This is a genomic window from Novosphingobium sp. (genome assembly GCF_024642085.1).
Classification (GTDB): Bacteria; Pseudomonadota; Alphaproteobacteria; order Sphingomonadales; family Sphingomonadaceae; genus Novosphingobium.
The window spans coordinates 2585-45022 of the sequence record NZ_JAHEBV010000019.1 but is presented as its reverse complement, the minus strand read 5'-3'; the positions used below and the strand labels follow the sequence as shown (position 1 = coordinate 45022).

37 protein-coding genes are annotated in these 42438 nt (G+C 62.6%); 20 read left to right on the top strand and 17 right to left on the bottom strand.

Translation table 11 applies throughout. The features are described 5' to 3' along the window. The 7 genes from Q0L62_RS09395 to Q0L62_RS09365 all read left to right on the top strand — a co-directional run. The coding region (locus Q0L62_RS09395; protein WP_296679176.1) for a PilZ domain-containing protein at positions 1-308 on the top strand (308 nt) is incomplete at its 5' end. Positions 309-609: 301 nt separating this feature from the next. Beyond that, entirely contained in the window at positions 610-1125 is a 516-nt protein-coding gene (gene rplJ, locus Q0L62_RS09390) for a 50S ribosomal protein L10 (protein WP_296679174.1), read from the top strand. Positions 1126-1196: 71 nt separating this feature from the next. Then, on the top strand, positions 1197-1574 hold the full coding sequence (rplL, locus tag Q0L62_RS09385; protein WP_296679172.1) for a 50S ribosomal protein L7/L12: 378 nt from the start codon (positions 1197-1199) through the stop codon (positions 1572-1574). A gap of 413 nt (positions 1575-1987) precedes the next feature. Further along, on the top strand, positions 1988-3379 hold the full coding sequence (locus Q0L62_RS09380; RefSeq protein ID WP_296679171.1) for an MATE family efflux transporter: 1392 nt from the start codon (positions 1988-1990) through the stop codon (positions 3377-3379). A 128-nt stretch (positions 3380-3507) separates the two neighbouring features. Continuing rightward, a complete protein-coding gene (gene groES, locus Q0L62_RS09375) occupies positions 3508-3795 on the top strand; it encodes a co-chaperone GroES (RefSeq protein ID WP_292997012.1) in 288 nt (95 codons plus the stop codon). A 44-nt stretch (positions 3796-3839) separates the two neighbouring features. Next, positions 3840-5486 (top strand): chaperonin GroEL, encoded by a 1647-nt coding sequence (groL, locus tag Q0L62_RS09370; RefSeq protein WP_296679168.1) that lies wholly within the window; start codon positions 3840-3842, stop codon positions 5484-5486. A gap of 193 nt (positions 5487-5679) precedes the next feature. Then, positions 5680-6744 (top strand): serine hydrolase, encoded by a 1065-nt coding sequence (locus tag Q0L62_RS09365; protein ID WP_296679166.1) that lies wholly within the window; start codon positions 5680-5682, stop codon positions 6742-6744. 44 nt (positions 6745-6788) lie between these two features. Here the strand turns inward: Q0L62_RS09365 and Q0L62_RS09360 are convergent, their stop codons facing one another. From Q0L62_RS09360 to Q0L62_RS09340, 5 genes are all read right to left on the bottom strand, one after another. Next, on the bottom strand, positions 6789-9053 hold the full coding sequence (locus tag Q0L62_RS09360; RefSeq protein ID WP_367183283.1) for a DUF305 domain-containing protein: 2265 nt from the start codon (positions 9051-9053) through the stop codon (positions 6789-6791). A gap of 69 nt (positions 9054-9122) precedes the next feature. Beyond that, positions 9123-10409: an acyl-CoA dehydrogenase family protein gene (locus tag Q0L62_RS09355; RefSeq protein ID WP_296679165.1), complete on the bottom strand. Its 1287-nt coding sequence runs from the start codon at positions 10407-10409 to the stop codon at positions 9123-9125. Positions 10410-10412: 3 nt separating this feature from the next. Further along, positions 10413-11771, bottom strand: coding sequence for a phosphotransferase family protein (locus Q0L62_RS09350; RefSeq protein WP_296679164.1), 1359 nt, complete (start codon positions 11769-11771; stop codon positions 10413-10415). A gap of 68 nt (positions 11772-11839) precedes the next feature. After that, the gene (locus tag Q0L62_RS09345) at positions 11840-12220 is read right to left on the bottom strand and encodes a DUF1232 domain-containing protein (RefSeq protein WP_296679162.1); all 381 of its coding nucleotides are present in this window, start codon (positions 12218-12220) and stop codon (positions 11840-11842) included. A gap of 86 nt (positions 12221-12306) precedes the next feature. Beyond that, the gene (locus Q0L62_RS09340) at positions 12307-12597 is read right to left on the bottom strand and encodes an entericidin EcnAB (RefSeq protein WP_296679160.1); all 291 of its coding nucleotides are present in this window, start codon (positions 12595-12597) and stop codon (positions 12307-12309) included. Positions 12598-12941: 344 nt separating this feature from the next. Between Q0L62_RS09340 and polA the strand changes: the two genes are divergently transcribed. Both polA and Q0L62_RS09330 read left to right on the top strand, forming a co-directional pair. After that, on the top strand, positions 12942-15782 hold the full coding sequence (gene polA, locus Q0L62_RS09335) for a DNA polymerase I (RefSeq protein ID WP_296679159.1): 2841 nt from the start codon (positions 12942-12944) through the stop codon (positions 15780-15782). Next, positions 15779-16846: a mechanosensitive ion channel domain-containing protein gene (locus tag Q0L62_RS09330; protein ID WP_296679158.1), complete on the top strand. Its 1068-nt coding sequence runs from the start codon at positions 15779-15781 to the stop codon at positions 16844-16846. The genes polA and Q0L62_RS09330 overlap by 4 nt, the downstream gene beginning before the upstream one ends. 21 nt (positions 16847-16867) lie before the next feature. On the opposite strand, the gene Q0L62_RS09325 is transcribed toward Q0L62_RS09330, so the two are convergent. From Q0L62_RS09325 to Q0L62_RS09315, 3 genes are all read right to left on the bottom strand, one after another. Further along, positions 16868-19183 (bottom strand): CDC48 family AAA ATPase, encoded by a 2316-nt coding sequence (locus Q0L62_RS09325; protein WP_296679157.1) that lies wholly within the window; start codon positions 19181-19183, stop codon positions 16868-16870. 309 nt (positions 19184-19492) lie between these two features. Further along, positions 19493-20245 carry a methyltransferase gene (locus Q0L62_RS09320; protein ID WP_296679155.1) on the bottom strand — a complete coding sequence of 251 codons (753 nt, stop codon included), beginning with the start codon at positions 20243-20245 and terminating at the stop codon, positions 19493-19495. Between the two features lie 87 nt (positions 20246-20332). Next, positions 20333-21118, bottom strand: coding sequence for a universal stress protein (locus tag Q0L62_RS09315; protein ID WP_296679153.1), 786 nt, complete (start codon positions 21116-21118; stop codon positions 20333-20335). Between the two features lie 141 nt (positions 21119-21259). Between Q0L62_RS09315 and Q0L62_RS09310 the strand changes: the two genes are divergently transcribed. The 6 genes from Q0L62_RS09310 (at position 21260) to Q0L62_RS09285 (ending at position 25970) form a co-directional block, all read left to right on the top strand. Further along, positions 21260-21916 (top strand): HAD-IA family hydrolase, encoded by a 657-nt coding sequence (locus tag Q0L62_RS09310; protein ID WP_296679152.1) that lies wholly within the window; start codon positions 21260-21262, stop codon positions 21914-21916. A gap of 95 nt (positions 21917-22011) precedes the next feature. Then, positions 22012-22719, top strand: a complete 708-nt coding sequence (locus Q0L62_RS09305) for a CoA transferase subunit A (RefSeq protein WP_296679178.1) — start codon at positions 22012-22014, stop codon at positions 22717-22719. After that, a complete protein-coding gene (locus tag Q0L62_RS09300; protein ID WP_296679150.1) occupies positions 22719-23378 on the top strand; it encodes a CoA transferase subunit B in 660 nt (219 codons plus the stop codon). The genes Q0L62_RS09305 and Q0L62_RS09300 overlap by 1 nt, the downstream gene beginning before the upstream one ends. Positions 23379-23449: 71 nt before the next feature. Continuing rightward, the gene (locus tag Q0L62_RS09295; protein WP_296679149.1) at positions 23450-24583 is read left to right on the top strand and encodes a nitronate monooxygenase; all 1134 of its coding nucleotides are present in this window, start codon (positions 23450-23452) and stop codon (positions 24581-24583) included. A gap of 9 nt (positions 24584-24592) precedes the next feature. Beyond that, positions 24593-25255, top strand: coding sequence for a ferritin-like domain-containing protein (locus Q0L62_RS09290; RefSeq protein WP_296679148.1), 663 nt, complete (start codon positions 24593-24595; stop codon positions 25253-25255). A gap of 31 nt (positions 25256-25286) precedes the next feature. Further along, positions 25287-25970 (top strand): glutathione S-transferase family protein, encoded by a 684-nt coding sequence (locus Q0L62_RS09285; RefSeq protein WP_296679146.1) that lies wholly within the window; start codon positions 25287-25289, stop codon positions 25968-25970. A 198-nt stretch (positions 25971-26168) separates the two neighbouring features. Here Q0L62_RS09285 and metK read toward each other — a convergent pair whose 3' ends face one another. The 6 genes from metK to hisS all read right to left on the bottom strand — a co-directional run bounded on the left by metK (position 26169) and on the right by hisS (position 33156). Continuing rightward, positions 26169-27374 (bottom strand): methionine adenosyltransferase, encoded by a 1206-nt coding sequence (gene metK / locus Q0L62_RS09280; RefSeq protein WP_296679145.1) that lies wholly within the window; start codon positions 27372-27374, stop codon positions 26169-26171. 44 nt (positions 27375-27418) lie between these two features. Then, entirely contained in the window at positions 27419-28996 is a 1578-nt protein-coding gene (lnt, locus tag Q0L62_RS09275) for an apolipoprotein N-acyltransferase (protein WP_296679143.1), read from the bottom strand. Positions 28997-29004: 8 nt separating this feature from the next. After that, the gene (locus Q0L62_RS09270) at positions 29005-29784 is read right to left on the bottom strand and encodes a DUF4167 domain-containing protein (RefSeq protein WP_296679141.1); all 780 of its coding nucleotides are present in this window, start codon (positions 29782-29784) and stop codon (positions 29005-29007) included. A 197-nt stretch (positions 29785-29981) separates the two neighbouring features. Continuing rightward, on the bottom strand, positions 29982-30851 hold the full coding sequence (prmC, locus tag Q0L62_RS09265) for a peptide chain release factor N(5)-glutamine methyltransferase (protein ID WP_296679140.1): 870 nt from the start codon (positions 30849-30851) through the stop codon (positions 29982-29984). After that, positions 30848-31912: a peptide chain release factor 1 gene (prfA, locus tag Q0L62_RS09260; RefSeq protein ID WP_296679138.1), complete on the bottom strand. Its 1065-nt coding sequence runs from the start codon at positions 31910-31912 to the stop codon at positions 30848-30850. The genes prmC and prfA overlap by 4 nt, the downstream gene beginning before the upstream one ends. After that, on the bottom strand, positions 31909-33156 hold the full coding sequence (gene hisS, locus Q0L62_RS09255) for a histidine--tRNA ligase (protein ID WP_296679137.1): 1248 nt from the start codon (positions 33154-33156) through the stop codon (positions 31909-31911). The genes prfA and hisS overlap by 4 nt, the downstream gene beginning before the upstream one ends. Between hisS and Q0L62_RS09250 the strand changes: the two genes are divergently transcribed. The 3 genes from Q0L62_RS09250 (at position 33155) to ppa (ending at position 36505) form a co-directional block, all read left to right on the top strand. Next, entirely contained in the window at positions 33155-35200 is a 2046-nt protein-coding gene (locus Q0L62_RS09250; protein ID WP_296679136.1) for a peptidase M61, read from the top strand. The genes hisS and Q0L62_RS09250 overlap by 2 nt on opposite strands. Continuing rightward, a complete protein-coding gene (locus Q0L62_RS09245; RefSeq protein WP_296679135.1) occupies positions 35197-35892 on the top strand; it encodes a DUF1345 domain-containing protein in 696 nt (231 codons plus the stop codon). The genes Q0L62_RS09250 and Q0L62_RS09245 overlap by 4 nt, the downstream gene beginning before the upstream one ends. A gap of 70 nt (positions 35893-35962) precedes the next feature. Further along, positions 35963-36505: an inorganic diphosphatase gene (ppa, locus tag Q0L62_RS09240; RefSeq protein ID WP_296679134.1), complete on the top strand. Its 543-nt coding sequence runs from the start codon at positions 35963-35965 to the stop codon at positions 36503-36505. Here the strand turns inward: ppa and Q0L62_RS09235 are convergent. Together Q0L62_RS09235 and Q0L62_RS09230 are read right to left on the bottom strand one after the other, a co-directional pair. Beyond that, complete coding sequence (locus Q0L62_RS09235) at positions 36502-37848, bottom strand: TldD/PmbA family protein (protein WP_296679132.1); 1347 nt, start codon at positions 37846-37848, stop codon at positions 36502-36504. The genes ppa and Q0L62_RS09235 overlap by 4 nt on opposite strands. Positions 37849-37941: 93 nt before the next feature. Continuing rightward, positions 37942-38328 carry a hypothetical protein gene (locus Q0L62_RS09230; protein WP_296679131.1) on the bottom strand — a complete coding sequence of 129 codons (387 nt, stop codon included), beginning with the start codon at positions 38326-38328 and terminating at the stop codon, positions 37942-37944. A 203-nt stretch (positions 38329-38531) separates the two neighbouring features. On the opposite strand from Q0L62_RS09230, the gene lptB reads away from it, so the two are divergent. Together lptB and rpoN are read left to right on the top strand one after the other, a co-directional pair. Then, positions 38532-39311 carry an LPS export ABC transporter ATP-binding protein gene (gene lptB / locus Q0L62_RS09225; RefSeq protein ID WP_296679129.1) on the top strand — a complete coding sequence of 260 codons (780 nt, stop codon included), beginning with the start codon at positions 38532-38534 and terminating at the stop codon, positions 39309-39311. Positions 39312-39337: 26 nt separating this feature from the next. Further along, complete coding sequence (rpoN, locus tag Q0L62_RS09220) at positions 39338-40825, top strand: RNA polymerase factor sigma-54 (RefSeq protein WP_296679128.1); 1488 nt, start codon at positions 39338-39340, stop codon at positions 40823-40825. Here rpoN and Q0L62_RS09215 read toward each other — a convergent pair. Beyond that, positions 40822-42438 (bottom strand): HWE histidine kinase domain-containing protein (locus tag Q0L62_RS09215; protein ID WP_296679126.1); only part of this gene is annotated, 1617 nt, incomplete at its 5' end. The two genes, rpoN and Q0L62_RS09215, sit on opposite strands and share 4 nt — an antisense overlap.

The following is a 42438-nucleotide window of genomic DNA, read 5'->3' as shown; positions in this document are numbered from 1 at the left end:
TGTCGATTGATAGTGCTAATGGTCTAGAGGCCAGATTGCTGCGCCGTGCGTTTGAAAGACGCGCAATAGGTGCAACGATCCCCTGCCGCCGCGGAACAATGAGGGAAGTTGTACGGCTGCGCGACTTGTCGCAGCACGGCGCACGCCTTTCCAGCGTCGCGCCGCTTCGACCGGGCGTGTCGATCTGGCTTCAGATCGGTAATTTGCGCCCGATTGAAGCGCTGATTGTATGGACCGCCGGACTTGAAGCGGGCTGTATCTTCACAGCACCGCTGCACGCTGCGGTGTTCGACATGCTGACGCTTTAAGCCTCGCCATTCTTGACTTGGGAACCGGCGGTGCTATTGGCCGCCGCGACCGTAACGGGATTCGTCCCCGACCGGTCAGCCGTCCGAGACAGCTGCTGGGGGCCCCCTCCTTAATCTGCAGCCTAGGCGGGGACAGAGATTTAAGCGGACCCCTTGCCTTGCCGGCAAGTGCCGCACCCGGCGTGTTTCACGTCCTCCTTCCCCTTCGAACGGTCTCGCCCGTGGTGCACCAGCGCCATGGACACACGTAGCCGGCCGCACGGGGTTTTCACCCCAGGCGGTCATTTTGAAGGAGTAAGGCATGGATCGTTCGCAAAAAGCCGATTCGGTCGCTTCGCTCAACGCAAGCTTTGCCGAGGCTGGTGTGGTGGTCGTCACCCGCAACCTCGGGCTGACGGTGGCCCAGTCCACCGTTCTGCGCGGCAAGGTGCGCGATGCGGGTGCGACTTACAAGGTTGCGAAGAATCGTCTTGCCAAGCTTGCCATCCAGGACACCGACTACGCCGGCATCGGCGAGTTCCTGACCGGCCCGACCGCTCTTGCCGTTTCGGCAGATCCGGTTGCCGCCGCAAAGGCGGTGGTTGATTTCGCCAAGACGAACGACAAGCTCGAAATCGTTGGCGGATCGATGGGTGCGCAGGTTCTGAACGCGGAAGGGATCAAGGCGCTCGCCTCGATGCCCTCGCTCGACGAACTGCGTGCCAAGGTCATCGGCCTGGTCCAGGCACCGGCCACCAAAGTCGCCCAGCTTGCTACCGCTCCGGCGGCCAAGCTGGCCCGCGTCTTCGGTGCCTATGCCGCCAAGGATGCTGCTTAAGACGTTTTCGTACGATTTACCGGAGTTATGGGCGCCGCCCTCTCCGGCTAACAACTTAGGAGTGAAATACCATGGCTGATATCGCCAAGCTCGTTGAAGAACTTTCGAAGCTGACCGTCCTGGAAGCTGCTGACCTTGCCAAGGCTCTTGAAGAAGCCTGGGGCGTGTCGGCTGCTGCCGCTGTTGCCGTTGCTGCCCCTGCCGGCGGCGGCGCTGCTGCCGAAGCTGCCGAGGAAAAGACCGAATTCGACGTTATCCTGACCGGCGACGGCGGCAACAAGATCGCCGTCATCAAGGAAGTCCGCGCCATCACCGCGCTGGGCCTGACCGAAGCCAAGGCGCTGGTGGAAGCCGCTCCGAAGGCGATCAAGGAAGGCACCAACAAGACCGACGCCGAAGAAATCAAGAAGAAGATCGAAGCCGCTGGCGGCACCGTCGAAATCAAGTAATTTCGAACGGCGATCCTTTTCGGATTACAAGAAAGGGCGGCCTTGCGGGGTCGCCCTTTTTCGTGATCGGTTTCAATCGAGTGGACAGGCCATCTGTCGCCGCACAGCAAGTCCAAGCTAGAAGGGAGCCGACACCTTGCGGTCCCGACTCCCTTCCGTGCGACCCGAAGGACCCGTGCTTGACGCAGCAGTATACCTCAGGGATTCCTTGTTCAGGACTCAACTAACAAATGCCGCAAGGCAGCGTTAGTTCCCAAAAGATCAGAAGCCAGATAAAGCATGGTGCGACCTGGCAGTCCACGCACTAGCACACACCTGCGATGACATAATCCACACATCCAAGCTGAAAAGCGCAAAAATCCCGACGTAACGCCTTCCGGTTGCGCCAAACTATCACTAACCGAACGGCCCTTATGGCTATTGCTGCAACTTCCGGCGCCTGGCGCAGCGAACTGCGGGCAATGCTTTGGCTTGCTGCGCCGCTCGCTGCTGCAAATCTCCTGCAGATGCTGGTTTACTCGATTGATGTAATCTTTGTGGCGCGGCTGGGCGAACAAGCGCTTTCGGCATCGTCTCTGGCAGTTTCGCTGTTCGGCATCATGATGTGGTGCTTTTCAGGCCTGACAAGTGCCTGCGCGCCGATCATCGCCGCTGAGCTTGGCCGCCGCCGTCACGCGGTGCGCGAAGTGCGGCGTTCGGTTCGCATGGCGCTGTGGCTGGCATTGGTGTGCTCTTTGCTGGGCATGGCAATTTGCTTATTCGGGGAAGGTTTCATGCTGCTGACCGGGCAGGAACCGGTCGTCTCGCGCCGGGCGGGCGCGTTCCTTGCAATTCTGCTGTGGGCGATGCCCGCAGCAATTATTGCAAATGTCCTGCGCACTTTTGTGGCTGCACTGGGCCGGCCGGTCTTCGCCACGCTGATCACCTTGCTGTCGATCGTGGTCAACTCTGTTGGCAACTATGCGTTCGTTTTCGGTCATTTCGGAGCCCCGCAAATGGGGCTAGATGGATCGGCGGTTTCCAGCGTGCTGACCAGCTGGATCGGGGTTGCCGCCTATGCCGCTGCAATCGCCACTGATCGCAGGCTGCGGCGCTATCGCATCTTCGGCAACTGGTGGCGGCCGGAATGGCAACGGCTGCGCGATCTGGTGCGGATTGGCGTGCCGATTGCCCTGATCATTCTTGCCGAAGGCGGGCTGTTCACCAGTGCTGCCTTCCTGATGGGCCTGATCGGCGAAGCGCAACTGGCCGCGCACACCATCGCGCTGCAACTGGGGGCGCTGGCGTTCCAGATTCCCTTCGGCATCGGCCAGGCAGCCACTATCCGGGTCGGATATCATTTCGGCGCGGGCAATCGGCACGGCATCGGCACGGCCGGGCAGGCCGCACTGCTTATTTCGATGGTCTACATGGCAATCCCGGCGCTGCTCATGCTGTTTGCGCCGTCTCTCTTGCTTAGTCTGTATATCGATCCCTATGCACCAGAGCGCGCCGTCCTGGTGGGATACGCAATTGTGTTTTTGCGCATCGCTGCGGCTTTTCAGTTGTTTGACGGCGCCCAAGCGGTACTGGCCGGCTTGCTTCGCGGATTGCAGGATACGCGGATCCCGATGATAATGGCGCTGACGGGATACTGGATCTTCGGTTTCGGGACTTCGGTTGCGCTTGGGTTTTTTACGCCCCTGGCTGGAGCAGGCGTGTGGGTGGGCTTGGCGACGGGCCTGGTAGTCGTATCGTTCCTGCTTGCCACACGCTGGCGGGGGCGGGGTCGTCTCGGCCTGGAAAGCGCGTCGTTCGCTGGCTGAACAATCTGCAATAATTCCTGCTTCACCGACTTGACGAGGAAGTTGCGCAGACCCATATGCGCCCCGCTGGCACTCTGCATTGAAGAGTGCCAACTGCATTCGTATCACTGGAAGAGAGGCATATTACCATGGCATTCCGTCCGTTGCACGATCGCGTGCTGGTTCGCCGCGTCGAAGCCGAGGAAAAAACCGCCGGCGGCATCATCATCCCCGACAGCGCCAAGGAAAAGCCGGCCGAGGGCGAAGTCGTCGCCGTGGGCGCCGGCTCGAAGGCCGAAGACGGCAAGGTCACACCGCTTGACGTCAAGGCTGGCGACAAGGTCTTGTTCGGCAAGTGGTCGGGCACCGAAGTCAAGCTCGACGGCGAAGACCTGCTGATCATGAAGGAAAGCGACATCCTCGGCATTATTGGCTGAGCAGCGCTTTCTCCCCACGCAATTCTATCTGAAGGAACAGCATCATGGCTGCCAAAGACGTAAAATTCAGCCGCGACGCGCGTGAGCGCATTCTGGCCGGTGTCGATATCCTCGCCAATGCCGTCAAGGTGACGCTGGGGCCCAAGGGCCGCAACGTTGTCATCGACAAGAGCTTCGGCGCGCCCCGCATCACCAAGGACGGCGTCACCGTCGCCAAGGAAATCGAACTGAAGGACAAGTTCGAAAACATGGGCGCGCAAATGCTGCGCGAAGTCGCCAGCAAGACTAACGACCTGGCCGGTGACGGCACTACCACCGCCACCGTCCTAGCCCAGGCAATTGTGCGTGAAGGCATGACCTCGGTCGCTGCCGGCATGAACCCGATGGACTTGAAGCGCGGCATCGATCTCGCGGTTACCAAGGTTATCGAAAACCTGGTCGCACGTTCAAAGCCCGTCGCGGGCTCGTCGGAAATCGCCCAGGTCGGCATCATTTCGGCCAATGGCGATATCGAAGTTGGCCAGAAGATCGCCGAAGCGATGGAAAAGGTCGGCAAGGAAGGCGTTATCACGGTTGAGGAAGCCAAAGGCCTCGAGTTTGAACTCGATGTTGTCGAAGGCATGCAGTTCGACCGCGGCTATCTCTCGCCCTACTTCATCACCAACCCCGACAAGATGACGGTTGAGCTGGAAAACCCCTACATCCTGATCCACGAGAAGAAGCTGTCGTCGCTCCAGGCAATGCTTCCGGTGCTTGAAGCGGTGGTGCAGTCGGGCCGTCCGTTGCTTATCATTGCCGAAGATATCGAAGGCGAAGCCCTGGCTACCCTGGTGGTCAACAAGCTGCGCGGCGGCCTGAAGGTTGCGGCAGTCAAGGCACCCGGCTTCGGCGATCGCCGCAAGGCCATGCTGCAGGACATCGCAATCCTGACGCAGGGTGAGATGATCAGCGAAGACCTGGGCATCAAGCTCGAATCAGTAACCCTGAACATGCTCGGCCAGGCCAAGCGCGTTTCGATCGACAAGGACAACACGACCATCGTCGATGGTGCCGGCGGTTCCGACGACATCAAGAGCCGGGTTGAACAGATCCGTGCCCAGATCGAAACCACCACCAGCGACTACGACAAGGAAAAGCTGCAGGAACGTCTGGCCAAGCTGGCCGGCGGTGTTGCCGTTATCAAGGTCGGCGGGGCTTCGGAAGTCGAAGTCAAGGAACGCAAGGACCGCGTCGACGATGCGCTCCACGCCACCCGCGCTGCGGTTGAAGAAGGCATCGTCCCCGGCGGCGGTACTGCCCTTCTTTATGCCACCAAGAGCCTGGACGGCATGAAGGGCGCCAACGATGACCAGACCAAGGGCATCGACATCGTGCGCAAGGCGATCACCACGCCGCTCAAGCAGATTGCCAGCAACGCGGGCCATGACGGTGCCGTTGTCGCGGGCAACCTGCTGCGCGAAAATGACGAAACCCAGGGCTTCAACGCTGCAACCGACGTATACGAAAACCTGGTTGCGGCCGGCGTGATCGATCCGACCAAGGTCGTGCGCACTGCCCTGCAGGACGCGGCCTCGGTTGCCGGTCTGCTGATCACCACCGAAGCGGCGATTAGCGAAAAGCCCGATGACAAGCCTGCCATGGGCATGCCCCCGGGCGGCGGCATGGGCGGTATGGGCGGTATGGACTTCTAAGTCCGACCGGACAAACGTCGCGATGAAACGGGCCGGGGACGCAAGTTCCCGGCCTTTTTCGTAAGTCCTGGTTCTGCTGCCAACATCGGGTTCCCACGGGTCCTCGCAATAAAAGTGCGTTTCGTCGCAGGTGTCTATCGGCTGCAGGTCACGTTAGCCAAACTGAAAGCATGTTTGGGCTATCGCTGATATCATGAAGAACCGTTTGATCTTACGCGCGTTTTCCGCGCTGGCCCTGATTGGGGCGGCTTCGCCCGTAATTGCCGGTCCATCCACAAACCTTGAATCGACATTCGATCAGACTTTCCGGACGGAAACCAAGGTTCAGCGGTCCGGGACAATCAGCGCGCCCGTTTCGATCCTGCCGGTGCAAACCTGGTCGCCGGCCGCCGCGCCTTCGACTTATACCTCAAGCCTTGAAGCGCAGGTCGCCTCGCTGGCCAATTCCGCACAGGGCCGGATCGGGGTTGCCGCAGTCGACCTTGATACCGGCCGAACCGTCAGCGTGTTGGGCAGCCAGCCGTTCCCGATGGCCAGCACCAGCAAGATTGCCATTGTCGCCGCCTTTCTTCAGGGAGTCGATCAAGGCCGCTATTCCCTGACGGACCGCTATCCGCTCATGCTGCCGGTACCTTCGGCTAAGTATTCCAGCACAATTGCACCGGTGCGTGCCGGGCCGACGCTTTCCGCGCTTGAACTGATCGACCGGACCATCATCCATAGCGACAACCGTGCCACCGACGCACTGCTCAAGGTTGTGGGCGGCCCATCGGCAGTCAATCAGTGGGTGCGCAACTCGGCGGGGCTGTCAGGCTTCCGCCTTGACCGTGATATCGCCACGCTCGTGCGCGATGATGGCCAGTATGATCCGGCCCGCGTGGTTGACCAGCGGGACAGTGCCACACCGCTGACGATGGTTCAGCTGCTGACAGGCATTCATCAGGGCCGCTGGCTAAGCGCGTCGAGCAACGCGGTGCTGCTTTCCGCCATGGAGCGCTGCGTCACCGGGCGCGGCCGGCTCAAGGCACTGCTGCCCGGCGATGCCCGCGTTCTGCATAAGACCGGTACGCTCAGCAACACGTCCAGCGACGTCGGGATCATCAACACCCCCGATGGCCGGACGTTCGCCGTGGCAGTCTATGTTACCGGGCAGGGCGGCAAGACCTACCGGGACGCGCGGATCGCGAGTATCGCACGCGCCATCTACGACGGCTATCAGGTCGAATCGCCCAGCTTCGGACGCTCTGCTTCGCGGTAAGGTGGACGGCGGTACCGCACTGCAGACCGCCGCCGCTCCCGTCCTTATTTCCGACTTGCCATTGCCGCGGCGGACAGTTTGGCAGGCCAGGTGACCTGCGTCTGGGTCTGCGGGTTGAACACTCCGCCCGGATATATCGCGCCTTCCGCTGCGGCGATTTCCGCCTTGGTCACAAAGGCGCTTGGTTCCAGCTTGAACACGTCAATTCCGCGGGTAATCTCGGTCGCGTATATCCTTCCCTTGTACCAATAAGCTGACCAGTAGCCGCCCAAAACCAACTGGTCCTTGTCGATCGGTCCGCGATCGAAATAGGCGATCTCCTTGGGATTTGCCGCATCGGTAAAGTCGATCACGCTGATTCCGCCCTGATACCAGGCCTGGACAAAGATATCGCGCCCCGGGACCGGGATGATCGAGCCATTGTGGGCGACGCAATTTTCCTTGTCGGTCTGCGGTGCCGGCAGTTTGTAATGGCCGCGATAGACCAGCTTGCCGTTGTCGATCCCATAGAAAGCATCGGCGCCCCAGGTCGTGGGATCGCCAGCCTGGCAGCGCGGCCGCATGCCTCCGCCCCATTCATCGGTGAACAGTACCTTGGTGCCGTCGTTGTTGAATGTGGCCGAATGCCAATAGGCGAAGGATTTGTCCGAAACGTCGTCGATCCGCCTTGGCTTCATCGGATCAGAGATGTCGAGCAGGATGCCGTTGCCCGAACAGGCTCCGGCGGCCAGCTTCTTGGCCGGAAACACGGTGATATCATGGCACTGGTCGGTTACTTCGGTGTCCTGGGTCCCATCGCCATGGTCCCCGCCGCGCCACAGCCCTGCTATCTTGCCATCGGCGGAGAACACCCGGGGGCGATCGACGATGCGCGCAGCGGCGGGATTGGCCACCGGCACTTCGATCACGTCGATGCTGAACAGCGCAGTTTCATCGCCGCCTTGGTCGATGCAGCCCGCCAGCTCGGCAGTTTCACGCACATACGACGTGCCCGAAGCGTAAAGGACGATGCGGTTGGTATCAGCATCGACCACGGAATGCGTGTGACTGCCCCGGCAGGTCTGGACCTGTCCAACCTGGCGCGGATTGGCCAGATCCGAGATATCAAAAATCCGCACCCCGCGAAAACGCTCTGTATTGACCTTGCCGGTCACGCCCTGCAGCCCGCAATCGGTCCGGCCGCGTGGCTCCTCGACGCTCATCACCAGCAGCTTGCCGACGACCGATATGTCGCCCTGTCCGCCCGGGCAGACGACCGAACTGATTAACGAGGGTACCCCATCCTTGCCCAGCCGGTAGGCGTTGAAGCCGTGAAAACTGCCGGCAATCATCACATCGCCGGCAAAGGCCATGTCGGAATTCATAAAGTCGAGCAGCGCCCAGCGATCGGCAAACTCGGGCTTGGGCGGCTCGGCCTCGGTCTTGACGGCATCGGGTTTCTTTGCAGCCTCGGCTTTCTTGGCGTCTTCAGCCTTCTTTGCCGCGTCTTCCTTTTTCGCCTCATCTTCCTTCTTGGCCTTTAGCGGCATCAGTCCGGCCGGATTTTTGGGGTCATAAAATCCGACCGGCTTGGTCAGGCTGGCAACCTTCTTCATATTGAGAATTGCTTCACCCGCGGTGCGGAATCCGGGGGTCAGCGTGGCGCGGGGATCTCCGGAAAGGCTGCCAAGCACCTTGTTCATCCGGTCAATTTCGGTCTTCTGATCATTGGTCACATCAGTGGTGAACTGGAACATCGCGGGATCATAAACGCTGCCCTGTGTGCGCAGCAGGTCGCGGACCATGTCCAGCGCGCCCCGATGGTGCGGGATCATGAGTTGCAGAAACATCCGGTCAAACGCTGTACCATTCGCTGCGCTCAGCGCCGCCATCTGTTCAGGTGTGGCCATGCCTTTCATCAGACCCGTTCCAGACATGGCATGATCGCCGTGCATGGCATGATCCATCGCCGGCATCGCCAGCGACTCGCCCCGATCGCCTAGCCACTTGCGCATGAATTTCATTTCGTCGGCCTGGCCGGCATCAATCCGTCCCGCGACAGCGATGATATCCGGGTTGTTGGTCCGCGTCTTCACCAGGCCGGCCATGTCGACAGCCTGCTGGTGGTGCACAATCATGTGCTGCATGAAAGCGACGTCAGCGGGCGAATAGCTTGCATTGGCCAGCTTCACCGCATCTGCCGCGCTGATCGCCCGGCTTGGCTGACCCGGTGCACCGGGCATAACGATCGGCGCGGTCTGGGCCAGTGCGCCGCCCGCCGTTGTCGCCAGAAGGCCTGCCACTGCAAGCCGCACCATGGTACGCATCATCTCTCTCCCTGTTAGCCGTTGGCAAGGGGGCTAACACGGGACAGGGGACAAAATGAAGCGCTATGTCATTCAGCCATAAAGCGCTTTGCGCGGTCCCAAATAGCCGAACAGATAGGCGCCTACCTTGCGCATCTGAATCTCTTCCGCGCCTTCGGTGATGCGGTAGCGGCGATGGTGACGGAAGATATGTTCAAACGGCTTGTGGCGTGAATAGCCGATCCCCCCGTGGACCTGCATGGCCCGGTCGGCGGCCTCGCAGACCAGCCGGTTGGCGTAGTAATTGCACATCGAAATCTTGTCGGACAGCGCGTGTTCAATCTCTTTGTGGGGCATCTGGTCCATGTCCCACGCCGTCTTGTAGATCAGCATCCGCAGCATTTCACACTGGGTCGCAAGTTCGACCAGCGGAAACTGGATGCCCTGGTTTTCGGCCAATGCCTTGCCAAACGGCTTGCGTTGCCGAGCATAGCGCACCGATTCCTCAACGCAAAAAGTTGCCGCGCCCAGCGAACTGGCCGCCTGGCGGATGCGGTTCTGGTGAACAAAGCTTTGCGCCAGGCTAAGCCCGCGGCCCTCCTCGCCCAGAATGGCAGAATGCGGCACCCACACATCGCTCAGCGTGAAGCGCGCATGATCGGTCGGCATATTGAAGGTCCACATGAATTCGTTGATCTGCAACCCCGGGGACGGCACCGGCGTAAGAAAGCAGGTGATCCCGCGTGCGTCGCCCGGGTTGCCGCCGGTCCGCGCAAACAGCGCGACATGGGTGACCGCATGCATCCCGGTGATCCACATCTTGGCGCCGTTGATCAGCCACCCGGCGACGCCATCGCGCTCGCAGGGCACCGCGTGGGTTTCCATCCAGGTAGCATCGCTGCCGTGGTCGGGCTCCGTCAGGCCGAAGGCGACGCGGCGCTCCCCGGAAAAGCCGCCAAGGATGAACTCGTCCTTCTGTGCTTCGGTGCCAAACTCGTCATACATGGCAACGAACGGAAAGTTGCCAACGATCGAGTGTTCATTCTGAAGATCGTTGTGGAGGCCAAGTCCCTTCTGCGCAAAGCGGTCACGGATAACGGCCATCCACAGGTTTGAGCCATCCTTCCCGCCATACTTCTTGGGTGCCGAAAAGCGCCAGTGTCCTGCTGCGTCCGCTTTGCGTTTGGCGGCAACCAGCAGTTGCTCCCATTCCGGGCGCGGCAACCCGCCATCGTCGAAATCGGTTCGGGCCCATTCACGGCGATGGTCGAAAAAGCGGATATTGTCGTCCTGCTGTTCCAGCGGCTTGATCTCGGCAGCGATGAACGCGTCCAGTTCGTCCAGATACGCGACAAGGTCTTGGGGCAGTGCAAAGTCCATGTCTCAGAGTCCTTCCCAGCGGATTCGCGCCAGTTCCAGCGCAGGATATTTCGGCATATCGGCAGCCAGCTTGTCCAGCGCCATGCGGCGCAGCCGGGCCAGCAAACGGGGGGTGGCCAGATCGGCTGTACCGGCCAGCAGATCAGCAGACAGGGCCGCGTCGGTCACGGCTGGACGCTGCGCAAGCTCGCGCGCGGCGATACCCAGCGCATTGCGTGCAACGGCCAGGTTGAACTTGTCACGTCCGCTGACAAGCGGCTTGATGTCGCTGGCCAGCCATTCCGACACCGCCTCTAGCACTTCGCTGCCATTGGGTTCGCCGGTGCCGGGTTGGATAACGTGTTGGCGGGGCGGCAGCGGACGGCTGCGTTCCGCCTCGGGGGCCAGATCTTCCAGCAGCAGCAGCAGATCCAGTTCCTGTTCGCTGGTCCGCCGCGCCACGACGACGCGTTCCACCGCACGGTCATGGCCGTCGCGCCAGTATCCGCCCATTTGCAGGCAGCCCAGCGCCCACCAGAACGTGCGATAGACAGTCCAGAAGCGGAACCGCTGCGGATTGATGGTAACGCCGCCCGCCGCTTCATAGGCTTCGAACAGCTGGTCAAGCGTGGTCAGCCCGTATCCTGGGCGATCAGGGCGCGAAAAGCGCCACACAGTCATGCAGCCAAAGGCCAGATCTTCATGCGGATCACCCAGATGCGCCAGTTCCCAATCGAGCACGCCCGACAGCCGGCCGCAGTTCGGCCCTTCCACTTCAACCAGCAGATTTCCCAGCCGGAAATCACCATGTACCAGCCGCGGCGTGACGGGGGGCGGCAGGTTATTTTCCAGCCAGCGCAGGGCCAGGGCCAGAATCGGCCGGTCGCCGCCATAGGTCAGAAACCGTGTCTTCAGATCGGACAAGGCGGCACACGTGTCCATCACCGGAGCGGGCAGTCCATCAACCGACAGGTTATGGACCGCAGCCAGTTCGCGGGCGATGTCGCCAATCAGCGGGGCCGGATCGGCAGCGGCGAGAATCGCGTGCGGATCCGGCGTTCCCGGCATTGCGCGCATGATGAAGCCGCTGCCGATCCGGTCTTCGGGATCAAGGTCAACCAGTACTTCAGGTGCCATGACCCCGCCGGCCCGTGCCGCCCGGATCAGGCTGGCTTCGGCAGCATGGTCCATCGGCCTACCGACCATAAGTTCGGCTGCTGCGGCGCGGCGCAGGATCAAGGTCTCGGCGCCAGCGGTGAAGCGCCAGCTTTCCATATTGGCGCCGCCGGACAGCCGTTCCAATCCTGCCGGCGCAGGCAGACCGGCGCGCGCCAATGCGCGGGTCAGTCCTTGCGCCAGCAGATCGGCCGGGGTGGGGGACATGCCGAAGCTCCTCTCGGCCCCCGTTCGGGGGCTATTCCGGCGCAGTGTTAATCGCGCGGTTAAACCAGTCAAGCGCCTTGGCGCACGTGCGGCAAGGCAAGTCTGGCCGCAAGCACGGCCAGGGCCAGCCACAGCCCAGCAATCAAAGCCGCAGCCAATCGGCTGACCGGTCGCTGGGCCAGTACGGCGGCCTTGCCGCGCAGATCTGCCAGTACGGCAGGCTCAATCATCCTTACCGCAAGCCATATCCCTGCCGGAACGATCAGCAGATCGTCCAGATAACCAAGCACCGGAATGAAATCGGGAATGAGGTCAACCGGGCTGAAGGCATAGGCCGCCACGGCGCCCGCCAGTGCCTTGGCGTACCATGCCACGCGGGGATCGCGCGCGGCCAGCCACAACGTCAGCGCATCACGCTTCAACGCCTTTGCCCAGGTGCGGATTGTCATGGCTAGGTATACCTTGATTGCGCCGGCAAAGAAAAAGGGCGCGAAGGTTGCCCTTCGCGCCCCAATTCTGTGCCTGCCGGCGAAGATTACATCTTCTTGGCGGCATCCGCAGCAGCTGCAGCAGCGTCAGCAGCAGCGCCCGAAGCGGCAGTAGCCGAATCAGCAGCAGCGTCAGCGGCGCCCGAAGCGGCAGCGGCGGTGTCGGCAGCAGCGGCCGAACCCATCGCGGCGGTGTCGGCAGCAGCGTCCGAAGCAGCGGCAGCGGCGTCGGTGGCAGCTTCCGAAGCGGCGACAGCGGCGTCTTCAGCCTTTTCGCCCGAGCAGGCCGAGAGAGCGAGAGCGGCGCCAGCGGCGGCAGCGATAACGATCTTGCGCATGAATTGGTATCCTTAGAACAGCGAGTGGACCACGCGCGGCCACCTTTTACCTGAGCCTGGGCAGATAGCCTGCACCGGGCGGCGGGTAAGCGCGACCGAACGGAAAGCCTACCTTATCAGTAGACTTCGCGCGGACAAATAATGCCCTTCGTGTGAGGATGCAAGCACAAGTCGCTGCGCCATCGCAATGATGCACAGTTTTTGGGTCTATCCCTTGGCTAACCGTCAATTGTGGCGCCGATATGACGCCATGCTGCGGCGATCCGATTTTTGTTCACCCAGCACGCCGCAAAAGTCAGCTCCGGCGGCTTACCCTGCGCGGTCCATCCTGCTAATCCGCTAGGATGGAGCCCAAGCAGCATCTCTATCTGGTCGATGGATCGGCCTACATCTTTCGCGCTTATCACCGCCTGCCGCCGCTGACCAACCCGCAAGGTACACCGGTTGGCGCGGTCTATGGCTATACGACCATGCTGTGGAAGCTGGCCGACGATCTCAACAAGGCGGACGGCCCCACACATCTGGCGGTGATTCTCGATGCATCGAGTATTTCGTTCCGCAACGAAATCTACGACCAGTACAAGGCGAATCGCCCCCCGCCGCCCGAGGATCTGGTTCCGCAATTCCCCCTGATCCGCGATGCCACCCGCGCCTTCAGCCTGCCCTGCATTGAAGAGCAGGGGCTGGAAGCGGACGATCTTATTGCATCCTATGCCCGCGCTGCGACCGAACGCGGCTGGGACGTGACGATTGTGTCATCGGACAAGGACCTGATGCAGCTGGTCGGCAAGTGCGGCAAGGGCGGCGGCTGTGTCGACATGCTTGACACCATGAAGAACCAGCGGATCGACGTGGCCGAGGTTGAGGAAAAGTTCGGGGTAAAGCCTGAACTGGTCGGCGATGTGCTGGCGCTGATGGGCGATTCTGTCGATAATGTACCCGGCATCCGCGGCATCGGCCCGAAGACGGCAACCAAGCTGATCCAGGAACACGGCGGCCTGGAAGCGGCCTTGGCCGCAGCCGGGGACATGAAACCGTCGAAACTGCGCGAAAGTCTGATTGAACAGGCCGATATGGCGCGGCTATCGCGCGTGCTGGTTCAGCTCAAGGAAGATTGTGCGCTGCCCTTGCCGATCGAGGACATGAAGCTGGATGCGATCCCCCCCGATCCGCTGATCCACTTTCTGACCGAACATGGCTTTACCAGTCTGCTGCGGCGTCTTGGCGAAGGACGCGGCAGCCCGGAACGCGCGACCCAGCTCAACCCGGCCAAAGCGGTAACGCCCGGCACCCAGGCGGCACTTTCGGGAAATCGCCAACCGCTCGCCGCCATGCCGGCGGTTGACCGCGCTGCCTATGCCTGCGTCCAGGATGAGGCCGCGCTGGTCCAGTGGATCGAACGCGCCTTTGCCGCGCGGGTGCTGGCAATCGACACAGAAACGTCGGCGCTCGACGCGATGCGTGCCGATCTGGCAGGGATCAGCCTGGCGCTGGGACCGAACGATGCCTGCTATATCCCTCTGGGCCACGGCGGCAGCGACATGTTTGCCGAGCGGCCTGCCCAGATTGGCACGACCCGCGCTATCGCCCTGCTGCAACCGCTGTTGGAAAGCGATGCGGTGCTCAAGATCGGGCAGAACATCAAGTATGATATCAACGTGCTTGCCCGCCACGGCATATCGGTTGCGCCAATCGACGATACCATGATCATCAGCTTCGATCTGGACGCCGGACGCAGCGAAGACGGGATCGGCGGCGGCCACGGCATGGATGAATTGTCCGTGCGCCACCTTGGCCATGCCACGCTGACCTTCAAGGATATCTGCGGCACCGGCAAGAAGGCAATTTCCTTTGGCGAGGTCCCGCTGGACCGTGCCACGCAATATGCCGCTGAGGATGCCGATGTCACCTGGCGGCTGCACCGCGTGCTCAAACCGCGCCTGTCAGACGAAGGCGCCACCCGAGTCTACGAACGGGTGGACCGCCCGCTGATCCCGGTGGTGGCGCAGATGGAACGTCATGGCATCAAGGTAGACCGTGAGCGGCTGGCCGGGCTTTCAGCAACTTTTGCCGAGCAGATGGCCGCACTGGAAACGGAAATCCACGGGCTTGCCGGTACGCCTTTTACCATAGGCAGTCCCAAGCAATTGGGCGAAGTGCTGTTCGACAAGCTGGGCTACAAAGGCGGCAAGAAGGGCAAGACAGGGCAGTATTCCACCGACCAGTCGGTGCTGGAAGGTCTGGCCGCGGAAGGCGCGCCGATTGCCAACAAGGTGCTGGAATACCGTCAGCTCTCCAAGCTGCGCTCCACCTATACAGAGGCGCTGCAGGCAGCGATCAACCCCGCTACCGGTAGGGTCCATACCAGCTACAGTCTGGTCGGGGCGCAGACCGGGCGCCTGTCATCGACCGATCCGAACCTGCAGAACATTCCGATCCGTACCGAAATCGGCCGGCAGATCCGCGATTGCTTCGTGGCGGAACCAGGCAACGTACTACTGGCTGCCGACTACAGCCAGATCGAGCTGCGCCTGGCCGCACACATGGCCGATGTACCTGCGCTCAAGGAAGCTTTCGCCAATGGCGAGGATATTCACGCCCGCACCGCGCAGGAAATGTTCGGAGAGGTCAACCGCGACACCCGCGGCCGGGCCAAGACGATCAATTTCGCGATCCTTTACGGCATCAGCCGTTGGGGATTGGGCGGGCGGCTGGGAGTGACGTCGGACGAAGCCCAGGCGATGATCGACCGCTATTTCGAACGTTTCCCTGGGATTCAGCGCTACATCCACGAAACGCTGGATGCAGTGCGCGAGCGCGGTTTTTCCGAAACGCTGTTTGGCCGAAAAACCTGGTTTCCGCGGATCAAGTCCAGCCAGCAGGCCGAACGCCAGGGTAGCGAGCGTGCGGCAATCAACGCGCCGATCCAGGGCACGGCGGCCGATATCATCAAGCGGGCCATGGCGCGGATGATGCCCGCGCTTGAAGCAGCCGGTCTGGGCCATGTCCGGATGTTGCTGCAAGTCCATGACGAACTGGTGTTTGAACTGCCCGAAGCGGACGTCGCCGCCGCGTCCGCAGTTATCCGTACAGTGATGGAAGGCGCCGCCGCTCCTGCGGTAGAGATGACCGTCGCGTTAGGCGTGGAGATCGGTTCAGGGGAAAGCTGGGGGGCAGCACATTGAGCGGTACGATTATGGCGAAAATGCCAGCCGGTTTGCCCTCTGCCGATGCCGTCTTTACCTGGTCGCAGCAATTGACCAAGGCGGCTATCTATGGCGGCATTGCGGTGGGCGTCGCGATGGCGCTGCACCTTATCGCCTTTTGGCTTTTGAGCCGCGCCGCACGGTTCTCCGCCACACAGGGCGACGATCTTTTCTTCGCCCGGATTCGGATGCCGATACTGTGGTTGATGATCGCCGTCAGCATTTCGGTGGCGGCTGAAAATAATGCGCTTATCGCCAGAGTTTGGGGTGAGATTGGCCGGTTTGTCGAGCCGGCGCTGTTCGGCTGGTTGTTTTTCGCCATGGTCAAGGCCTTTGCCGCAGCGATGGAGCAGCGCACCGAGGCTGACCCCGACGAACTGGCGGCGCGAAGCCGGCGAACCCGCATAGCCATATTTTCCCGCACTGCGGGCTTCATGATCGTGTTCGTGACCGTGGCGCTGGTGCTGTTCGGTATCCCGGCAGTCAGAAATATCGGAACGACCCTGCTGGCTTCGGCTGGTCTTGCCACCCTGGCCGTCGGCGCTGCTGCACAGCCAGCCTTGAAGTCGCTGATCGCCGGCATCCAGATCGCCCTGACCGAACCGATCCGCATTGGTGATTTTGTGGTGATCGATGGCGAAAACGGACGGGTTGAGGATATCCGCCTTAGCTACGTCGTCATCCGCACCGGCGATGAACGCCGGATCATTGTGCCCACGTCCAAGTTTCTTGACGGCAGCTTCCAGAACTGGACCCGCGCCGGGGGCGGGATCACCGGATCGGTGGTCCTGCCGATCAAGCCGGGCAACCCAATCGGCCCGATCCGCGAAGCCTACGAAGCACTGCTGACCGCCAACCCTGATTGGGACAAGCGCACTGGCGCCTTGCAGGTCAGCGAGGCGCAGGTCGGATCGATTGAACTCAAATTGGTGATGAGTGCTGCCGGACCGACCGCGCTTGGCCGTTTGCGCCCGGCCATGCGCGAGGCCATGCTTGAATGGCTGCGCGAAAACATGCCAGACGCGCTGTGCGACAGGGTCTGACCCCTCCCTTTCGGGAGGGAATCAGCTGTGTTTCCTGTCACGGGTCGATGCGACCATGCCTGGCGCCAAGAAGCCGATTTGCTGGGCGGTGACTTCGGCGGCACGCTTTTTGAGCTCGCCCTTCATCTTCATGTACTCGGCCTCCATTTCGGCAGAAACCGTCGCGCGCGAATCGGCCAAGGCTTCGCGGAAATCATTGGCGGTGACGGTTTTGGCATCACCGTCGCTGCGGCGGATGGCGTTCAGGCCGGCACGGCGAACAACGTCTTCCAGATCGGCGCCGGTAAAGCGATCAGCCTCCTTGGCGATGACGCCCAGGTTGACATCCTTGCCCAGCGGCATTTTCGCGGTGTGGATCTTGAGGATATGTTCGCGCCCCTTGGCATCCGGCGTGCCGACATAGATCAGCTCATCCAGCCGGCCGGGACGCAGCAGCGCCGGATCGACCAGGCCAGGGCGATTGGTTGCACCGATCAGCACCACACTGGACAGTTCTTCCATCCCGTCCATTTCGGCCAAAATGGTGTTGACAACGCGGGCCGTTACTTGCGGTTCGTTGCCGCTGGAGCCGCGAGCAGGAACAAGGCTGTCGATCTCGTCGATAAAGATCACGCAGGGGGCAACCTGGCGGGCGCGCTGGAACAGGCGGGCGATCTGCTGTTCACTTTCGCCGTACCATTTGCTCAGCAAGTCGGACGATTTGATCGCGATGAAGTTTGCCTCGCTTTCCTTGGCAACGGCCTTGGCCAACAGGGTCTTACCGGTCCCTGGCGGTCCATATAGCAGGAACCCCTTGGCCGGCCGGATGCCCAGCCGGCGGAACGCGTCAGGATTCTTCAGCGGCAGTTCTACCCCTTCCTTCAGCTTGTCCTGCGCTTCATCGGCACCGCCGATGTCGGACCAGCCCACGTTCGGCACCTGGACCATGACTTCGCGCATGGCGGACGGCTGGACACGCTTCAAGGCGTTGAGAAAGTCCTCGCGCGTGACGTTCAGCCTTTCCAGCACGTCGGCGGGGATGGTCTGCGCTTCCAGATCAAGTTCGGGCATGATGCGGCGCACTGCATCCATCGCCGCTTCGCGCGCCAGGGCTCCGATATCAGCGCCGACAAAGCCGTGGGTGGTGCGCGCCAGCTCCGTCAGGTCGACCCCTTCGGCCAGCGGCATGCCGCGGGTGTGGATGCCCAGGATTTCGCGGCGACCCTTTTCGTCGGGCACCCCGACCACGATTTCACGGTCGAAACGGCCAGGACGGCGCAGCGCCTCGTCGATTGCATCGGGGCGGTTGGTGGCGGCGATAACCACGATGTTGGTGCGGGCCTGCAGGCCATCCATCAGGGTCAGCAGTTGTGCAACCAGACGCTTTTCCGCCTCGCCCGGTGTGCCCGATCGTTTTGGCGCAATCGAGTCGATTTCGTCGATGAAAACGATCGAAGGGCTTGCCTTTTCGGCTTCTTCAAACACTTCGCGCAGACGCCGTTCGCTTTCGCCATAGGCGCTGCCCATGATTTCCGGGCCGTTGATGGTAAAGAAGCTGGCTTCGCTTTCGTTGGCCACAGCGCGGGCAAGGCGGGTCTTGCCGGTGCCTGGCGGGCCGTGGAGCAGCACGCCCTTGGGCGGATCGACCCCCAGCCGGGTGAACAGTTCGGGATAGCGCAGCGGCAATTCGACCATTTCGCGCAGTTGCTGGATCGTATCGCCCATGCCGCCCACGTCATCGTAATTGACATCGCCGCGGCTGCCGCGCGCTTCCTCAAACTCTTCGCGCAGTTCGACTTCGGTATTCTCGTCGATGTGGACGATGCCCTTGGGCACGGTAGAAACCACGGTCAGACGGATTTGCGTCAACGCAAAGGCGGGGGCGTTGAACATCCGCGCCACTTCGGGCGGCATGTCGCGTACCTGGGTCTGCCCGGTGGTGGCAACCAGATCGCCGGCCACCAGCGGACGCCCGAAAAAGTTGCGCTTTAACGCCTGGCCGGGCCCTTGCAGCCGCATTTCGCGCTGAGCAGGGGCAAAGATCACGCGTTGCGCGGCGCGCGATTCGGCCTTGCTGACGTGGACGTGATCGCCTGACCCGACTTCGGCGTTGGCACGCTGAAGGCCGTCGAGCCGGATTACATCAAGCCCTTCATCCTCGGCATAGGCCAGAACCACGCGGGCCGCAGTGTTCCGCTTGCCGACGATTTCGACCACGTCGCCTTCGGTCACGCCCAGCTGAGCGAGCGCCTTTTTCGGCATACGGGCAATACCCTGGCCGCTTTCTTCCTGGCGGGCAGCAGCAACCTGCAGCTTGACTGCCTTATCCATCACGGCGGTATTGTCGCCATCGGCCATGCGATCGTGTCCTGTTGTTTCGGAAACTCGGTTTCCCCCGGAAGGGCAAAGCTAGGAACTGCGGCGGACGAATGCAAACCGCAGCCATGCCGCACCTGTCGGGCTGGATAACGAGGCTTGGAAGAAGTCGTTGCCGGTGATGATGGCGAAAAGCCAAAAAAAAGACCCGGGCGTTGCGGCCCGGGTCATGAAAGTTTTTTGGGAGAGGATGCCTGAAAGGCAGGCTCTAAGTGGGTCAGAACCCAAAATTGTGCAAGTGCGAAATGATTATTTCTCGTTGCAAAGTTTGCAACTACCTGCGCAATTTCCTCAAGGGCGACGGAATTTCAGCATAAAACGGTCGGTCTTGCCCCTGACTGAAGGGTCGAACACGTTCGTTTCATGGTTGTCCGTTGTGCGGCGCAGCAAGTCTGATTCGCGGTCCAGCACGAAGCCGGCCGCAGCCATATCCGCCTTGACCTGCGCCGGATCGATCCGGTGAAGCTTTTCCACCAGCGCGCGCGTATCGCCGGCAGGACCGGCGTGATCGATGATCACAACCGACCCGCCGGGCTTAACGGCCGTAAACCAGTCGGCCAGCACGCCCGCCACTTCGACTCGCGGATATTTGTATTTCTCCGATTCCCAGTAAAGGTCGTGATAGTTGAGGTTGATGAACAACAGATCGGCGCTGCGCGGGGCGAATTTCATCTGCGCAATCGGAGCCAACAGCATGCGCACATTGGCGTGACTGGCCAGGATAGGTTCCCACGCCTTGGCATCGGCAAAGCTGGGCGGATCGGCGGCATAGACCACGCCCCTTGGCCCGACCGCGCGTGAGAACATTTCGGCCCAGTAGCCCGATCCGGTGAAGTAATCGACCACCGTCTGTCCCTTGGTCACTCCGGCAAAATCCAGCACTTCTGCCGGCATGCGGCTGACATCAAGCGCGCGGTTCTTTTCGCCGCGTGCCTTATCAGCCACCGCGGCGGCATAATCGGAAGGCTTGGCCAGCAGCGGCGGTGCGGACAGCAGGCTGGCACTGGCCAACACGATCAAGGCGGCAAGACGGACGGGTTTCATGGATTGGCTCCCCTTGGACTGGCGGCGAGTGTAAAGGCCTTTCCCACGAACCAAAGCGGCGTTCGATGAACGTCCGACGCGGCCCGGTCAGTGCGCAATCAGCAGCGGCAGCGCGCGGGCATCCTTCAAAAAATAGCGGGTCACGCCGCCAAACAGGAACTCACCCAAGCGGCTGCGGCCATAAGCGCCCATGACCAGCAGCTGCGCTCCCTTCGCGTGGACGGCGGCCGCAAGCGTTTCTTCGACGGAACTGCCCATGGCGATCTCCAGCAGTTCGGCCTCGATACCGTGCCGCGCAAGATAGCGCAGCGCTTCGGTTGGCGGGAAATCGTCGTCGTTGCCGCTGGTCACGGTTATCACGCTGACCGCCTCGCACCCCTGCAGCAAGGGGACCGCCCCGCGCAAGGCATTGGCAGCCTCGGTTGCGCCATTCCACGCGATTGCCGCTGAACGAAGCGGCAGATCGAGCCGCGCGCCTTCTGGCAAGATCAGCACCGGCACCTGCGTCGCAAGCGCCAGATCGCCGCAATACCCGCAGTCACGCGCCACCACGACCAGATCAGCCAGGCGCGCTGCATCGTTCAAGGCAGCAAGTGGCTCTGTTTCGTATTGCGCAACGTCAAACGGGACATCATCGTTTTGCAATCGCCCGGCAAAGGCCGCTGCCAGTTCGTCATCGGCAGCCAGGGCGGCATCAAGCGCTTCACGCGCCACGAAGGTGCCGCCATACGGATCGGCGGTTACGTAGCGGCTGACGGGGGTGTCGATCAGCAGGGTGACGTGGCCGCCGTGGGCCCGGGCGATGCCCATGGCGGTATCGAGACGCGATGACATTCCGGCATCGCGGCCGGTCTGGACGAGGATGGAACGCATGGCTTTTCTCCTTTGCAGACAGTTTGCGCCCGCTGTCCGGCACCGTCCATGATCTGGGTCAAACGCCGCGCCAACTTGCTCCGAATTGCGCTATCGTCCACGGTGTGAAGCGCAGTGCCGTAAACCAGGATGACAGCCGCCGTGACCGACCGCCTATTCGAAGCCGTGATTTTCGACTTTGGCGGGGTCATCACGGCATCGCCGTTCGAGGCGTTCAACCGGCTTGAGGCCGAACGCGGCCTGCCCCGCGACTTCGTCCGCACCGTGAATGCCGCCAATCCCGATCACAACGCCTGGGCCCTGTTTGAGCGGGCCGAGATCGACGCTGCGCGCTTTGACGCGCTGTTTGCAGCCGAAGCTGCGGCCCTTGGGCACGCTCTGGACGGGGCCTCGGTTCTGGCGGTGCTGTCGGGCTCGATCCGTCCGGCAATGGTCACCGCGCTCGACCAGCTGAGGGAAGCGAACTTGCGCCTGGCCTGCATTACCAACAATGTGCCTTCAGGCCACGGTGCGGGCATGGCCCGCAGCGGTGACAGCCGCGACGCCTATGAACAAGTCTTTGCCCGGTTTGAACATGTAATCGAAAGCAGCAAGGCGGGGGTGCGCAAGCCCGATCCGCGAATCTATATGATGATGTGCGAACGTCTTGGCCTTGGCCCGGAGGTTTGCATTTACCTCGACGATCTGGGGATCAACTGCAAACCGGCGGCGCAGCTGGGGATGCACGCGATCAAAGTGACCAATGGCGAACAGGCGCTGGCCGAACTGTCGAATGCGCTGGGCCTGCCGCTGGGGTGATTGATGCGCCGCGTGCAACTGGCACTGCGCCGCTTGCAATTGCCAGCTGACAGCGCTTGCCGTAGCGGCAGCGGCTTCAATCTGGGGGACCAATGATGCAAAAGATCTATCCCGATGCGGCAGCGGCGCTGGATGGCTTGCTGCGCGATGGACTGCTGGTCGCTTGCGGCGGCTTTGGCCTGTGCGGCATTCCGGAACGGCTGCTCGATGCGGTGCGGGACAGCGAGGTCAAGGACCTGACCTTTGCCAGCAACAACGCCGGGATCGATAACGAAGGGATCGGCAAACTGCTGCGCACGCGGCAAGTAAAAAAGATGATCAGTTCCTACGTTGGCGAAAACAAGGAGTTCGAGCGCCAGTACCTGTCGGGCGAGCTTGAGGTTGAGTTCAGCCCGCAAGGCACCCTGGCTGAACGGATGCGCGCCGGGGGCGCGGGCATTCCCGGATTCTATACCAAGACCGGCGTCGGAACACTGGTTGCCGAAGGCAAGGAAACCAAGGTTTTCGGCGGCGAGGAATACGTTCTGGAACAAGGCATTTTTGCCGACCTGGCCCTGGTCAAAGCATGGAAGGCGGACGCGACCGGCAATGTTGTGTTCCGCAAGACTGCACGCAATTTCAATCAGCCGGCCGCAACGTGCGGGCGGGTCTGCGTGGTAGAAGTGGAAGAAATTGTGCCCGTCGGCAGCCTTGATCCTGATTGCATCCACTTGCCCGGGGTCTACGTCCAGCGGCTGATCGTCGGCGCGCCTTACGACAAGAAGATCGAGTTCCGCACCACTCGCACCACGGATGTTGGCTGATGACACAGCATGATCATATCGCCCTTGGGTGGAGCCGCGATCAGATGGCTGCCCGCGCCGCGCAGGAACTGCGCGATGGCTATTACGTCAACCTTGGGATCGGCATCCCGACGCTGGTTGCCAATCACGTGCCCAGTGGCATGACCGTGACGCTGCAATCGGAAAACGGAATGCTGGGCATCGGCCCTTTCCCGACCGAAGATGCGGTTGATCCCGACCTGATCAATGCCGGCAAGCAGACGATCAGCGAACTGCCGCATTCGGCCTATTTCGACAGCGCCCAATCTTTCGCCATGATCCGCGGCGGCAAGATCGACCTGACCGTTCTGGGCGCGATGGAAGTCGCCGAAAACGGCGATATCGCCAACTGGATGATCCCGGGCAAGATGATCAAGGGCATGGGCGGGGCGATGGACCTGGTCGCCGGGGTCAAGAAGATCATCGTGGTAATGGAACACTGTGCCAAGGATGGTGCGCCCAAGTTCATTCCAGCCTGTACCCTGCCGCTGACGGGCCGCAATGTGGTCGACATGGTGATAACCGACCTGGCGGTGTTCAAGCGGGATGACCATGCCAGCGCGTTTCGCCTGATCGAACTGGCTCCCGGCGTTACGGCGCAACACGTCGCGGCCAAGACCACGGCGCATTACCTGGTTTAATCGGCCGCTTAAATGGGCTTGCCGCCATGCGATCGCGGCGCGATGATCGCTTCCCTGTTGGGGAGAGAATCATGGATAATGCCGTCTGCCGTCTGACCGGGTGCGAGTTTCCGCTGTTTGCGTTCAGCCACTGCCGCGATGTGGTGGTGGCGGTCAGCAAGGCGGGCGGGTTCGGGGTGCTGGGGGCGACCCGCTTTACCCCGGATCAGCTTGAAGAAGAATTGGCGTGGATTGACGAGCATATCGACGGCGCGCCCTACGGCGTTGACGTGCTGGTCCCCGAAACGGTTGATCCGCGGGTTGCCGGTTTTTCCGATAACGCTGCGCGCGCCGATGCCATATCGGCAGAGCATCGCGAATTCACGGCGTCGCTGCTGGGGCACTATGGGCTGGACGTTCCGGCCGACGAAGTCGTTGCGTGGCGCGGGCGGTCGGGCATCACGCCGGAAAACGGACTGGAACTGCTCAAAGTCTCCTTCCGCCACCCGATCAGGCTGATCGCCAACGCGTTGGGCATCGCTCCGCCCGAAATGATCCGGCTGGGCAAGCAGCATGGCGTACCGGTGGCGGCATTGGTCGGCGCCAAGGAGCATGCGCTGCGCCAGGCGGCGGCGGGGGTCGATATCATCGTTGCCCAGGGCGGCGAAGCAGGGGGCCACTGCGGCGAGGTTTCGACCCTGGTGCTGATCCCCGAAGTGGTTCGTGCGCTGAAAGGGGCAGGGCAAGACATTCCGGTGCTGGCCGCTGGCGGGATTATGACCGGGGCGCAGATGGCAGCGATGATGGCAGCAGGGGCGCAAGGGGCGTGGACCGGATCGGTCTGGCTGGCCACCACCGAATCAGAAACCAGCGAGGCGTTCCGCAACAAGATGATCGCCGCGCGCAGCCGCGATACCGTGCGCAGCCGCAGCCGCACAGGCAAGCCGGCGCGCCAGCTCAAGACTGCGTGGCACGAGGCATGGGATGGAGAAGACAGCCCCGGCACGTTGCCAATGCCCCTTATGGGCATGGTGTCAGAGCCGGCATTCCAACGTATTGAAAAAGCTGTTATCAATGGCAACGAACAGGCCCGTGACCTGGTTTCCTATTTTGTCGGACAGGGCGTTGGCCTGATCGATCAGGTGCGCAGCGCCAAGGGCGTCGTCCAGGATTTCCGTGAGGAGTTCGCCGAAGCCGTCCTGGGCCTGACCGCCATGCTGGAGTAATATTTGATAATGTTGGGCGCTGGCTTTCGCGAACGATACCTCGATGTGCTTGCGTCGATCTATCTCTATAACGAGCATCGTGGTTACACATCGCTGGATCGGGTGCTGGAAGCAGTGCGCCAGCGCTGCCCCGATGATCTGGAGTTTCAGCGCGAGATTGAAAAACACCGCGCCGATGAACACACGCATTATGTGATGTTCCGCCGCTGGTTCGAACGGCAGGGGCGCATGCCGTTGCAGGTTGATCGCGGCGTCGGCCACATCGACCGGTTCATCCAGTGGGTATTCCGCTGTACAATCGAAGAGCTTGATACCGCTGATATTGTAGCGACCCCGCAGCAGTTCGAACGGCTGTGCCGGGTAATCATGCTGACCGAGCAGCGCGGCTATGCGCAGGTTGAGATCATCCTGAAAAACAAGCTGATCATGTCCGACCCGGTGATGAAAAAGATTTTCGAAATCGTCCACCGCGATGAACCGGATCATTTCCTGCCCTATCAGCGCTGGCTGGAACGGCAGGGCCGGGCCACGGCTCGGTGGAACGAGCGTGCGGCGGACTGGTGCATCCACAAGGTGCTGATGCTGGCCAAGCTGCCCGCGCTGTTCCTTGATGCGGGACGCCCGCGGATGCAGCAATGGCCGGACGAGGATGTGGCCGCCTTCGCGCATTGACCGTGGCCGGCCTGGCGCTAGTCTGGCTGTCATGCCGTATACGCTGATTACCGCGAACCGGAATTATTCCAGCTGGTCATTGCGCCCGTGGGTGCTGATGAAGGCGCTGGGGATCGGTTTTTCCGACCGGTTAGAGCCTTTCGCCAAGCCGGATAATTACGATGATTTCCGCGCCTTCAGCCCGACCGGCCAGGTGCCGGTGCTGATTGACGGAGAAAGGACAATCGCCGATTCGCTGGCGATTGCGCTGTATCTGGCAGATCGGCACACCGGCATCTGGCCCAAAGACGACGAGGCCCGGATTTTTGCGCAGGGCGCGGCGTGCGAAATGCACGGCGGGTTCAGCCATCTGCGCAACGATTGCACGATGAACATCGGCGTGCGGGTCAGCGCCAAGCCGATGAGTGAGGGCCTGCAGCGCAATGTCGCGCGGGTGCGGGAGATTTTCGAGACGGGGCTGGCGCGCTTTGGCGGCCCGTGGTTGGCCGGGACAGAGTTTACCGCCGTCGATGCGTTTTTTGCCCCCGTCGCGTTTCGCATCCGCACTTATGGGATCGATGTGGGCAAGGGGCAGGTCTGGGTTGATCAGGTGCTTGACCATCCGGCGATGCTGGAATGGGAGCGGGCGGCCCTGGCGGAAGATTGGCGCGAGGTAAGCCATGAGGAAGAGCTGGCAGCGGCGGGGGCGATAACGGCGGATTACCGTGCGATTTAGCTTGGCTGAAGCGCGGGTGCTGCCTCGCTGATGGCAATGACCGGAACTGCCCGGGGGTTAGCCGCGACAAGCTGAGCCGGCGCCATGCCGAACGCTGCTTTCGGCGCCTGTCCGCCGCCGTGGACCCTCCAGTCCGTGATCCGATCGCAGCAACGTAAAGCGGCTTCCCGAACGAAGCATCGTCATCCAGTGCGCCGGTCAGCCCAGCGCTGCTTTCAAATCGTCTACCAGGTCGAGCCGCTCCCACGGGAAGGTGTCACCTTCAGGCTTGCGGCCAAAGTGACCATAGGCGGCAGTCTTGCGGTAAATGGGCTTGTTGAGGCCCAGATGGGTGCGGATGGCGCGCGGGGTCAGCCCGCCCAGTTTGGGCATGGCGAGGATAGCCTTCTCGATCTCGGCTTCGGGAACGGTGCCCGTTTCGTGGGTATCGACATAGAGCGACAGCGGCTCAGACACGCCAATGGCATAGGCAATCTGGATCGTGCAGCGCGTGGCAAGACCGGCGGCAACTACGTTCTTCGCCAGATAGCGGGTGACATAGGCAGCTGAACGGTCAACCTTGGTCGGGTCCTTGCCAGAAAACGCGCCGCCGCCATGCGGGGCCGCCCCGCCATAGGTGTCGACAATGATCTTGCGCCCGGTAAGGCCTGCGTCGCCGTCCGGTCCGCCGATTTCGAAGCTGCCGGTTGGATTGATGTAATAACGTGTGTCGCGCAGCAGCACCGGGGGGATGACCTCGGCCACGATGCGCCGGACATAGGCGTGCAGTTCGGCTTCCTTGTCGCCTTCGTCATAACCCCTGGCGTGCTGGGTCGATACCACTACCGCGGTCGCGGCCACCGGCAAGCTGCCTTCGTAACGCAGCGTCACCTGGCTTTTGGCGTCGGGTTCCAGAAAAGGCGCGGCGCCCGAATGGCGATCGGCGGCCATGCGTTCCAGGATCTTGTGGCTGTAATACAAGGTCGCGGGCATCAGGTCAGGCGTTTCATCTGTGGCGTAGCCAAACATGATCCCCTGATCACCGGCGCCTTCGTCCTTGTTGTCGGCCGCATCAACGCCTTGCGCAATATGCGCTGACTGGGCGTGGAGACGGTTGATGAACTCAAACTGTTCCCAATGGAATCCGTCCTGTTCGTAACCGATTTCCTTGACCGTCCGGCGCACCGTGGCTTCGATTTCGTCCTGCGCGCCGGGCGCCCATTCGCCGTTTTCGAACACACCCTTGCAGCGGATTTCGCCGGCAAGAACCACCAGCTGTGTGGTTGTCAGCGTTTCGCAGGCGATCCGCGCTTCGGCATCCTTGGACAGGAAAAGATCGACAATCGCGTCGGAGATCTGGTCCGAAACCTTGTCGGGATGACCCTCGGAGACGGATTCGGAAGTGAACATGTAGTCGGTACGCATCGTCAAATTCCGATATAAAGAAAGCTTTATGTCTGCTTTGCGGTCTAGCTGTCCACGCGGCGGCTGGCAACTACGCTTGCGATTAGAAAAGCCGCGGCCCAGATCAGCGCGAGCAGGTTACCGATCTTTGAAAACAGAGTTGGTGCAGCAGCGGCCGGCAACGTGCCGTCCAGCCGTCCAGCCTGATGGCGCGGGACAAATTGGCGCACCACGCCGCTGGGTTCGATGACCGCGCTGATGCCGGTAGTGGTCGCGCGGAGGATGGGAAGGCCCTCTTCGATCGCGCGGAGCCGCGCTTGGGCAAGGTGCTGCGGCGGACCCCAGGCCCCGAACCAACCGTCATTCGATGGATTGAAGATAAAGTCCGGACGTTTGGCGCGGTCGCTCACCTGGCCGGAAAAGATGATTTCATAGCAGACCTGCACGCCGGGTTTGCCCCAGGCGCCAAGGTCCAGCGTTTGCGGCCCCGGCCCCGGCCAGAAATCAATGTCGCCGGGCACCAGCCGCGACAGACCAAGCGGGGTCAGTAGGCTGCGCATGGGCAGATATTCGCCATAAGGAACCAGGTGCGCCTTGGCATAGCTGCTGACGATATCGCCGCCTCCGTCGACCGCTGTCACCGAATTGCGCGCACCGACCACCCGGCCATCCTTGAACTCAAGATCGGTCGCTCCCGTCAGCAGCACGGTGCCCGCCCCGGCCACGCGCCCCAGCCGAATCCGGGCCACCCGCGAATCGGCCCCGAAATTGTCGAGGTAATAGCCTTCGGGATAGCCATCGCGCAGATAGTCGGGAACGCCGCTTTCTGGCCACAGCAGCAGCCGCTTGCTGCCCGGTTTCAGCGCCGCCGACAGCGCCGCCAGCCGCGCGAAATTGCGCGGGTACATCGCCGGGTCGTTCAGCTCTTCCTGCGGAATATAGGGCTGGACCAGGGTGAACACAGGGGCGTCCGGCGCAGGCTGCGCTGGCGCAGGGGCAGGCCAGGGGCTGACAAGCAGCAGAAGTGGCACCGCCACATGGGCGGCACCGCGCCAGTCCAGCTTGCCCCGGTGCAGTGCCAACCACAGGCTGCCCGCCAGCAGCATGACAATGCCCGACAGAGCATAAGTGCCGGTCAGCGGCAACACGCCGGCTAGACCGGGCCGGGTGAACGAGCCAAGCGCCAGCGCCGCCAGCGGATTCCACGCAAAGCCGGTGAACATCCACGAGCGCAGCCATTCGCCCACGATCCAGCAACCGGCAAGTGCCGCAACAAAAGCGCCTGCGCTGTTCCGGCCCAGCCGCCAAGCAGCCGTGACGGCGAACATCGGGTAGGCCGCCAGATAAAGGCTGAGCAGGACGACCGCGATCCAGCCAAGCCATGCCGGCATGGCCGCTTGGTAGGTAAAGGCCGTGGCGATCCACGAATTGCCGATCGAGAAGTTGCCGACCCCAAACAGCCAGCCGATCAGGGCAGCGCCTTTGCCGCCAGGGGAGCGGAACACCAGATCGATCAGACCGACCAATCCGATCAGCGCCACCGGCCACAGGTGAAGCGGTTCAAAACCCGTAGCAGCCAGCGCACCGCACAGCAGCGCGGCCAGCCACGGGTATGAGCGATAAAGGTTCAGCGCGCGCTGCACGCCGAAGGTCAGTTTACCGATTCGAGCGCTTCACCGGCATCGTCCGCTGACGGCTTCTTGCGCGGCCGGCCGCGGCGCGGCTTGGCCTCTGTCGATGTATCGGCGCCATCGTCGCGCGCGGCCGCAATTGCAGGCGGCAGCAGCGTTGGATCAAGCCCGCCCCCATCGCCTTCACTGTCGGCACCGCCATCATCGCGCCGGGGACGGCGATCATCACGGCGCGGGCGCAGGCCCCGGGTGCCGCGGTTTTCGCGCACGAACGGATTTTCCGGCGGATCGTAAGGATTGGCTTCAGCGTCTTCCGCAGGGGCGGCATCTGCCTGGACCCGATCTTCGCGCGGGGGGCGGGGATCATCGTCCCGGTCTTCGCGGCGGGGGCGTTCTTCACGGCGCGGGCGCTCTTCACTGGCCTGGCGGTTGTACGTGGGCTGATCGAAGCTGGGGAAATCAGGATCGCCGCTGAAATCGCCGCCGTCTTCACCCTCGTCGCCGCTTTCCTGCCAGCGCTCGCCTTGCGGGCGGCTGCGCTGTTCTTCCTGGCGGGTGCGGGTATCGGCGATCACCCGGAAATAGTGATCGGCGAATTGCAGGTAGTATTCGGCCTGCACCCGATCGCCGTTCAGATGGGCGTCCTGGGCCAGTTTGCGATACTTTTCCAGCAACTGCGGCGCATTGCCGCGCGCGCGGCTGTCAATCCGGTTAAGTTGCTGGCCGCCGCCGCCGCCGCCAGTCTGACGGTTGCCCCGACCGCGCCGGCGGTTGTTGTTCCCACGGTTATTGTTGTTCAAGGGTACGATTTCCCTAATCCGGCGACCATTTTGGCGATTTGCCTGTCTGGACGCATGACCTGTGCCACGGGCGCACGATCGCGCTTCGTGGTCCCTCCATCTGCTAGCCTGTGCGGCACCGCGCCGCCGAATTGCAAATGTTGGATATAGCCTGCGGGTCAACGAAAAAGCGGACCGGCGCGGGCTTGTCTGTGGATTTAAGCGCTGGCGGGCGGCTTGCCAAGCAAAATCGTGAAGGCAATCACCCGATTTCTGTCACCCAGATCGCGGTGGACGCGCGATTCAAGTCCGACTGTTGCGCCAATGGCGCACACCGCATCAGCCTGGGTAGCGCCGATTTCGACCAGCGCAACGCCTTGCGGAGTCAGCAAATCGGGCAGGACGGGCACCAGCAGCCGGTAATCATCAAGACCGTCCGCCCCGGCAAACAGGGCGCAGGCAGGCTCGTGATCTCGTACGTCAGGTGCAAGATCGGCGTGTATTTCAACATAAGGCGGATTGGCCAGGACCAGATCGAAACGGCCAAGATCATCAGCCCAGCCCGGCGTGGTCCAATCAGCCAGGCGCAGATCGGTGCGCGGCGACAGGCCCAGGCGGTCGGAATTGATCCGGGCCACGTCCAGCGCGGCCGCAGAGCGATCAATGCCCAATCCGCGCGCGGCGGGCAGACCGTCCAGCACGGCCAGCAACAGCGCGCCTGAACCGGTCCCGCAATCGAGCACATGGGCGGCATCACTGCGCGCCGCCAGCGCCGCTTCGACCAGGGTTTCGCTATCGGCGCGGGGGATCAGGACGGCAGGAGTGACTTTGAAATCAAGCCCGTAAAACTCTTGATGTCCGCGGATGTAGGCAACCGGTTCGTGTGCCGCGCGGCGGGTAATATACCCTGCAAAGCTGTCAGGCACCGCATCGCCCATGCGCTGCAGGAACATCTGCGAGCGGCTGATCCCCAGGGCGTGGGCCATCAGCAGTTCGGCATCCAGCCGCGCGCTGTCGGTACCCGCACCGAGCTGCTCGGTCGCGGCGCGGATTGCCTGGGCGACGGTGCGGACCGGAGGCAGGGTCACTCGCCCAGCGCGGCCAGTCGCTTGGCCTGATCTTCGGCGATCAGGGCATCGATCAGTTCGCCAAGCCCCGTGCCTTCAAGTATTTCGGGAAGACGGTGCAATGTCAGGTTGATGCGGTGATCGGTGACGCGCCCCTGCGGGAAGTTATAGGTGCGGATGCGTTCGGACCGGTCGCCCGATCCGACCATCGCCTTGCGTGCAGCGGCTTCTTCGCCCTGCGCTGCCTCGCGCTGCGCTTCGAACAGGCGGGCGCGCAGCACCTGCATCGCCTTTTCCTTGTTCTTGTGCTGGCTGCGGCCGTCCTGACAGGTCACAACCGTATTGGTCGGCAGGTGGGTAATGCGCACGGCCGAATCTGTGGTGTTAACGTGCTGGCCTCCGGCTCCGCTGGCGCGGTAGACATCGATCTTGAGGTCGCGGTCATCGATCTGGACATCCACCTCGTCCGGCTCGGGCAAGACGGCGACTGTCGCGGCAGAGGTGTGAATGCGCCCGCCGCTTTCGGTAACGGGCACGCGCTGAACCCGGTGGACGCCGCTTTCGAACTTCAGCTTGGCGAACACGCCATTGCCGGTGATCTGGGCGACCACCTCCTTGAAGCCGCCGACATCGCTTGAACTGGCACTGACCACTTCGATCCGCCAGCCCTGTTCGGCGGCGAAGCGTTCGTACATGCGCAGCAGATCAGCCCCGAACAGCGCGGCCTCATCGCCCCCGGTGCCGGCGCGGATTTCCAGCATGGCAGACCGCGCATCGGCGCTGTCGCGCGGCAACATGGCCAGTTGCAGGGCGTGCTCAGCTTCGGGTAATTGCGCGCGGAGGCGGGCAATTTCCTCTTCGGCCAGCTCGCGCATTTCAGGATCGTCAAGCTCGGCCAGGCTGGTCAGTTCGGCGCGCATCGCCTGCACCTCTGCCGCCGCGCGGGCGACCGGCTCCAGCTCGGCAAAATCGCGGCTGGCGGCAACAAAGTCCTTGCCTTCAAGCGTGCCCGAAGCCAGCCGTGCCTCGATCTCCGAGAACCGGCCAGCGATCTGGGCAAGGCGGGACGAGGGGATGGTCACGAAATCTCGCTGAGTTCGTTCGCTATCTGCGGCAATAGCGTGCGCAGATTGGTGCGCACATCATTATCGATGCGAAAGCGCACATGTGTTTGTCCCTCGCGCAGGGACAGCCCGAGTATGGCATTAGCACCGAGCTTCACTGCCTTGTCGAACCGCTTGCGGGGTGAGCCGGTGGCGACCATTTCAGCTGAACATCCAGCGGTCCGCAGACGGGCAAGTTGAGCAATGCCCATTGCAAGCAAGCTATCGTCCTCAACAACAAGAATAACGTCCGCATTTGGCTCAGAACGCGGATCGGCCAGCATCGCCAGCCGCTCGATCCCCGCGGCCCAGCCCACCGCGGGTGTCACTGGCCCGCCAAGGCTCTCCATCAGCCCGTCATAGCGCCCGCCGCCGATCACGGTGCCCTGCGCGCCCAGCCGGTCGGTGACGAATTCGAACGCGGTGTGGCGGTAATAGTCGAGGCCGCGCACAAGGCTTGGCGCGCGGGTCCAGGCCACGCCAGCCGCATCGAGCCCGGACGTCACTGCGCCGAAAAAATCCTGCGCCTCGCCGCTCAGGAAATCGTCGATCTTCGGCGCACCCGCCACGAAGACCTTGTCGCGCGGGTCCTTGCTGTCGAGGATGCGCAGCGGATTTCTTTCCAGCCGGTCCTGCGAATCCTCGCTGAGATCGGCTTTCACCGCGCGGAAGTATTCGACCAGCGCCGCGCGCCAGGCATCGCGGCTGCCCGAATCGCCCAGCGTGTTGAGCTGCAGCGTCACCCCTTCGGCAATGCCCAGCTCTTTCAACAGCTGATCGGCCAGGCACAGCAGCTCGACATCGGCCTGCGGTTCGGCCGCGCCGATGATTTCGGCATCAAGCTGGTGAAACTGGCGGTAGCGGCCTTTTTGCGGGCGCTCGTAACGGAACAGCGGGCCGTGCGTTACGACTTTCAACGGCGCGTGCTGCTGCCAGCCGTTGGTGATGTAGGCCCGCGCGATCCCGGCGGTAAACTCGGGCCGCAGGGTCAGCGATTCGTCACCGCGATCACGGAACGAATACATTTCCTTCGAGACGACATCGGTGGTTTCGCCGATGCTGCGCGAGAAAACCTCGGTCTTTTCGAACACCGGCATCTCGACCCTGCGGAACCGGTACAGTTTGCGCACGCGTTCGAAGGTTTCGACGACGTGGGCAAAAGCCTCGGCCTCGGTGCCGAAAATGTCCTGCGTGCCGCGGATCGCTTGGGGAGTGCTGCTCATGGCGCTGGCCCCTACCCTGTTTGTCCTTGGTCGAAAAGCCACCGGCGAAACCATTGCGCGCCCGCGCAAGGTTCGGCATGACAGCCGCATGATCCACAACACTGTCGTCGCAACGCTTCTTGCCTCCGCCGCCCTCGTTTCCAACCCCGCGCTTGCCGCCAATTCCGCGCCCAGCGCGGTGCCGATCGTGCAGACCGTGCCCGATGCAAAAGATGTGCCCTATCCCGGTACGATCACGCTGGACATCGATGCCAGCGATACGGTGCGCGGCGTCTACCGCGTGACCGAGACAATCCCCGTGGCCGCCGGGACCCGCACGCTGACCCTGCTGTATCCGCAGTGGCTGCCCGGCAACCACGGCCCGCGCGGCCCCCTGGCCGAGCTGGTCGACCTGACGTTCACCGCCGGTGGCCGCAAACTGGAATGGAAGCGCGACCCGGTCGAGGTGTTTGCGTTTCATGTAACCCTGCCCGCCGATGTCGCGGTGAGCGAAGTCGTGGCCAAGTTCATCCACACGTCGCCGCTTCAGTCCAGTGAAGGGCGGATCAGCATGACCCCGGACATGGTCAATCTGCAGTGGGAACGGGTCAGCCTTTATCCCGCCGGCCACTATGTGCGGCAGATCCAGTTCAAACCGTTTGTCACTCTGCCTGCCGGCTTTACCGCGGCGACGGCGCTTGACGGGCAAAGCCAGCTGAACAACCGCTGGGCCTGGGCGCCGGTCAATTACGAAGTGCTGGTCGATTCGCCGATCTTTGCCGGGCGCTATTTCAAGAAGTGGGACCTGGGCCAGAAGGTCACGCTCAACGTCATGGCCGACAAGCCCGAACAGCTGGAAGCCAAGAGCGAACATATCGACGCGCACAGGGCGCTGGTAACCGAAGCGCGGCTGGCCTTCGGCGCCAACCATTTCGATCATTACGAGTTTCTGCTGGCGCTGTCCGACAAGATCGGCGGGATCGGCCTGGAACACCACCGGTCAAGCGAGAACCAGCTGGAGCCTGCGGCCTTTACCGAATGGGACAAGCAGGAATGGGATCGCGGGCTGTTGCCGCACGAATACGGCCATTCGTGGTCCGGCAAGTTCCGCCGTCCGGCACGGCTGTGGACACCCGACTATCGCCAGCCGATGCAGGGCGATCTGTTGTGGACCTATGAAGGCCAGGATCAGTTCTGGGGCCTGGTGCTGGCCGCGCGTTCCGGCCTGCAAAGCAAGCCGATCGTGCTGGGCCAGCTGGCCACCTGGGCCGGCGGGTTTTCCGAACAGGCCGGGCGGCGCTGGCGTTCGGTTGAAGACACCGGCAACGATCCGGTCTTTGCCGCGCGCAAGCCCAAGCCGTTTGCCAGCCTTGCCCGCAGCGAGGATTACTACACCGAAGGCGCGCTGGTCTGGCTGGAAGCCGATCAGATCATCCGCGCCGGCACCGGCGGCAGGAAAAGCATCGACGATTTCGCCAAGCTGTTTTTCGGCATGAACGACGGCGATTATGGCGAGATTCCGTTCGAAGTGGACGAGATCGTCACCAAGCTGAACCAGGTCCATCCTTATGACTGGAAGCGGTTTATCGACGCCAAGATCAATTCGCCCGGACAGCCCGCCCCGCTCCAGGGGATCGAAAAGGGCGGCTACAAGCTGATCTGGAAGGATGAACCCAACCCCTATGACAAGGCCCGCTTTGCCGAGGCCAAAGTCAACAACCTGGCCTATTCGCTGGGCGTGGTGATTGACAAGGATGCCAAGGTCGTCGCAACCCAGTGGGACGGCGCAGCGTTTAACGCCGGCGTGGTGACCGGATCGAAGATTGTCGCGGTCAACGGGCTGACCTATGATGGCGATGCGCTGAAAAAGGCTGTTACGGCAGCCAAGGCTGGCGCTCCCCTAGAGCTGCTGTTCCAGCGCGGTGACCGGTTCCAGACGGTCAAGATCGATTACAAGGGCGGCCTGCGCTATCCGTGGCTGGAAAAGACCGGCGCGGACAAGGTGCCCGGCGGACTTGACCTGCTGCTGGCGCCCAAGCGGCCGGTCAAAGCCGCGAAGAAATGACCCAGCGGGGCAGGGCCAAGGCCGCTTCCAAGGCAGCGGTTGCCACCATCGGCAACCGTTTTGCCCCGCCGCGGTTCCTGCTGTTTCTGGTGCTGGCCCCGGTGCTTTACTTAGGTTTTGAGATGCTGGGCTGGACGCGCGACTGGAAGGACGGGGCGGCGCTGGCCTTCGACGGCGCAGCGCTGGTTTTTCTGGCATCGCTGTGGCCGGTGCTGCGTAGCGGAGAACCGGCTGCAATGCGCCGTCACGCGGCGGAAAATGACGCCAACCGCCCGCTCGTGCTGTTGATCACCACAACGGTGACACTGGTCGTGATGGCCGCGATCAGCGGCGAACTGAAGCAGGCCTCGGCTGGCGACGGTTTTGCCATGATCAAGCTGGTAGGCACGCTTGCGCTGATCTGGATCTTTGCCAACGTGGTCTATGCCACGCATTACGCCCATGTTTTCTATTCAGCCGATGGCGGCACCGGCGGTGATGCTGGCGGGCTGCAATTTCCGGAAACCAAGGCGCCAGATTATTGGGACTTCGTCTATTTCTCGATGACCCTGGGCATGACTTTTCAAACATCCGACGTGTCGATCACCAGCGGCCGACTGCGTCAGGTAGTCCTGCTGCATTCTGTGGCGGCGTTCATTTTCAACATCGGGGTGATCGCGTTCACCATCAACGTGCTGGGCGGCACGGCCTGACGTACCGGTATAATTGATTGCCAATCGCGTGTTGCAGTGCAGCAGCGGCGCGGCTACAGGCGCGACCACTATGCGCATCGACATGATCCCCGTGGGTGACAACCCGCCCGAAAGCCTGAATGTCATCATCGAAGTGCCGGTAGGCGGCGAACCGGTGAAGTACGAGTTTGACAAGGCTTCGGGCGCGCTGTTCGTTGACCGCATCCTGCACACGCCAATGCGCTATCCGGCAAACTACGGTTTTGTGCCGCACACCCTGTCGGATGATGGCGATCCGCTGGATGCCCTGGTCATCGCCCGTTCGCCCTTCGTCCCTGGCTGCGTTGTGCGCGCCCGGCCGATTGGCGTTCTGAACCTGGAAGACGAACACGGCGGCGATGAAAAGCTGATCTGCGTCCCGGTCGATACCACGTTTCCCTACTATTCGGACGTTGGGGAACGGCAGGACCTGCCTTCGATTGTGCTGGCCCAGATCGAACACTTCTTCACCCACTACAAGGACCTGGAAAAGGAAAAGTGGGTTCGCGTCGGCAAATGGGGCGATGCCGAGGATGCCAAGCGCGTCGTGCTGGAATGCATCGCCCGCTATGAAGCGAGCAAATCAGCCGATTAATCGCCCGCGACTGTCAGCCCATCGATGCGGATTGTCGGCACGTTGACGCTGCGGTGCCATTCAAGATCGTCAGCCGGGGTCAGTTGGCGGAACATGTCGATCAGGTTGCCGGCAATGGTGAACTCGGCCACCGGGCCGGCGATCTGGCCGTTGATGATGCGCAAGCCCGATGCGCCGCGGCTGTAATCCCCGGTCACGCCGTTGACGCCGCTGCCAATCAGCTCGGTCACCAGCACGCCGTCCGCAATATCACCGATCAGGTCGGCAGCCGAGACGCTGCCCGGTTCAAGATGGACGTTGCTGGGCGAAACACCGGGTGCGCCGCCGTGGCCGCGTACGGCGTGTCCGGTCGGTTCGGCGCCCAGCTGGCGTGCTGCCGCGCTGTCCATCAGCCATCCGGTGATGCGGCCATCTTCGACCAGATGGCGGCGCGCGGTGGCCAGCCCTTCGCCATCAAAAGCGCGCGAGCTAAGCCCGCGTGTCCGGTGGGGATCGTCGATGATAGCAATGCCGTGTGCCAACAGCTGCTCGCCATCGCGGCCCAGCAGGAAGCTGGCGCGCCGGGCAATCGCGCTGCCCGACATTGCCCCGATCAGATGGCCGACCAGAGATCCGCCGACCCGCGGGTCGAACACCACCGGCATCACGCCGCTTTTCAGCCGGCCGGGATTGAGCCGGCGCACCGCGCGCTCTCCGGCCTGGGTGCCGATTTCCTCGGGCGTGGGCAGATCGGCGGCGTGCCGCGCGCTGCGCCAGGCATAATCACGCTGCATGCCCGATCCTTCGCCCGCGACAACGCTGGCGCTGATCGAATGGCCGGTGCCGTGGCTGGCACCGACAAAGCCGTGGCTGGTGGCAAGGGCAAAGGTTCGCGCCGATGCGCTGGCCGATCCGCCTTCGCTGTTGGTTACCCCGGCAATCGCCCGCGCAGCCTCTTCGGCGGCCTCGGCCCGCGCGCGCAAGCTATGGGGTCCGGGCTCGTGCGGATCGCACAGCTGCATATCGGCAAACGGGCCGCGCAGCAGGCGTTCTTCCGGGGCCAGTCCGGCATAGGGATCTTCGGGCGCGGCGCCGGCCATGGCCACGGCGCGTTCCGCCAGTTCGGCCAGGGCCGCCTCGCTCAGGTCGCTCGATCCGATCGAGGCTGAGCGTTTGCCAACGAAGACGCGCAGATCAAGGTGTTCGCTTTCCGACCGCTCGACATCTTCCAGCTGGCCCAGCCGGACCTGCACGCTTTCCGAAGCGCTGCCCGCATAGACCGCATCAGCGGCATCGGCACCGGCGCGGCGGGCGCGTTCGACCAGCGCGGCTACGCGGTCCTGGGCTTGGGCAGTATCGAGCATGGTGGATGGGCGACTCCAAAGGCGGGAGCCGCCGATCTAGGCACTGTGCAGCGGGTCGGCAATGAAGACGCGGGAATTAACCCGCGGCAATCGTCAATGGTGGCCGAAAACCATCGCCAGCAGTTTGAACAAGCCGGTAACCGCAAAGGGCAACCCGATCGCCAGGGTCCACAGCCAGATCCGGTCACGCCGGAAAAAGCTGACAAAGGCAGGATCGGCAGCCTGCTCGTCATCGAGCCTGGCCCAGCGCTTTTCAAAATGGCGGCAGGCCGGAATGATTGCGACGACCAGCACGACCAGCGCAAAATAGGGGAGCAGCGAACCGCTTGCCCCGCGCAATGCGCCCATTGTCATCCAGATTTGCAAGCCGGTATAGACCAGCAGTGCGTAGGCAATGTTGTCGCTCATCCGCTTGCGCCAATCGATCGTGCGCGGCGTGTGTGCTGCATGCGGTACGAAGTCGAGCCAGGCTTTTGCCAATGACCGTCCCCTTCTTTTCCATCCAATCCCGATCTGCAGTAAACCACCGAAGCGTGGCGGGATCAAGGCTCGATAAACCTTTGTCTGGAACAAGGGCGCCGCAGCCTTTCAGGACCGACCATGCACGAAACCTGCCAAATTGAATCGATTGTCGCAGAAGGCGGGTTGCAGTGCGCTGCGCACGCCCGTAAATCGGCTGCAATATGAGCGATACCGCAACCCTTCCCGCCGCCCCTGTCAGCGCCATGAAACCGATCCCGCAGGGCGGGCTTGAAGTGATCTCGATTGCCAAGAGCTATGACAAGCGCGCAGTCCTGACCGATATTTCGCTGTCGGTCGGCAAAGGCGAGGTGCTGGGCCTGCTTGGTCCCAACGGCGCGGGCAAGACCACCTGCTTCTATTCGATCATGGGCCTGGTCCGGCCCGACAGCGGCCGCATCCTGATGGACGGGGTCGATGTTACCAGGCTGCCGATGTACCGCCGGGCGATCCTGGGGCTGGGCTATCTGCCGCAGGAAACGTCGATCTTTCGCGGGATGACGGTGGAACAGAACATCAGCTGCGTGCTCGAACTGGCGGAGCCCGACAAGGGCGTGCGCGCGCAGGAGCTGGAACGCCTGCTGGAAGAGTTTGGGCTGACCCGGCTGCGATCCAGCGCGGCGATGGCGCTTTCTGGCGGAGAACGGCGGCGCTGCGAAATTGCCCGCGCGCTGGCCGCCAAGCCGTCGATCATGCTGCTGGACGAACCTTTTGCCGGGATCGATCCGCTGTCGATCAGCGACATCCGCGACCTGGTCCGCGATCTCAAGAACCGCGGCATCGGGGTGCTGATCACCGATCACAACGTGCGCGAAACGCTGGACATCGTCGACCGTGCCTGCGTGATCTTCGGCGGGCAGGTGCTGTTCAGCGGCACCCCTGAAGAACTGGTCGCAGATGAAAACGTCAAGCGGCTTTATCTGGGCGAAGGCTTCACCCTGTGACGCGGATGCCGCGCGGGACCTGATCCATGGCACTGGGGCCCCGCCTCGACATACGGCAATCGCAATCGCTGGTGATGACGCCGCAGCTGCAGCAGGCGATCAAGCTGCTGGCGCTGTCTAACCTTGAGATCGAGACGTTCATCGGCGATGCCCTGGATGCCAATCCCTTGCTGGAAGTGGGCGACGGCGCGCCGGGCGATGGCGACATCCCGGGCGACGAAATCGAGACGCGCCGCACCACGCTGGAAAGTTCGCCGGTCGATCGGCTGATCGGCGAAGGGCAGGGCGAGGCGGATCGCCCGCTCGATATCGACAGTGCCGCGATCGACCGGGACCGCGATCCCGGCGATGCCGACTGGGGCCGCGACCTGCGGCTGGGCGGCGGGGAAGACGGCCCCGGTATTGACGAGCGCGGCGCCGGGCCGCTGTCGCTGGCCGATCATCTTGGCGCGCAGATCGGCCCGGCCGCGCCCGATCCGGCCGCCGCATTTGTTGCACGGCACATTGCCGGCCTGCTGGACGAGGCGGGCTATCTGACAGTGTCGCTGCGCGAACTGGCCGCAGACCTGGGGGTGGACGACCATCTGGCGCAGCGCGGGCTGGACGTGGTCCAGTCGCTTGACCCGACCGGGGTGGGCGCGCGCACGCTGTCGGAATGCCTTGCCCTGCAGGCGCGCGAGGCGGACCGTTATGACCCTTGCATGGCCCGGCTGCTCGACAATCTCGACTTGCTGGCGCGGGGCGAATTGGCGCGGCTGAAACGCATGTGCGGGGTTGATGACGAAGACTTTGCCGAAATGATGGGCGAACTGCGCAGCTACGATCCCAAGCCCGGGCTGCGCTTTGACAGCGGCGGCGGCGATCCGGTCACGCCCGATATCCTGGTCGTGCCGGGGGCGGACGGCGGGTGGACCGTGCAGCTTAATCAGGCGACCCTGCCGCGCCTGATCGTCAACCGCAGTTACTATCTTGAAATGCGCGGGGCCTGCGATGACAAGGCGGCTCGCGGCTGGCTGTCGGACAAGCTGGCGGATGCCAACTGGCTGGTGAAGGCGCTGGATCAGCGGGCCAAGACCATCTTGAAAGTGGCCAGCGAACTGATCAAGCAGCAGGACGCATTTTTTCGCGAAGGGGTGTCGCAACTAAAACCATTGACCCTGCGGGCAGTGGCCGAAGCGATTGAAATGCACGAAAGCACCGTCAGCAGGGTGACCAGCAACAAATACCTGCATTGCCCGCGCGGGACGTTCGAGCTCAAATACTTCTTCACATCGGGCGTGGGTTCGACCGGGAGTGAAAGCGGCGCATCGGCCGAGGCTGTCAAGGCCGCGATCAAGCAGCTGATCGATGCCGAGGATCCCAAGCAAATCCTGTCGGACGATACGCTGGTCGATCTGCTCAAGGACAAGGGTTTCGAGCTGGCCCGCCGCACTGTTGCCAAATACCGTGAGGCCATCGGGCTGGGATCATCGGTCCAGCGCCGCCGGCAAAAGGCATTGGCGGCAGTGCGTTAGCGCGCGACCGGGCCCAGTCCCATGCCGCGCAGCAAATCACTGGCGTTGTAGGGCTTGACGATGATCGGAACCCGTTCAAGTTCAGGGTCAAGCATCGCTTTTTCCCCGTATCCGGTCGCGAACAGGAACGGCACACCGATTTCCACCAGACGCCGCGCGACCGGAATGCTGGTTTCGTTGCCCAGATTAAGGTCGAGCACGGCAAAATCGGGACGGTGCGTGTCAAGCTCTTCCAGGGCCAGGCTTACCGAACTGGCCAGGCGGACTTCGTTCACGCCAAAACCCAGCAGCGCGTCTTCGGTGTCCATCGCGATCAGCAGACTGTCCTCAACCAGCAGCACCCGTTCCGGCACACCGCCGGTGGCCGCCCTGGCCGGCCGCGCGGAACGGTGCTGCGCGGCCACGGCAAGGTCGGCATCGCCCTGTAATTCGACATATTGCGGCGGGATCGTCAGCACGGCTTCCACCCCGCTTGGGGGATAGGTGACAGCCGCGGTTCCGCCAAGATCATGCGGCATCGCCCGTTCGATCACTGTCGCGCCAAAGCCGCGGCGCGTCGGCTGCGACACGGTCGGCCCGCCGCTTTCCGTCCAGGTGATGACAAGCCCCGACACAGGATCGAACGTCCATGCTACGCTTACCGCGCCGCTATCGCTAAGCGCGCCGTGTTTGGCGCTGTTGGTGACCAGTTCATGCACCACCAGCGCCAATGTCGAATAGGCTAGCGGCGACAGGGCAACGGCGGGGCCATCGACAGTCAGGCGTTCGCTTTTCGCGTCAAGATAGGCCTTGGCCTCGGTCTCGATCAGCTGGCGCAGGCCGGCCGCGGCAAAGCGCTGTTCGGTCAATTGGTCATGCGCCCGTGCCAGCGCTTCGATCCGCCCTTCGATCTGGTGCATATATTCGGCCAGGCTCTGTTCGCTGCCACGCGACTGGCGCATGATCGAGCGGATCAGCGCCAGGATATTGCGCACCCGGTGGTTAAGTTCGCCGATCAGCAGGTTTTGGCGTTCTATGGCGCGGCGTCGCTCGTCGACGGTTGCTTCGGACAATTGCAGAACCACCTCGACCAGCGAAGCGCGCAGTGTTTCGGCGCCCTGAACCTCGGCATCCGAGAATGCCAAACTGCGGCCCTTGACCTCTTCCAGCCAGGCATCAAAGCTGGCGCGCGGGGTCAGGCGCGGACCGTTCGGGCCGTAGTCAACCGGCTTGGTGGGATCGCCGCCCCAGCTGACCGTTCGGGCCTGCTCGCGCCGGAATAACAATATGTAGTCGCGCGGCCGGCGGGAAATCGGGATTGCCAACACGCCTGACGCGGCAGCGTTGAATGCTGCGGTTTCCGGGATGATATCGGCCAGCCTGTCGGTGTGGAAGACCTGGCCAGGACGCATCGCATTCAGGCGCCGGACGATATCGGGGATGACATCGCGCGGCGGCACCGAACCCCAGGCGCTGACATCATCATCGATGGCGGTCGCCACACCGTCACAAGGGACAATTTCCGCCAGGGTGCGGCCCAGCCATTCGGCATCGGCCAGCCGTTCAACATCGACAGCAACCGCGGCGATAATCCGTTCACCGGCCGTGCGGGCGGCATCGGCGCGTTCGATCGA

What these genes read in the sequence shown, in the direction of transcription:
- rplJ (WP_296679174.1), top strand. Translation starts at nt 610, where the DNA reads ATGGATCGTTCGCAAAAAGCCGATTCGGTCGCTTCGCTCAACGCAAGC.
- Q0L62_RS09250 (WP_296679136.1), top strand. Translation starts at nt 33,155, where the DNA reads ATGGCGCTGGCCCCTACCCTGTTTGTCCTTGGTCGAAAAGCCACCGGC.
- groL (WP_296679168.1), top strand. Translation starts at nt 3,840, where the DNA reads ATGGCTGCCAAAGACGTAAAATTCAGCCGCGACGCGCGTGAGCGCATT.
- rplL (WP_296679172.1), top strand. Translation starts at nt 1,197, where the DNA reads ATGGCTGATATCGCCAAGCTCGTTGAAGAACTTTCGAAGCTGACCGTC.
- lptB (WP_296679129.1), top strand. Translation starts at nt 38,532, where the DNA reads ATGAGCGATACCGCAACCCTTCCCGCCGCCCCTGTCAGCGCCATGAAA.
- ppa (WP_296679134.1), top strand. Translation starts at nt 35,963, where the DNA reads ATGCGCATCGACATGATCCCCGTGGGTGACAACCCGCCCGAAAGCCTG.
- Q0L62_RS09290 (WP_296679148.1), top strand. Translation starts at nt 24,593, where the DNA reads ATGTTGGGCGCTGGCTTTCGCGAACGATACCTCGATGTGCTTGCGTCG.
- Q0L62_RS09360 (WP_367183283.1), bottom strand. Translation starts at nt 9,053, where the DNA reads ATGATGCGTACCATGGTGCGGCTTGCAGTGGCAGGCCTTCTGGCGACA.
- groES (WP_292997012.1), top strand. Translation starts at nt 3,508, where the DNA reads ATGGCATTCCGTCCGTTGCACGATCGCGTGCTGGTTCGCCGCGTCGAA.
- metK (WP_296679145.1), bottom strand. Translation starts at nt 27,374, where the DNA reads ATGCGTACCGACTACATGTTCACTTCCGAATCCGTCTCCGAGGGTCAT.
- Q0L62_RS09320 (WP_296679155.1), bottom strand. Translation starts at nt 20,245, where the DNA reads ATGAAACCCGTCCGTCTTGCCGCCTTGATCGTGTTGGCCAGTGCCAGC.
- Q0L62_RS09355 (WP_296679165.1), bottom strand. Translation starts at nt 10,409, where the DNA reads ATGGACTTTGCACTGCCCCAAGACCTTGTCGCGTATCTGGACGAACTG.
- Q0L62_RS09245 (WP_296679135.1), top strand. Translation starts at nt 35,197, where the DNA reads ATGACCCAGCGGGGCAGGGCCAAGGCCGCTTCCAAGGCAGCGGTTGCC.
- Q0L62_RS09345 (WP_296679162.1), bottom strand. Translation starts at nt 12,220, where the DNA reads ATGACAATCCGCACCTGGGCAAAGGCGTTGAAGCGTGATGCGCTGACG.
- Q0L62_RS09305 (WP_296679178.1), top strand. Translation starts at nt 22,012, where the DNA reads ATGCAAAAGATCTATCCCGATGCGGCAGCGGCGCTGGATGGCTTGCTG.
- Q0L62_RS09315 (WP_296679153.1), bottom strand. Translation starts at nt 21,118, where the DNA reads ATGCGTTCCATCCTCGTCCAGACCGGCCGCGATGCCGGAATGTCATCG.
- Q0L62_RS09325 (WP_296679157.1), bottom strand. Translation starts at nt 19,183, where the DNA reads ATGGCCGATGGCGACAATACCGCCGTGATGGATAAGGCAGTCAAGCTG.
- Q0L62_RS09365 (WP_296679166.1), top strand. Translation starts at nt 5,680, where the DNA reads ATGAAGAACCGTTTGATCTTACGCGCGTTTTCCGCGCTGGCCCTGATT.
- Q0L62_RS09350 (WP_296679164.1), bottom strand. Translation starts at nt 11,771, where the DNA reads ATGTCCCCCACCCCGGCCGATCTGCTGGCGCAAGGACTGACCCGCGCA.
- hisS (WP_296679137.1), bottom strand. Translation starts at nt 33,156, where the DNA reads ATGAGCAGCACTCCCCAAGCGATCCGCGGCACGCAGGACATTTTCGGC.
- polA (WP_296679159.1), top strand. Translation starts at nt 12,942, where the DNA reads ATGGAGCCCAAGCAGCATCTCTATCTGGTCGATGGATCGGCCTACATC.
- Q0L62_RS09380 (WP_296679171.1), top strand. Translation starts at nt 1,988, where the DNA reads ATGGCTATTGCTGCAACTTCCGGCGCCTGGCGCAGCGAACTGCGGGCA.
- Q0L62_RS09235 (WP_296679132.1), bottom strand. Translation starts at nt 37,848, where the DNA reads ATGCTCGATACTGCCCAAGCCCAGGACCGCGTAGCCGCGCTGGTCGAA.
- Q0L62_RS09285 (WP_296679146.1), top strand. Translation starts at nt 25,287, where the DNA reads ATGCCGTATACGCTGATTACCGCGAACCGGAATTATTCCAGCTGGTCA.
- Q0L62_RS09295 (WP_296679149.1), top strand. Translation starts at nt 23,450, where the DNA reads ATGGATAATGCCGTCTGCCGTCTGACCGGGTGCGAGTTTCCGCTGTTT.
- Q0L62_RS09300 (WP_296679150.1), top strand. Translation starts at nt 22,719, where the DNA reads ATGACACAGCATGATCATATCGCCCTTGGGTGGAGCCGCGATCAGATG.
- rpoN (WP_296679128.1), top strand. Translation starts at nt 39,338, where the DNA reads ATGGCACTGGGGCCCCGCCTCGACATACGGCAATCGCAATCGCTGGTG.
- Q0L62_RS09340 (WP_296679160.1), bottom strand. Translation starts at nt 12,597, where the DNA reads ATGCGCAAGATCGTTATCGCTGCCGCCGCTGGCGCCGCTCTCGCTCTC.